The 57,671-nt window shown below is 64.2% G+C and carries 49 protein-coding genes and 2 pseudogenes (1 of these 51 running past the window's edge); 23 read left to right on the forward strand and 28 right to left on the reverse strand.

Annotation, left to right across the window (positions count from 1 at the left end; all coding sequences use genetic code 11):
* The 6 genes and pseudogenes from NCR93_RS22555 to glgX all read right to left on the reverse strand — a co-directional run.
* Positions 1-250, reverse strand: a pseudogene (locus tag NCR93_RS22555) (hypothetical protein); the annotation flags it as partial.
* A gap of 21 nt (positions 251-271) precedes the next feature.
* Positions 272-499: pseudogene (locus tag NCR93_RS32050) on the reverse strand (DUF2950 family protein); the annotation flags it as partial.
* Positions 500-587: 88 nt separating this feature from the next.
* Positions 588-1,259, reverse strand: coding sequence for a VIT1/CCC1 transporter family protein (locus tag NCR93_RS22560; protein ID WP_175981181.1), 672 nt, complete (start codon positions 1,257-1,259; stop codon positions 588-590).
* Between the two features lie 10 nt (positions 1,260-1,269).
* Positions 1,270-2,265 (reverse strand): 2-hydroxyacid dehydrogenase, encoded by a 996-nt coding sequence (locus NCR93_RS22565; RefSeq protein WP_008348512.1) that lies wholly within the window; start codon positions 2,263-2,265, stop codon positions 1,270-1,272.
* A 42-nt stretch (positions 2,266-2,307) separates the two neighbouring features.
* Entirely contained in the window at positions 2,308-3,897 is a 1,590-nt protein-coding gene (locus NCR93_RS22570) for an aspartate-alanine antiporter-like transporter (RefSeq protein ID WP_175981183.1), read from the reverse strand.
* 89 nt (positions 3,898-3,986) lie between these two features.
* Positions 3,987-6,086 carry a glycogen debranching protein GlgX gene (gene glgX, locus NCR93_RS22575; protein ID WP_175981185.1) on the reverse strand — a complete coding sequence of 700 codons (2,100 nt, stop codon included), beginning with the start codon at positions 6,084-6,086 and terminating at the stop codon, positions 3,987-3,989.
* Positions 6,087-6,282: 196 nt separating this feature from the next.
* Between glgX and NCR93_RS22580 the strand changes: the two genes are divergently transcribed.
* A complete protein-coding gene (locus NCR93_RS22580) occupies positions 6,283-8,019 on the forward strand; it encodes a SulP family inorganic anion transporter (RefSeq protein WP_175981187.1) in 1,737 nt (578 codons plus the stop codon).
* Here the strand turns inward: NCR93_RS22580 and NCR93_RS22585 are convergent.
* The 3 genes from NCR93_RS22585 to NCR93_RS22595 all read right to left on the reverse strand — a co-directional run bounded on the left by NCR93_RS22585 (position 8,001) and on the right by NCR93_RS22595 (position 13,656).
* Positions 8,001-9,677, reverse strand: coding sequence for a fatty acid--CoA ligase (locus tag NCR93_RS22585; RefSeq protein ID WP_175981189.1), 1,677 nt, complete (start codon positions 9,675-9,677; stop codon positions 8,001-8,003). The genes NCR93_RS22580 and NCR93_RS22585 overlap by 19 nt on opposite strands.
* 16 nt (positions 9,678-9,693) lie before the next feature.
* A complete protein-coding gene (locus NCR93_RS22590) occupies positions 9,694-10,818 on the reverse strand; it encodes a porin (RefSeq protein WP_175981191.1) in 1,125 nt (374 codons plus the stop codon).
* A 162-nt stretch (positions 10,819-10,980) separates the two neighbouring features.
* Positions 10,981-13,656, reverse strand: a complete 2,676-nt coding sequence (locus NCR93_RS22595) for a winged helix-turn-helix domain-containing protein (protein WP_175981193.1) — start codon at positions 13,654-13,656, stop codon at positions 10,981-10,983.
* Between the two features lie 137 nt (positions 13,657-13,793).
* Between NCR93_RS22595 and NCR93_RS22600 the strand changes: the two genes are divergently transcribed.
* The 4 genes from NCR93_RS22600 to NCR93_RS22615 are packed head-to-tail and all read left to right on the forward strand — an operon-like array spanning position 13,794 to position 16,972.
* A complete protein-coding gene (locus tag NCR93_RS22600) occupies positions 13,794-14,525 on the forward strand; it encodes a universal stress protein (protein ID WP_175981195.1) in 732 nt (243 codons plus the stop codon).
* A gap of 38 nt (positions 14,526-14,563) precedes the next feature.
* On the forward strand, positions 14,564-15,544 hold the full coding sequence (locus tag NCR93_RS22605; RefSeq protein WP_175981196.1) for a quinone oxidoreductase family protein: 981 nt from the start codon (positions 14,564-14,566) through the stop codon (positions 15,542-15,544).
* A gap of 10 nt (positions 15,545-15,554) precedes the next feature.
* Positions 15,555-16,403 carry a TauD/TfdA dioxygenase family protein gene (locus tag NCR93_RS22610; protein ID WP_008348529.1) on the forward strand — a complete coding sequence of 283 codons (849 nt, stop codon included), beginning with the start codon at positions 15,555-15,557 and terminating at the stop codon, positions 16,401-16,403.
* 11 nt (positions 16,404-16,414) lie between these two features.
* Entirely contained in the window at positions 16,415-16,972 is a 558-nt protein-coding gene (locus tag NCR93_RS22615; RefSeq protein WP_175981198.1) for an RBBP9/YdeN family alpha/beta hydrolase, read from the forward strand.
* Here the strand turns inward: NCR93_RS22615 and NCR93_RS22620 are convergent.
* On the reverse strand, positions 16,969-18,201 hold the full coding sequence (locus NCR93_RS22620) for a Zn-dependent hydrolase (RefSeq protein WP_175981200.1): 1,233 nt from the start codon (positions 18,199-18,201) through the stop codon (positions 16,969-16,971). The two genes, NCR93_RS22615 and NCR93_RS22620, sit on opposite strands and share 4 nt — an antisense overlap.
* Positions 18,202-18,222: 21 nt before the next feature.
* Entirely contained in the window at positions 18,223-19,170 is a 948-nt protein-coding gene (locus NCR93_RS22625) for a GlxA family transcriptional regulator (RefSeq protein WP_008348535.1), read from the reverse strand.
* Positions 19,171-19,288: 118 nt separating this feature from the next.
* Here NCR93_RS22625 and NCR93_RS22630 point away from each other — a divergent pair, with 118 nt between their 5' ends.
* A complete protein-coding gene (locus NCR93_RS22630; protein ID WP_175981202.1) occupies positions 19,289-20,101 on the forward strand; it encodes an SDR family NAD(P)-dependent oxidoreductase in 813 nt (270 codons plus the stop codon).
* Here the strand turns inward: NCR93_RS22630 and NCR93_RS22635 are convergent.
* Together NCR93_RS22635 and garD are read right to left on the reverse strand one after the other, a co-directional pair.
* Complete coding sequence (locus NCR93_RS22635; RefSeq protein WP_175981204.1) at positions 20,087-21,298, reverse strand: MFS transporter; 1,212 nt, start codon at positions 21,296-21,298, stop codon at positions 20,087-20,089. The genes NCR93_RS22630 and NCR93_RS22635 overlap by 15 nt on opposite strands.
* Before the next feature lie 164 nt (positions 21,299-21,462).
* The gene (gene garD / locus NCR93_RS22640) at positions 21,463-23,055 is read right to left on the reverse strand and encodes a galactarate dehydratase (protein ID WP_175981206.1); all 1,593 of its coding nucleotides are present in this window, start codon (positions 23,053-23,055) and stop codon (positions 21,463-21,465) included.
* A gap of 204 nt (positions 23,056-23,259) precedes the next feature.
* Here garD and kdgD point away from each other — a divergent pair, with 204 nt between their 5' ends.
* Positions 23,260-24,177: a 5-dehydro-4-deoxyglucarate dehydratase gene (gene kdgD / locus NCR93_RS22645; RefSeq protein WP_008348545.1), complete on the forward strand. Its 918-nt coding sequence runs from the start codon at positions 23,260-23,262 to the stop codon at positions 24,175-24,177.
* A gap of 119 nt (positions 24,178-24,296) precedes the next feature.
* Entirely contained in the window at positions 24,297-25,649 is a 1,353-nt protein-coding gene (locus NCR93_RS22650; protein WP_175981208.1) for an MFS transporter, read from the forward strand.
* Between the two features lie 60 nt (positions 25,650-25,709).
* Here the strand turns inward: NCR93_RS22650 and NCR93_RS22655 are convergent, their stop codons facing one another.
* The gene (locus tag NCR93_RS22655) at positions 25,710-26,042 is read right to left on the reverse strand and encodes a DUF2322 family protein (RefSeq protein ID WP_008348548.1); all 333 of its coding nucleotides are present in this window, start codon (positions 26,040-26,042) and stop codon (positions 25,710-25,712) included.
* A gap of 82 nt (positions 26,043-26,124) precedes the next feature.
* Positions 26,125-26,571: an SRPBCC family protein gene (locus tag NCR93_RS22660; protein ID WP_008348550.1), complete on the reverse strand. Its 447-nt coding sequence runs from the start codon at positions 26,569-26,571 to the stop codon at positions 26,125-26,127.
* Between the two features lie 164 nt (positions 26,572-26,735).
* On the opposite strand from NCR93_RS22660, the gene NCR93_RS22665 reads away from it, so the two are divergent.
* The 6 genes from NCR93_RS22665 to NCR93_RS22690 all read left to right on the forward strand — a co-directional run bounded on the left by NCR93_RS22665 (position 26,736) and on the right by NCR93_RS22690 (position 32,831).
* Positions 26,736-28,220 carry an MmgE/PrpD family protein gene (locus tag NCR93_RS22665; protein ID WP_175981210.1) on the forward strand — a complete coding sequence of 495 codons (1,485 nt, stop codon included), beginning with the start codon at positions 26,736-26,738 and terminating at the stop codon, positions 28,218-28,220.
* A gap of 214 nt (positions 28,221-28,434) precedes the next feature.
* A complete protein-coding gene (locus NCR93_RS22670; RefSeq protein ID WP_175981212.1) occupies positions 28,435-29,310 on the forward strand; it encodes a glycine betaine ABC transporter substrate-binding protein in 876 nt (291 codons plus the stop codon).
* Positions 29,311-29,464: 154 nt separating this feature from the next.
* A complete protein-coding gene (locus NCR93_RS22675) occupies positions 29,465-30,826 on the forward strand; it encodes an MFS transporter (protein WP_008348555.1) in 1,362 nt (453 codons plus the stop codon).
* A 13-nt stretch (positions 30,827-30,839) separates the two neighbouring features.
* On the forward strand, positions 30,840-31,811 hold the full coding sequence (locus NCR93_RS22680) for a dipeptidase (protein WP_008348557.1): 972 nt from the start codon (positions 30,840-30,842) through the stop codon (positions 31,809-31,811).
* 75 nt (positions 31,812-31,886) lie between these two features.
* Positions 31,887-32,447, forward strand: coding sequence for a PAS and helix-turn-helix domain-containing protein (locus NCR93_RS22685; protein ID WP_008348559.1), 561 nt, complete (start codon positions 31,887-31,889; stop codon positions 32,445-32,447).
* Positions 32,448-32,627: 180 nt separating this feature from the next.
* Positions 32,628-32,831: a hypothetical protein gene (locus NCR93_RS22690; RefSeq protein WP_144403683.1), complete on the forward strand. Its 204-nt coding sequence runs from the start codon at positions 32,628-32,630 to the stop codon at positions 32,829-32,831.
* A 77-nt stretch (positions 32,832-32,908) separates the two neighbouring features.
* On the opposite strand, the gene NCR93_RS22695 is transcribed toward NCR93_RS22690, so the two are convergent.
* From NCR93_RS22695 to NCR93_RS22710, 4 genes are all read right to left on the reverse strand, one after another.
* Entirely contained in the window at positions 32,909-34,888 is a 1,980-nt protein-coding gene (locus NCR93_RS22695; RefSeq protein WP_175981214.1) for a PhoX family protein, read from the reverse strand.
* An 88-nt stretch (positions 34,889-34,976) separates the two neighbouring features.
* On the reverse strand, positions 34,977-35,594 hold the full coding sequence (locus NCR93_RS22700; protein ID WP_175981215.1) for a hypothetical protein: 618 nt from the start codon (positions 35,592-35,594) through the stop codon (positions 34,977-34,979).
* The gene (locus tag NCR93_RS22705; RefSeq protein ID WP_175981218.1) at positions 35,522-35,863 is read right to left on the reverse strand and encodes a double zinc ribbon domain-containing protein; all 342 of its coding nucleotides are present in this window, start codon (positions 35,861-35,863) and stop codon (positions 35,522-35,524) included. The genes NCR93_RS22700 and NCR93_RS22705 overlap by 73 nt, the downstream gene beginning before the upstream one ends.
* A gap of 27 nt (positions 35,864-35,890) precedes the next feature.
* Positions 35,891-37,954, reverse strand: coding sequence for a heavy metal translocating P-type ATPase (locus NCR93_RS22710; protein WP_175981220.1), 2,064 nt, complete (start codon positions 37,952-37,954; stop codon positions 35,891-35,893).
* A 202-nt stretch (positions 37,955-38,156) separates the two neighbouring features.
* Between NCR93_RS22710 and cadR the strand changes: the two genes are divergently transcribed.
* Positions 38,157-38,588, forward strand: coding sequence for a Cd(II)/Pb(II)-responsive transcriptional regulator (gene cadR, locus NCR93_RS22715; protein WP_008348568.1), 432 nt, complete (start codon positions 38,157-38,159; stop codon positions 38,586-38,588).
* Positions 38,589-38,608: 20 nt separating this feature from the next.
* On the opposite strand, the gene NCR93_RS22720 is transcribed toward cadR, so the two are convergent.
* Genes NCR93_RS22720 through NCR93_RS22730 form a run of 3 tightly spaced genes read right to left on the reverse strand, consistent with a single transcriptional unit; the run spans position 38,609 to position 42,539 of the window.
* Complete coding sequence (locus NCR93_RS22720; RefSeq protein WP_034472629.1) at positions 38,609-39,637, reverse strand: alpha/beta fold hydrolase; 1,029 nt, start codon at positions 39,635-39,637, stop codon at positions 38,609-38,611.
* Between the two features lie 39 nt (positions 39,638-39,676).
* Positions 39,677-41,182, reverse strand: a complete 1,506-nt coding sequence (locus tag NCR93_RS22725) for a M81 family metallopeptidase (protein ID WP_175981222.1) — start codon at positions 41,180-41,182, stop codon at positions 39,677-39,679.
* A gap of 31 nt (positions 41,183-41,213) precedes the next feature.
* Complete coding sequence (locus tag NCR93_RS22730; RefSeq protein ID WP_175981224.1) at positions 41,214-42,539, reverse strand: MFS transporter; 1,326 nt, start codon at positions 42,537-42,539, stop codon at positions 41,214-41,216.
* A gap of 135 nt (positions 42,540-42,674) precedes the next feature.
* Between NCR93_RS22730 and NCR93_RS22735 the strand changes: the two genes are divergently transcribed.
* A complete protein-coding gene (locus tag NCR93_RS22735) occupies positions 42,675-43,634 on the forward strand; it encodes a LysR family transcriptional regulator (RefSeq protein WP_175981225.1) in 960 nt (319 codons plus the stop codon).
* 49 nt (positions 43,635-43,683) lie between these two features.
* Positions 43,684-43,941 carry a hypothetical protein gene (locus tag NCR93_RS22740; protein WP_033536295.1) on the forward strand — a complete coding sequence of 86 codons (258 nt, stop codon included), beginning with the start codon at positions 43,684-43,686 and terminating at the stop codon, positions 43,939-43,941.
* 5 nt (positions 43,942-43,946) lie between these two features.
* On the opposite strand, the gene NCR93_RS22745 is transcribed toward NCR93_RS22740, so the two are convergent.
* The 5 genes from NCR93_RS22745 to NCR93_RS22765 form a co-directional block, all read right to left on the reverse strand.
* On the reverse strand, positions 43,947-44,570 hold the full coding sequence (locus tag NCR93_RS22745; protein WP_239294858.1) for a YajG family lipoprotein: 624 nt from the start codon (positions 44,568-44,570) through the stop codon (positions 43,947-43,949).
* Between the two features lie 152 nt (positions 44,571-44,722).
* Positions 44,723-47,002, reverse strand: a complete 2,280-nt coding sequence (locus NCR93_RS22750) for a putative bifunctional diguanylate cyclase/phosphodiesterase (RefSeq protein WP_175981229.1) — start codon at positions 47,000-47,002, stop codon at positions 44,723-44,725.
* A gap of 76 nt (positions 47,003-47,078) precedes the next feature.
* The gene (locus NCR93_RS22755; protein WP_208456994.1) at positions 47,079-49,199 is read right to left on the reverse strand and encodes an ATP-binding protein; all 2,121 of its coding nucleotides are present in this window, start codon (positions 49,197-49,199) and stop codon (positions 47,079-47,081) included.
* A 97-nt stretch (positions 49,200-49,296) separates the two neighbouring features.
* Positions 49,297-49,935, reverse strand: a complete 639-nt coding sequence (locus NCR93_RS22760) for a Vgb family protein (RefSeq protein ID WP_008348584.1) — start codon at positions 49,933-49,935, stop codon at positions 49,297-49,299.
* A 36-nt stretch (positions 49,936-49,971) separates the two neighbouring features.
* Entirely contained in the window at positions 49,972-51,192 is a 1,221-nt protein-coding gene (locus tag NCR93_RS22765) for a helix-turn-helix domain-containing protein (protein WP_175981232.1), read from the reverse strand.
* Positions 51,193-51,282: 90 nt separating this feature from the next.
* On the opposite strand from NCR93_RS22765, the gene NCR93_RS22770 reads away from it, so the two are divergent.
* Positions 51,283-51,594, forward strand: a complete 312-nt coding sequence (locus tag NCR93_RS22770) for a hypothetical protein (RefSeq protein WP_175981234.1) — start codon at positions 51,283-51,285, stop codon at positions 51,592-51,594.
* Here NCR93_RS22770 and NCR93_RS22775 read toward each other — a convergent pair.
* Complete coding sequence (locus tag NCR93_RS22775; protein ID WP_175981236.1) at positions 51,536-52,534, reverse strand: FUSC family protein; 999 nt, start codon at positions 52,532-52,534, stop codon at positions 51,536-51,538. The two genes, NCR93_RS22770 and NCR93_RS22775, sit on opposite strands and share 59 nt — an antisense overlap.
* 287 nt (positions 52,535-52,821) lie before the next feature.
* On the opposite strand from NCR93_RS22775, the gene NCR93_RS22780 reads away from it, so the two are divergent.
* From NCR93_RS22780 to NCR93_RS22800, 5 genes are all read left to right on the forward strand, one after another.
* Positions 52,822-54,378, forward strand: coding sequence for a methyl-accepting chemotaxis protein (locus tag NCR93_RS22780; RefSeq protein ID WP_175981238.1), 1,557 nt, complete (start codon positions 52,822-52,824; stop codon positions 54,376-54,378).
* Positions 54,379-54,610: 232 nt separating this feature from the next.
* On the forward strand, positions 54,611-55,906 hold the full coding sequence (locus NCR93_RS22785) for an MFS transporter (protein ID WP_175981239.1): 1,296 nt from the start codon (positions 54,611-54,613) through the stop codon (positions 55,904-55,906).
* A 455-nt stretch (positions 55,907-56,361) separates the two neighbouring features.
* On the forward strand, positions 56,362-57,168 hold the full coding sequence (locus NCR93_RS22790; protein WP_175981241.1) for a hypothetical protein: 807 nt from the start codon (positions 56,362-56,364) through the stop codon (positions 57,166-57,168).
* Positions 57,153-57,533, forward strand: coding sequence for a DUF7079 family protein (locus tag NCR93_RS22795; RefSeq protein WP_175981243.1), 381 nt, complete (start codon positions 57,153-57,155; stop codon positions 57,531-57,533). Before NCR93_RS22790 ends, NCR93_RS22795 begins: the two co-directional genes overlap by 16 nt.
* A gap of 3 nt (positions 57,534-57,536) precedes the next feature.
* Positions 57,537-57,671, forward strand: the 5' portion of a protein-coding gene (locus tag NCR93_RS22800) for a PAAR domain-containing protein (protein ID WP_175981245.1). Its footprint extends 435 nt past the window's final position; only the first 135 of its 570 coding nucleotides appear in the window; the start codon lies at positions 57,537-57,539; the stop codon falls past the right edge of the window.

Genomic DNA, 57,671 nt, shown 5'->3' on the forward strand with positions numbered 1-57,671 from the left:
CCGCGCCGCCGACGCGCTCGCCGCCGCCCACAGCCGGTCCGCCTTGCGGTGGCGGCGCCGCCGATGCCGTCGCCGGGTCGATGCCCGTGTTGCTCTTCGCCCAGCTGTAGCACGCGCCGTCGTCGCTTTGCTGCTTCTGCGCGCTCTGTCCCTTGGCCGGATAAGCGATCGGCTTGCTCTGCGCAATGGCGTCGAGCGCCATCACGGCGATCACGATGGCGCAGCCGGCACGCAATCTCGTTGCATTCATGGCGACTCCTTGCCTGATTTCCAGAGTTGGCGATTCAAGATTCTTTTGATACACGACGCCGTCGTTATTGACAATGAAAGTCATCGCGCCGCTTGCGCCGGATTGCACGCGATAGTCTGCAATACAGACCACTCCGGATTCAGGAAGCGAACGCGTGAAGAACCTCTGACCAGAACAGCAAATTTGTATTCTCGTGTTGCCGTTTGTAGCTTGATGCGCGCCGGACGCAGCGCCGCGAAAAACATGCATATTCGAAGATATGCGAACGTCCTGGCGAATTCAAGAATCGCCGCATAGGTGTTTGTTCGCTGATTTGTCGAACGACTCGGGCTTTTAATTACCCGCCTAAAGCGATGATCGCCATCGTCAGAAGCACGCCGAGCGCCATCATCGCGAGACCGGCTTTCCAGCCGCGCCAACCCGCATAACCGCCCAGCGCGAAGCCGCAGCAAAACAGCATCGCGAGCGTGAGCACGCGCGATATGAAGAGCGCGGTCGGAACGTGCTTGACGAGAACAAAAGGCGCGGCGACCGGAAAGGTCGACAGTACGATGATGATGAAGATGCCCAGCGCCGCGAGAAAATCGTCGCGCACGAAGCGCGCGCGTTCCGGCAGGCTGTCGCTCGCGGCGATGCGCTTGCGGATGGATTCGAGATCGTCGTCGGAGATGAACGGATCGAGCGTCGCGGATACTCTCTCGCGCAACATGCGCACGCCCGCCGCCGCGTCGCGCTCGCGCTGGATCGCAAGCGCGAGCGCGTGCCTGCGCGCGCGGTCCGCGATCGTGCGAACGAGATACATGACGGCATCGGCGAGACCCCACGCGAGATTGCAGCCGAGCGCCGTGTAGAGCATCTTGTGTCCCGCCGCCTCGCCGCCCGTCGCCGCCGATACCGTGCCGACAAACGTCAGCGCCATGAAGAGGCCGAAGCACAACTCCGACACGCGATCGACGGTGTCGAGCACCGGCGCTCGCGTGCGTTTGCCCGGCGAAGTCTCGTCGTGCATGAGCGCGCGGCTATCCGACCTTCACCTCGTTTTCCAGGGGTTGATTGTTCTCGAAAGCCGTGATGCTCTGCAGCGTGGTTTCGCAGATCGTCGTCAACGCTTCGCGCGTCAGATAAGCCTGATGCCCCGTCACGATCACATTCGGAAACGACACGAGCCGCTGGAAAACGTCGTCGGTGATGATTTCGCTCGAGAGATCGCGGAAGAAGAGATCGGCTTCCTGTTCGTAGACGTCGATTGCGAGGCCGCCCAGTTGTCCCGTCTTCAGCGCTTCGATCACCGCTTCGGTGTCGATCAGTCCGCCGCGGCTCGTATTGACGAGCAACGCGCCGTGCTTCGAACGCTTGAGCGATTCCGCGTTGATGATGTGATGCGTCTCTGGCGTCAGCGGGCAAAAGAGCGCGACGATGTCCGCCTTCTCGCCGATCTCGCCGGACGTCGCGTAACGCAACCCGAGCGCCTCGAACTGTTTCGACGGATACGGATCGTAGCCGATCACGTTGCAGCCGAAGCCCTGCATGATCTTCGCGAACACGCAGCCGATCTTGCCCGTTCCCACGACCGCGACGGTTTTGCCGTACAGATCGAAACCGATGAGGCCGTCGAGCGAGAAGTTCGAATCGCGCGTGCGGTTGTATGCGCGATGCACTTTGCGATTGATCGCGAGCAAGAGCGCGACCGCGTGCTCCGCGACCGAGTTCGGCGAATAGTTGACGACGCGAACCACCTTGATGCCGAGCTTCGCGGCGGCCGCGAGATCGACGTTGTTGAAGCCGGTGCAGCGCAGCGCCACGAGACGCGTGCCGCCTTTGTGCAGCGCTTCGAGCACTTCGGCATTCGCCGTATCGTTGACGAAGATGCAGACCGCGCCGTAGCCCGCCGCGAGCTCGACGGTGTCCATGTCGAGCGACATGTCGTGGTACCGGAGCTTGTGGTTTTCCTTCTTGTTCGCCTGGTCGATGTACTGACGCTCGTAAGGGGTCGAACTATAGATCGCCACTTCCATGATGCACTCCTTGAAAATTGTATTGACGGGCCGGTCAAGAGCCTAACCCGCGGCCAGCGATATGGCGATCTGCACGAATAACACCTTGACGATGGTCATCGACGGAAAAATCATCGCGTACATGATGTCCGGCTGATCCGTCGGCGCGACGCGGTTCGCGAACGCGAGGATCGCCGGATTGCCGGTCGCGCCGCAGATCACGCCGATCGACGTGTCGAACGGCAGCCTGAAAATCCACAGGCAGCATATCGCCGTGACCGCCACGAGCACGAATACCGTGATGATGCTGAAGACCAGCAGAATCGGCCCGGCGGTGCCAACGGTGTCGACGAACTTCGGCCCGCACGAAATGCCCACTTGCGCGAGAAAAATCGTGAGGCCGAGATTGCGCAAGACGAGATTCGCGGACAGCGGCATCACCCAGACGAACGGCCCGTTGCGGCGCGCCTTGCCGAGACACAGCGCGACCAGGAGCAGCGCGGCGAGACCCAGACTGAACGCGCCGAGGCCGGGAATCGGCAGCGGAATCGCGCCGGCCAGCAAGCCCAGCGCCGCGCCGATGCCGAGGCAGATGAAGCTCAGGTCCGCCGTGCCCTTGATCGAATCGCCGAAGAACGTCCGCATGGTCGCCTGATGCGCGCGATTGACGAGCAGCCCGACGCGATCGCCCGCTTCGAGGATGAGATCGGGCGTCGAGAGCATGTCCGCGTCGCCGCGCCGCACGTGCGCAATGGCGCAGTTCACGCCATCGGGAAAGCGGATGTCGCCGAGCGCCATGCCGACGACCGCCGGATTCGACGCGAACACGCGCATGTAGTCGAGGTCCTCGCGATGGCTCGTCATGCGGCCCGGCTGCATTTCGCCGCAGAGCGCGGCGGCTTCTTCGAGCAGACGGCGATCGGTGCTCGTGGCGAGCAGCACGTCGTCGGCGCGCAGCGTGAGGTCGGCGGCGGGCAACTGATTGTGATGCGCGCGCCGCACCGCCGCGATCGCCACGCCCGAGGGCAGCCGGCTCGACAGCTCCGACAACCTGAGGCCGATGAGGCCCGCGTTTCGCAGCGCGATTTCGGCCGTTTCGAGTATCTTCGCGGGCGGCTTCTGAATCTTTACCTTCAGCGCAACGTTGAGCAAATAGATGAGCAGGATCGGTCCGGCGACGCCGAACGGATAGGAAATGCTGTACGCGACGGCCGCATCGTTGCTTTTCATCGATGCGATCGCGACCTGCAGGCTCGCCGTGCTGGTTCCGCTGCCGGCGAACATGCCGAGCGCATCGGCGAGCTTGATGCCGAAGTGGATGAAGCCGCACGCCACGAGGCCCGCGACGATCACGCCGACGCACGCGGCGATGTTCGCCTTCATGCCCTCGCGGCTCGTCAGTCCGCGAAAGAACTGCGCGCCGTACTGAATGCCGATGCCGTATAGGAACAGCAGCAGCCCCAGCGTGCCGAGCAACGGCGGCGGTGCGGACTTCGGCGCGAACGCGCCGATTGCGAGCCCGACGAACAGCACCGCGCCGGAGCCGAGGGCCACGCCTTTGATGTTGATTTCACCGATCAGATAGCCCAGCGCGATCGTCAGAAAAAGCGCGAACAACGACTGATTCTCGAGGAAGGTTCTGACTGCATCCATGCCGCCTCCTGTGGGTGGACAAAGCAACTCGGCAGTACACGAACATTAAAGGCGCTTTGCGTCGCACAGTCCAGCACCGCCGTGCGCATTCAACGGGACTGAAGCACGACGACGCTGCGCGCCTCGACGCGGCACGCACCGCGCGCGACGAGCGCCGTTTCGACATTCGGAACAATGTCGTTCGGCGATTCGGCAGATGTATCGACGACGCGCAGCCAGCTCGAATTGTCCACCGCCGGCAGCGCGGCCTCGCGCGCATCGTCGTTCATGTTGAGGACGATGTGCAGCATCGGCTCGCCCGGCGCGCGGCCCGCGAGCGTGAACGCCACGAAGCGCGCGCCGGGGTCGTGCCACGCGGGCGCATCGAGACGTTCGCCGTGCCATGCGACATCGGGATGCGTTTGTCCGTTCGCCGGACGTCCCGTCAGAAAGCGTCGGCGGCGCAGGCTCGCGTGACGCTTGCGCAGCGCGATCATCTCGCGCGTGAAACGCAACATGTCGCGCGCGTCGTCGGAAAGTTGCCAGTCCATCCACGAAAGCGCGTTGTCCTGACAGAACGCGTTGTTGTTGCCGCGCTGGCTGCGCAGGAGCTCGTCGCCGGCGAGAAGCATCGGCACACCTTGGCTCAGCAGCAGGATCGCGATGAAGTTGCGCGCCTGCCGAAGCCGCAGTTGGATGATCGCGGGATCGTCCGTCTCGCCTTCCGCGCCGCAATTCCACGACAGATTGTCGTTGCTGCCGTCGCGATTGTCCTCGCCGTTCGCCTCGTTGTGCTTCGCGTCGTAGCTGACGAGATCGGCGAGCGTAAAGCCGTCATGGCACGTCACGAAGTTGATGCTGTTCGCGGGCAGCCGGCCATCGTCCTCGTAGAGGTCCGCGCTGCCCGCGATGCGCGTGCACACTTCGCCGACGACGCCCGGCTCGCCGCGCACGAAGCGCCGGATCGCGTCGCGATAACGCCCGTTCCACTCGGACCAGTCCATGCCGGGGAACGTGCCGACGTGATAAAGGCCGCCCGCATCCCAGGCTTCGGCGATCAACGGCACGCGCGCGAGGATCGGCGATGCTTCCATCGCCCAGGGTAACGGCGGCGTGCGCAGCAATTCGCCGTGCTCGCCGCGAGCAAAGACGCTCGCGAGATCGAAGCGAAAGCCGTCGACGCCGAGTTCGCGCACCCAGTATTCGAGGCAACGCATGATGAACGCCGACACCAGCGGATGATTGCAATTGACCGTATTGCCGCAGCCCGTGTAATCGAGGTATCGCCGCGAATCGTTCGGGTCGGACTGATAGAAGGCGTCGTTGGCGAAGACCTTGAAGTGGATCAGCGGGCCGTTGTTGCCCGCCTCCGACGTGTGATTGAACACGACATCGAGCAGCACGCGAATGTCCGCCGCGTGCAATGCGTCGACGAGTTCGCGGAATTCCTGCGGCGCCCGCGCGGGCTCGACGCAATAGCGCGGATGCGGGCTATAGAAGCCATATGTGCTGTAGCCCCAATAGTTGCGAAGTCCGCGCTCGGCGGCGAAGGCGGGAAGGTCCTGTTCGTCGAAGGCCATCACGGGAAGCAGTTCGACATGCGTGACGCCGAGCGCCTTCAGATAGGGAATCTTTTCGATGAGACCTGCGAACGTGCCCGGATGACGCACGCCGCTCGACGCATGCCGCGTGAAGCCGCCGACATGTAGTTCGTAGATGATCGCGTCGTCGAGCGTGCGGATGTCCACGTCGTCGACGGGCCGATTCAACGGCTCCGTCACGATGCCTCTGAGCGACGCGTGTTCGGCGGCGTGCACAGCGGCGGCCTGCGCGCGATCGTAGAAGCGGTCGCTCACGCCGCGCGCTTGCGGATCGAGCAGTTCCTTCCGGCTCGCGGCTTCGTCGCTCATCTGGGGCACGTCGAGCGGGCCGTATGCGCGCCACGTATAGCAGCAACGCAGCGGCAGATCTTCGACGAACACATGCCAGAAGAAATACGTGCGGTTCGTTTCGCTCGTGAGCGCGATGACCTGAAACGGTTCGACGCTCTCTTCCGATGCGTACAGCAATAGTTCGACGCGCGTCGCGCGCCGGCAGAACGCGCAGAAGTTGACGCCGCCCGGCATGACCGTCGCGCCGAGCGGGAAGCGCGAGCCGGTCCGCGTGCGATAGCCCGCGTGATCGTGCGCGACTGCAGGAACATCGCTCATGGTCGTCTCCCGCTTCGCTTCGTCACACTGAGCAAGGATATGTGAGGCGTCGCGGATTACAAGTGGACGGCTCGGGCGCGCGTCGCATCGGCGGGTGTTAAGCGTTTCAATATTTCTGTCGGATCGTTTCATCCGCTTGACCCCATTCGGATTCCGGCTACAACGGAATCAGTGCACACGTTGCGTGGAAGCGGTCATGCCATCCGAACAAACGTTACAAGAAGGCTCGAGCGGCGGCGGCGTGCAAGGCTGGTCGCGTCATGTGCCGTTGATCGCGTTGCTGCGCGACTATCGCGTGGGGTGGCTGAAGAACGACATCATCGCCGGACTCGTGCTGACGACGATGCTCGTGCCCGTCGGCGTCGCATATGCGCAGGCGTCGGGCGTGCCGGGCGTGTGCGGCCTCTATGCGACGATCGTCCCGCTACTCGCCTACGCGATCTTCGGCCCGAGCCGCATTCTCGTGCTCGGCCCCGATTCCGCGCTCGCCGCGCCCGTGCTCGCGGTCGTCGTGCTGAGCGCATCCAGCGATCCGTCGCGCGCGATCGCCGTCGCGGGCATGATGGCGATCGTCTCCGGTATGGTGTGCGTCGTTTTCGGCTTGCTCAAGCTCGGCTTCGTCACCGAGTTGCTCTCGAAGCCGATTCGCTACGGCTATATGAACGGCATCGCGCTGACCGTGCTGATCAGCCAGTTGCCGAAGCTCTTTGCGATATCCATCGAAGATCACGGGCCGTTGCGCGATCTCGCGACTCTCGCCAAAGGCATCGCCGCCGGCCAGTCGAACTGGTACAGCTTCGCCGTCGGCGCGGCGAGCCTCGCGCTCATTCTCCTGCTCAAGCGCTTCGACAAGGTGCCGGGCATTCTCATCGCCGTCGTGCTCGCGACGCTATGCGTGAGCGTGTTCCATCTCGACCAGCGCGGCGTGAAAGTGCTCGGGACCATCCCGCAAGGACTGCCCGCGTTCTCGCTGCCGTGGCTGAGCGATGCCGATTTCGTGCGCATCGTGCTCGGCGGCTGCGCGGTCGCGCTCATCGCTTTCGCCGATACCAGCGTGCTGTCGCGTACCTTCGCGGCGCGCGCCAATACGCGCGTCGATCCGAATCAGGAGATGATCGCGCTCGGCGTCGCCAATCTCGCGACCGGTCTGTTTCAGGGCTTCCCGGTCAGCAGCAGTTCGTCGCGCACGCCTGTCGCGGAAGCGGCGGGCGCGCGCACGCAGGTGACGGGCATCGCCGGCGCGGTGGCGGTGGCGGCCGTGCTGCTCGCCGGGCCGAATCTGCTGCGTCATCTGCCGAGCAGCGCGCTCGCGGCCGTCGTGATTGCCGCGGCCATCGGACTATTCGAGTTCAGGGATCTGAAGCGCATCTATCGCATTCAGCAATGGGAGTTCTGGCTGTCGATCTGCTGCTTCGCCGGCGTGGCGGTGTTCGGTGCGATTCCCGGCATCTGCATCGCCGTGGTGATCGCGGTCATCGAATTTCTATGGGATGGATGGCGGCCGCATTACGCCGTGCTCGGGCGCGTGGAAGGACTGCGCGGTTATCACGACACGATGCGATACCCGCAAGCGGAACAGGTTCCGGGCCTGCTGCTGTTCCGCTGGGACGCGCCGCTTTTCTTCGCGAACGCCGAGCTGTTCCAGCAGCGCGTGCTCGAAGCGGTGAAGCAGGCGCCGACGCAAGTCAAACGCGTCGTCGTGACGGCCGAGCCGGTCACGAGCGTCGATGTCACGTCCGCCGACATGCTGCGCGAACTGCATCGCGCGTTGCAGGAACGCGGCATCGCGCTGCATTTCGCCGAGATGAAAGACCCGGTTCGCGACAAGCTCAGGCGCTTCGAACTGACGCCGATCTTTCCCGATGCGTGCTTTCATCCGACGATAGGCAGCGCCGTCGACGCCTGGCTCGCCTGTCAGACGCCCGCCGCCTGAATGTCGGCGAAGCGCGCCCGGAGCGTCTTCTTGTCGATCTTGCCGACGCTCGTCTTGCTGATCGCGTCGATGAAGCGCACGTCGCGCGGCACCGCATAGCGCGAGATGCGTCCGGTTTCGGCGATGCCGCGCAGATATCGCGTGATCATTTCCTCCGTGATCGGCGCCGCGCAATCCGGCTTCTGCACGACGAGCGCGAGCGGGCGTTCGCCCCACTTCGCATCGGGCACGCCGATCACCGCGACCTCGGCCACGCCCGGCAACTGCGAGATCAGGCTTTCGACTTCGAGCGACGACACCCATTCCCCGCCCGACTTGATGACGTCCTTCGCGCGATCGGTGATGCGCAGATAGCCGTCGGCATCGACGTTGCCGATGTCCTGCGTATGCAGCGCGCCGCCTTCCCACAACGTCGCGGATGCCTCGCGATTCTTCAGATAGCCTTGCGTGAGCCACGGCGCGCGCGCGACGATCTCGCCGCACGTGCGGCCATCGCGCGGCGCTTCGCGCAGTTCGTCGTCGACGATGCGCAAGTCGACGAGCGGAATCGCGCGGCCCGTCGTGCAACGCAGGCGCACTTGCTCGTCGGCGTCGAGCGTGTCCGCGTGCGGGGGCAATTGCGCGAGACTCAGCAGCGGACCGCTCTCCGACATGCCGTATCCCGAGAACACGTCGATGCCGCGTCCGAGCGCCGCGCGCGCGAGTCCTTCGGTCAGCGCGCCGCCGCCGATCACGACCTTCCATCGGCGCAAATCGACGGCTTCGGCATCCGGGCATGTCAGAAGCATATGCAGGATCGTGCCGACGCAATGCGAGAACGTCACGCCTTCTTCCTCGATCAGACGCATGATGTTCTGCGGCACATAGCGGCCGGGGTACACCTGTTTCACGCCGAGCATCGTCGCGATGTAGGGCATGCCCCACGCGTGCACATGGAACATCGGCGTGAGCGGCATGTAGACATCGCCGCGATGAAAGCGCTGGCCGCTCGCCGGGCTCGCGAGCGCGGCCATTCCGGCAATCGTATGCAGCACGAGCTGGCGATGCGAAAAGTACACGCCCTTGGGCTTGCCGGTCGTGCCGGTCGTGTAGAACGTCGTGGCGCGCGTGTTCTCGTCGAAATCGGGAAACTCGCGCACGGGATCGGCGGCGGCGAGCATCGCTTCGTATTCACGCGCGAACCCGATGCCGTGCTCCGGAACCGCGACGCCTTGCTCATCGATCCAGATGAAAGTACGCACGGTTTCGAGGCGCGTTCTGATCGCGTCGATCACCGGCAGGAAATCGGTATGCACGATCAGCATGTCCGCGCCCGCATGATTGAGCGTGTACAGAATCTCGTCCTGCGAAAGCCGCACGTTCACCGATTGCAGGACCGCGCCCATCATCGGCACGGCGAAATAGCATTCGAGATAGCGATGGCTGTCCCAGTCCATCATCGCGACGGTGCTGCCATGCTTCGCGCCGAGCGCGTCGAGGGCATTCGCGAGGCGCGCGACGCGCTCCGTCATCGTGCGATACGACTGCCGCACCGCGCAGCGATAGACGATCTCCTGATCCGGCGAATTCGCGAGCGGCGTGTGCAGCAACTGCTTGATGAGCAACGGGTACGAATACGCGTCGGGCGCGGCGTGCGGGTCGAAATACGTGTCTTGCATCCTTGTCTCCAAATATTCAGAAGTTGTGGCGCAGGCCGAGCATGGCCGCGGTCGTCGACTTGCCCGGCGCGGTCGGCTGGCCGTAGGCGATCATCTGGTTCATCGTGCCGTTGTTGTCGACGTGGCCGACTTCGGCATACGCGAGCGTGCGCTTCGACAGGTTGTATTCCGCGCCGATCGCGAATTCCAGCGAGTGATTCGACGACTGGTTCTTGTCCTTGATGTAGTAGACGCCGGTCGTCACGTTGAGATTGGGCGCGAAGCGATAGCCAAGACCGCCCGAGTACATGTCGAAGTTCGCGCGATCCGAATCGGCGGGGTTCTTGCCGTTCGCGTAGGACATCGAGATCGAGAAGCCGTGCGTCGTGTACAGGCCGCCGAAATACATCATGCGATTGTTGTTGAGTCCGGTGGGCACGGAGCCGGGCGCGGGATTCGCGTCGTGGCCGTTGTAGTAGACAGCCGTCAGCGTCAAGCCGAAGTTCGAGTACTTCAGCACCGCCGATTCGCGCGTGCCGCCCTGAAACTGTCCCGCCACGCCGCCGGGCGCATATTCGAGCGATGCCGACAAACCCGCATACGTCGGCGACTGATACACGAGCGCGTTGCTGTCGTAGAGCGCGCCGATCGAGCCGTTGGTGCTCGTGCCGGGCCATCCGGCCGCCGTGTTCATGCCGAGCCATGCGGTCAGCACGCTGCCGAAATACTGCGCGCGGCGCACGTCGGTGTCGTACATCGCCCAGATCATCGGCACGATCTGGCGGCCCGCGTTGAAGGTGCCGAACGGGCCGGACACGCCGATCGTCGCGTATTGATTGAACATCGCGGTGGCGCCGGGCGTATCGGAGAGGCCGGTCTTGCCGGTGCCCGAATCGAACGAGCCTTGCAGCTTCACGTTGATGAAGTAGCCGCCGCCGAGATCTTCGCTGGCCTTCAGGCCCCAGACGCTCGAATAGATGCCGCCGTCCTTGAAGCGATACACCTTCCCCGTGTCCCGCGCGTTGCGCGCGAAGCTCGCCGCCGACGTGCTCTGATACATGAGGCCGGCGTCGAGCACGCCATAGAGCGTCACGGTGGATTGCGCATGCGCGCCGCCGGCGGCCAGCACGAGCCCTGCGGCAGTGGCGAATCTGAGCTTCATCGAGTCTCCTGATCTTGTTCTGGATGCGCCGCGCACCGATAGGGTCGCGGCGTCAGGAGGCAAGAATACGCATCGGCCAAGTGCCGAACCCCTCTCACGGAGAGAGGGGTAGGGATTGCGAGAGAGGCGGGAAAACCCTGCTGAAAACGCTTGAAAAAGGCGCTATTGCACGCCTTCGAGCAGGCCGAGCGCGATGGCGCGGCGCACCGCGTGCTTGCGCGAACTGGCGTCGAGCTTGCCGAAGAGATTCTTCAGATGCCACTTGACGGTGCCCTCGCCGACCGCCGCCGCGAGCGCGATTTCCTTGTTGCTCAAGGTGCGCGCGAGCAGTTCGAGAATCTCGCGCTCCTTCGGCGTGAGGATCACGCTCGGCAACGCGCGCGGCCCGCCTTCGCCCGAACGCGGCGGCACGCGCACGACATGCGGCGGCACGACCGGCCGCTCGCCGGCATCCACGCCGCCCGCTTCGCTCACGCGCCGCGCCCAGTCGGCGAGACCGGGATGCGCGTCGATCAACACGCGCCCGAGGTGATACGTGCGCGCGAGGTTCAGCGCTTCGAGAAACGGCGCGTGGCCGTCGCCCGTCGCGCGTTCCTGGGCGAACGCGCGCAACGCCATCAGCTCGATGCGCTCGCGTCCGCGCTTCATCGTCGCGGCGATCTGTTCCGCGCGCGCGAGCGGTTCGACCGCAGCCGGCCAGTCCTGACGCGCGAGCGCCGCGCCGCCGTGCGCCATCGTCTGCAGCATCTGCACGGAGCGGCTCCAGATCGGCCCGCGCGTGGCGATGTGTTCATCGACGATCGCGTCGATACGCTCGACGAGCGCATCGCAGGTCTGCGCGCGATAGCGTCCCGCATGCGCGCTCACCTGCTCCGCGAGGCTCGTCACGCAAAGACGCGGCAGATTGCGCGCGACGCCCATCGCGTAAAGCATTTCGAGCAGATCGAGCGCGCGATGCTCGTCGCCGCGCAACGCCGCGATGCGCGCCGCCGTGCGATACGCGAGCACGACGGTCTCCGGCAACGCCGCGCGTTCGAGCACGTCGAGACGGTTGGCGAGCAGCGCGGCGGCCTCGTCGATGCGATCGTCCTCATACGCGATCGACGCGCACGTCGCCGCGAACATGCACGTCAGCGGATGACGCCGCCCGAGGTCTTCTTCGGCGCTCGCGAGCGCGGGCAGCAGGACGCTTTCGGCGAGCTTCACCTGTCCTTCCTGAAGCCACGTCAGGCCGACCATGTGATCGCCCCAGCGCACGACATAGCCGAGCCCCTTGCCGATCTGCGCGCGCGTCACCGCCTGTTGCAGACGCCGCGCCTGCGCCGGCTCGCCGAGCAGCATCGCGCGGGCGGCGAGGCGGTTCGCATGCGACTGCGCGAGCCACGAGTCCTTGGGCGGCGGCGTCTGCGCCCACGGCTCGAAAAGCGTCAGGAAGCGGTCGGGATCGTCGGCGTACCACGCGGCCGCGCTCAGGATCAACGCGCATTCGTAACGCAAGGCGTCGTCCGCACCCGGCGATGCAAGCACGCGCTCGACCTGACGCTGCGCCTCGTGATGACGTTCGCCCAGCGCGAGCGCCCACGCGACCGCCAGACACAGGCGCGGACGCTTTTCCAGTTCCGCTTCCGGCAGACGTTCCAGCCACTCGAGCACGGTGCCGAGCTGGCCTTGCTTCACGGCGTCGTGCAGCGACTGCTCCGCGAGTTCGTACGCATGTTCGCGCTCGCCCGCCGCGTGCGCGTGGCGCGCCGCCTGTTCGAGCATGCCGCGCGCGCCGAGCCAGCGCGCCGCGCGCCGATGCAGCTCCGCGCGCGCATCCTCCGCGAGCGCGGCGAAGCGCGTCTGCAGCACGTCGCGCACGAGCGGATGCAGGCGGCACCAGTCGCTCTCCTCCGCCGTCACGAAGACGGGCGTATCGCGCGTGAGACGTGCGAGGCGTTGCGGCGCGTCGGCGTCGCCGGTCAGGGCTTCGCACAAGTCGGGATGCAGCACGTCCACGACGCTGATGTCGACGAGCAGGCGTTCATCGGCGGATGACAGCTCGCTCAACAGCGCCGCGACGAGCGGTTCGCGCAAGCCGCGCGGGCCCGCCGCGAGATTGTCGAGCGCCGTGCGCGGGTCCTGCGCGCGCGCCATCGCGGTGAGCGCGAGTTGCAGGCCGAGCGGCCAGCCGCCGGTGATTTCGAAGAGGCGCGCGGCGGCATCGGCGTCGACGCGCGCGCCGAAACGCTGCGTGACGAGCGCGATGGTTTCATCGACGCGAAAACGCAGCGCGTCCGGCGCGACGAGTTCGGCCTGTCCGTAGGCGAGCAGTTCCGCCGCGGGCTTGTCGAGCCCCTGCCGGCCCGCCGCGACGATGCGCAGATTCTGCGGCGCGTTGTGCATCACGTAATCGAGCAGTTGCGCGCCGGGTTCCGGCAGACGATCGGCTTCGTCGACGATCAGCACGACATCGAGCGATAGCTGCGCAAGCTCCGCCAGCCACGCGGTGGCGAGATCGAACGCGCCGGCGGGCACGCCCGGATTTTCCGCGATGAGACGCCCGAACGAGGGCCGCGCGCAGCATGTCCGGATCGCGTGGACGAGCGCGCGCAGGAAGCGCTCCGCGTCGTCGCGATCGTCGGCGAGCAGCCACGCGACCGCCGCGCCGTGCGCCAGAAACTCGCGCCGCCATTGCGCGAGCAGCGACGTCTTGCCGTAACCCGCGCCGGCCTGCACGAGCACGATCTGGCTGCGTGCGGTGTCGGCGTTCAAACGGGCGCGCGCGAGCAGCCCGGACGGCGCGCGCGGCGCCATCGTCTTCAGCACGAGCTCGGTGGATGGGGAGTCGGTGGGCATCGGTAATTTTTTGTCTTCCATCTAGGATGGTTCGGATCGCGCGCGTGCGTCAAGCCCCTCCCGCCGCGAGAGGGGCGCTCGCCCGCCGCCCGCACTACGATTCGATCAACCGTGCAATTGAAAACCGAAGGATCACCATGTACCGACATCTGCTCGTGCCCGTCGAGCGCAACGACGCCAGCGTCGAGGCGACTGGCCATGCGGCCGAGCTCGCGCGCTCGCTCGGCGCACGCATCACGTTCGTCAGCCTGCATGCGGGCGCGAGCGACGATGCGGCGCAGCATCGCCGGATCGCGGCCGCCCTCGCCCGCGCCGAAGCCGCCGCTCGCGCGCACGGCGTGCCGGCGACGGTGCTAGGCGTGCAGGGCATCGATTCGGCGGCGGCGAACGATTACGACCTCGTGTGCATCGCGCAAGGCAGCGCGGTGCCGCCCTTGCCGGGCGTGGCCGTGCTGATCGCGCCGAGCGACGCGCGCCCGATGGTCACGAAGGCGGCGGGCGCGCTGCTCGCCGTGCATCGGATGCGCTCGGACGCTTACGACGATGCGCTGCGCACTTCGCGACCCGATGCGCGGACGATCGAGCGTCTTCGCGAAACACATCACGAAGAAACCGCGCTGACCACGGCATTGCGCGAGCGCACATCGACGCTTGATGCTGAACTCGACGAACTCGCGCGCCTCGCCGAACGCGAAGCGGCGCTGCTCGCGCGCGTCGCGACATCGATCGCGAATGGCGAGGTCATCGACGACACATTGCTTGCGAGCGCGCGCTTCGCGTGCGAACGCATGGGACGCATCGAAGGCGTCGTGCTGCCGGCCGCGCGCCGCTATCTGCGCGACGCCGACTGGAACGCGCTCGCGCGCTGAACGCCATACAGGAAACAGAGACTCAAGGAGACGAAACAATGGCACATGCAATCCGCTTTCACGAAACCGGCGGTCCGGAAGTGTTGCGCTGGGAAGAAGTCGCCGTGGGCGAACCCGGCCCGTTGGAGGTCCGTCTGCGTCACGAGGCCGTCGGGCTCAATTTCGCGGACACGTATTTCCGCTCTGGCCTCTATCCGGTGCCGCTGCCTTCGGGCATGGGCGTCGAAGCGGCGGGCGTCGTCGAGAAGGTCGGCGCGAACGTCACGCATCTGAAGGAAGGCGATCGCGTGACCTACACTGGTTTCATCAACACGCTCGGCGCGTACAGCACGGAGCGCATCATTTCCGCCGCGCCGCTCGTCAAGCTGCCCGATGCGATCGACTGCACGCGCGCCGCCGCCATGACGATGCGCGGCCTCACCGCCGCCTATCTGATGACGCGCATCCGCCGCTTCGAGCGTGGCGACACGCTGCTTTTGCACGCGGCGGCGGGCGGCGTCGGGCTGATCGTGTCGCAATGGGCGAAGCTGCTCGGCGTGACGGTGATCGGCACGGTATCGAGCGAAGAGAAAGCGCGCGTGGCGCGCGAGCATGGCGTGGCGCACACGATCGACTACAGCCGCGAGGACGTGGCCGCGCGCGTGCGCGAACTGACCGATGGCAAGGGCGTGAACGCGGTATTCGACAGCGTCGGCAAGACCACTTTCAACGCATCGCTCGATTCGCTCGCGCGCCGCGGTCTGATGGTGTGCGTCGGCACGGCATCGGGTCCGATTCCGCCGTTCGATCCGCAATTGCTCGCGATGAAAGGCTCGCTCTATCTGACGCGCCCGGCGCTCGCGGATTACATCGCCGATCCGGCCGAGAAGAATGCGCTCGCCGCCGAACTCTTCGATCACGTCGCGAGCGGGCGCATTCGCATCGAGATCAACCAGCGCTATGCACTGCGCGACGCGGCGGACGCTCATCGCGATCTCGAAGCGCGCAAGACCACGGGTTCGTCCGTGTTCGTCGTCTGAGGAGACATTCATGCGTATCGAACAACTTACTTGCGCGATCGGCGCGGAACTCACCGACGTCAATCTCGCCGACGCCATTCACGACGACGCCCTCTTCGCCGAAATCCGCGCCGCGTTGCTCGCGCATCGCGTGCTTTTTCTGCGCGATCAGGAAATCACGCGCGCGGAGCACGTCGCGTTCGCGCGGCGCTTCGGCGAACTGGAGGATCATCCGGTCGCGGGAAGCGATCCGGACCATCCGGGGCTCGTGCGCATCTACAAGTCGCCCGATCAGCCGAACGACCGCTACGAAAACGCGTGGCACACGGACGCGACCTGGCGCGTCGCGCCGCCCTTCGGCTGCGTGCTGCGCTGCGTGGAAACGCCGCCCGTCGGCGGCGACACGATGTGGGCGAACATGGTGCTCGCGTATGAGAAGCTGCCCGCGCACGTCAAGGAACAGATCGCGGATTTGCGCGCGCGGCACAGCATCGAGGCGAGTTTCGGTGCGGCGATGCCTATCGAGAAACGCCTCGCGCTGAAGGCGCAGTTTCCCGATGCCGAGCATCCCGTCGTGCGCACGCATCCGGAAACGGGGGAGAAGGTGCTGTTCGTCAACGCCTTCGCGACGCACTTCACCAACTATCACACGCCGGAGCGCGTGCGCTTCGGGCAGGACGCGAATCCCGGCGCGGGGCAGTTGCTCGCGTATCTGCTGAGCCAGGCGTATATCCCGGAATATCAGGTGCGCTGGCGCTGGAAGAAGAACAGCATCGCCATCTGGGACAACCGCAGCACGCAGCATTACGCGGTGATGGACTATCCGCCGTGTCATCGCAAGATGGAGCGCGCGGGGATCATCGGCGACGTGCCCTTCTGATGGATCGACGCATGAACGCACCGACGATACTCATGGTCCCCGGCCTGCGCGATCACGTCGAGGACCACTGGCAGACGCATTACGCCAACGCGCATGACAACGTGCGTACCGTGCCGCCGCTGCAACGCGACAAGCTCGATCGGAGCGCGCGGGTCGCCGCGCTCGACGCGGCGCTCGCGCAGATCGACGGACCGGTCGTGCTCGTCGCGCACAGCGCCGGCGTGATGATTTCCGTGCACTGGGCGCAGCGGCATCGTCGCGAGATTCAGGGCGCGCTCTTCGTCACGCCGCCCGATTTCGATTCGCCGCTGCCGGAAGGCTATCCGTCAGTCGATGAACTCGAGCTGCACGGATGGCTGCCCACGCCGCGCGAACGCCTGCCGTTTCCGTGCGTCGTCGCGGCGAGCCATGACGATCCGCTCGCGCGCTTCGAACGCGTCGCCGGCATGGCGCACGACTGGGGCGCGCGGCTCGCCGATCTCGGCCGAGTCGGGCACATGAATCCGGCGTCGGGATTCGGCCTCTGGCGCGACGCCGGGCGATACATCGCGGAGATCACCGAGCGTTAAGCCGACAAGCTCGCGAGGATATTCGCCGCTGCCCGCGCCGCCACTTCGCAGCCGAGCACGATGTGCGACTCCGCCGTGTCCTCGATGAAATCGTGACTCACTCCGCCGATGCTCGGCACGAACAGCATGCACGCCGGCACATGATGCGCGATCACCTGCGCATCGTGCGACGCGCCGCTCGGCATGCGTTCCCACTGACCCGGCGCGAGCGCTTCGGCGGCCTCCGCGATATGCGCCTGCAAGGCGGCGTCCATCACGACGGGCGCTTCGGGCGGCTCGCTGTCCGTCATCGCGACACCGATTTTCCCTTCGGCATTGAAGTCGCGGATCAGCGCGGCGAGCGCGGCTTCCATCGCGCGCAAACGCTCCGCGCTGGCGTCGCGGAATTGCAGATACATGTCCGCCGCGCCCGGCACCACGCTGAACGAACCCGGATCGAGCTCGATGCGCCCGACGGTCCAGACGGTATCGGCATCGGCGATTGCGCGAAACGCTTCGTCCATGCGCGCGATGAACGCAACGAGCGCCGCGCCCGCATCGCGCCGGATCGACATCGGCGTCGTGCCCGCGTGATTGCGCTGCCCGGTGAAGCGCAGCTTCAGCTCGCGTATGCCGACGATCGTCGTCACCACGCCGATCGACTTGCCGTGCGCCTCCAGCCGTCCGCCCTGCTCGATGTGCGGTTCCAGATACGCCTTGTGCCGCGCCCTGTCGATACGCACGCGCGCCGCGCCGATGAGTCCCGCTTGCGCGAGCGCATCGCCGAGCAGGACGCCCTCGCGATTGCGCGCGTGGCGCAGGGCTTCATCGACGGCTTCGCCGACGAAACTGCGGCTGCCGAGAAAGCCCGAGAACGTGCCTTCCTCGTCGATCCACGATGCGACGTCCACCGCGAAATGACGCGTCGTTTCGCATTCGGCGAGCGCCCGCGCGATTTCGAGGCCGTAAATGACGCCGAGCGCGCCGTCGAGCCAGCCGCCGGTCGGTTGCGTGTCGGTGTGCGAGCCGATCAAAAGCGCCGGGCCCGCGTTGCGCGAGCGGCCGAACACGGTGCCGACGCCGTCGATCGTCGCGGCGAGTCCCGCTTCGTTCATGCGGCCCGCGAGCCAGCGGCGCGCGTCCATATCGACCGATGACAGCGAGAGGCGCACGACGCCCGGACCGGTCGCGCCGAACGTGCGCAGATGACGGAGGTCGTCGAGCAGGCGGGCGGGATTGATCTTCAGCACTGTTTGTCCTTGATGTAATCGTTACGTTTGAGTGCGCGCCTCGCGCCGCACTTCCTGCGGCGGCACGCCGAAGCCGCGCATGAATGCTTCGCGCATGTGACGGCGGTCCCTGAAGCCCGTTTCCTGCGCGATCGTTTCGAGCGAATGCCGGCTTTTCTCGATCATCAGACGCGCCGCTTCGAGCCGCAATCCTTCGATGGCTTTCGCCGGCGACTGCCCCGTCTCCAGCGTGAAGACGCGGCTGAACTGACGCGGGCTCAGATGCGCCTCGCCCGCGAGCTCCTGGACCGTCAGCGGCCGGTTCAGATTCTTGCGCGCATAGTTCAGCGCGTTCTGGATGCGATCGGACTTCGGCGCGAGATCGAGCATTTCCGAATGCTGCGACTGCCCGCCCGCGCGACGCTGATGCATGACGAGCTTGTGCGCGACCGAACGGGCGATATCGGCGCCGAGATCCTTCTCGACCATCGCGAGCGCGAGATCGAGCCCCGCGGTCATGCCCGCCGACGTCCAGACCGGGCCATCGACAATGAAGATGCGGTCTTCTTCCACTTGCACATCGGGATAAAGCCGCTGCATGTCGCGCGCGTAGGCCCAATGCGTGGTCGCGCGGCGATTCGCGAGCAGGCCCGCTCCGGCCAGCACGAATGCGCCCGTGCAGATGCCCGCGATACGCCGCGTGCGCTTCGCCGCGCGGCGCAGGAACGCGAACACGTCGGCGGGCGGCGCGATCGTGAGCGGCGTGGTGACGCCGACGGCGATCCAGGTGTCCATCTGCGTGCGCGCGGTGATCGCTCGCGTGTCGATCTTCATGCCGAGCGACGAGCGCACTTCGCCGCCCGCCGTCGAATAATTTTCGATGCCGTAGAACGCCTCGCCGGATACGTCGTTCGCCATTTCGAAAACCGTCTGCGAGGCGAGCGCCATGATCTGGAAGCCGTCGCTCAATAAATAGCCGATGCGGTGCATGTCGTTTTCCTGCCGCGCGATGTCACGAATCACTACCCTATACGTCATTTGCGTCACGGTCAAATCCGGCCAGAATTCACTCACGCAATCAACCACTTGTTTTCTGACGGAGTGAAACATGACGCAGACACACCTCGGCACCGCGCTCGTCACGGGCGCGTCTTCCGGAATCGGCGCGGTCTATGCGGAGCGCCTCGCGCGGCGCGGCTACGACCTCATTCTCGTCGCGCGCAATCGCGACAAGCTCGCGGCGCTCGCCGAACGCATCACGAACGAGACGCGCCGCAGCGTCGAGATTCTCGATGCCGATCTGAACGACCGCAGCGCGCTCGCCACTGTCGAAGCGAAGCTGAAGAATGACGCGAGCATCACGCTGCTCGTGAACAACGCGGGCATCGGCACGCATACGCCTTTGCTCGACAGCGACGTCGACGCGATGACGCGCATGATCGATCTCAACGTGACCGCGCTCACGCGCCTCGCTTACGCGGCGGTGCCCGGCTTCGTCGCGCGAGGCCGTGGCGCGATCATCAACATTGCGTCGATCGTCAGCATTGCGCCGGAGATCCTCAACGGCGTGTATGGCGGCACCAAGGCGTTCGTGCTCGCGTTCAGCCAGTCGCTGCATCGCGAACTGGCGGGCAAGGGCGTGCGCGTGCAGGCCGTGCTGCCCGGCGCGACGGCCACCGACTTTTGGGAAACGGGCGGCCTGCCGATCGAGAATCTCGACAACGCGATCGTGATGTCGGCGGGCGATATGGTCGATGCGGCGCTCGTCGGCTTCGATCGCGATGAGCTCGTGACGATTCCGTCGCTGCACGACGGCGCGAAGTGGGATGCGTACGAAGCGGCGCGGCAGGCGATGGCGCCGGAGTTGTCGGCGAACAAGCCGGCTGCACGGTATGTATCGGGCGCTTCAAGCCTTTCGTGACGCGGAATCCGCTCGCCGTGGCGCGAAGCACATGACGAGCGGTATCAGCGCGAGCGCGGCGCCGGTGTAGAAGGTCGCCGGCGCGCCATGGCGATCCCAGATCCATCCGGCGATCGCGCTCGCCAGCACCATGCAGACGCCGCTCGCGAGATTGAACACGCCGAATGCGGTGCCGCGCAGGGAAGGCGGCGCGGATTCGGCGACCATCGCCGCGAGAATGCCTTGCGTGAAGCCCATGTGCAGTCCCCACAAGGCGACGCCCGCGAACAGCGTGAGCATCGACGATCCCGCGCCGAGCAGCACATCGGCCGCGATCAGCAGCGCCAGGCCGCAGGCGAGCAACGCGCGCCGGTCCCATCGATCGGAGAGCACGCCCGCCGGATACGCGCTCGCCGAATACGCGAGGCTCATCACGACCATCACGGCGGGAATCCACGCGATATCGAGTCCTGTCTGCTGCGCGCGCAGTACCAAGAACGCCTCGCTGAAGCGCGCGAGCGTGAAGGTCGCGCCGATCGCGACGACATACCAGTAGCGCCCCGAAAACTCGCGCATCGACCGCCAGTGCAGCGGCGAGCGGAAGCTCTCGCCTCGTGCGGACGCGCTTTCCGGCTCACGCACGCCGAACAGAATGATGATGACGGCGATGAACGCCGGCACCGTCGCGAACCAGAGCACCGTGCGGATGTGATCGGAGAACGCGAGCATCAGCACGATGGCGAGCAACGGCCCGGCGAACGCGCCGATCGTGTCCATCGACTGCCGCAGGCCGAAAGCGGCGCCACGGATTTCCGGCGGCGCGACATCCGCGACCAGCGCATCGCGCGGCGCGCCGCGAATGCCCTTGCCGAAGCGATCGACGAGACGCGCGGCCACGACCAGCGCGGGCGTTTCGGCGAGAGGGAACAGCGGCTTCGTCAATGCCGCGAGGCCGTAGCCGAAGAGCAGCAGGCCCTTGCGGCGTCCGAGCCAGTCGCTCAGCGCGCCCGAAAAGACTTTCACGATCATCGCGGTTGCTTCGGCTGCGCCTTCCAGCGCGCCGAGTGCGGTGACGCTCATGCCCATGGTCGTCACGAGGTAGATCGGTAGAAGCGCATGCACCAGCTCGGAGGACAGGTCCATGAACAGGCTGACGAGGCCGAGCGCCCAGACGGTGCGGGGGATCGGCGGGCGCGGTGTGGCGAAAGGAGATGGCATGGGCTCGATTCGTGTCATCGATTCGATGTCATCGTGCCAAAGAATGGCCCAGCGTGGCGGTCCGATCGCGCATTCCGCTCGCTCATCCGCCTCACACCGCGCCCGCAAAAAAAATCGCCCCGCTCAAAGCGGGGCGATTTCGTTTCCGGCGAGCGCGCATCGAATCACGTCACCGGCGCCGGATTGAACAACACAAGCGCGTTGTGCAGCTTCAACGCCTCGGCCTTCGTCTGCTTCTTCCCGCTCGCGACATCGAGCATCAGCCGGAACAGTTCCCAGCCCACATCGGCGATGGTCGCCTCGCCCGTCGCGATGGTTCCCGCGTTCACGTCCATCAGATCGTGCCAGCGGCGCGCGAGATCGGAGCGCGTCGCGACCTTCAGCACCGGCACTTCGGCGAGGCTGTACGGCGTGCCGCGCCCCGTCGTGAAGACATGAAGGTTGATGCCCGCCGCGAGCTGCAGCGTGCCGCAGATGAAATCGCTCGCAGGCGTCGCCGCGTAAATCAGCCCCTTCTGCTTCACCTTCTCGCCCGGCGACAGCACGCCCGAAATCGTCGATGACCCCGACTTGACGATGGAACCCATCGCCTTCTCGACGATGTTCGACAGCCCGCCCTTCTTGTTGCCCGGCGTCGTGTTCGCGCTGCGGTCCGCGCCGCCGCGCTTCAGATAATCGTCGTACCACTGCATCTCGCGGATGATCGCCTGCGCCACCTCACGGTTCGCCGCGCGCGCCGTCAGTTGCGCGACGCCGTCACGCACTTCCGTGACCTCCGAGAACATGACGGTCGCGCCCGCGCGCACCAGCAGATCGGTCGCGAAACCGACCGCCGGATTCGCCGTCAGCCCGGAAAACGCATCGCTGCCGCCGCACTGCACGCCGACGACGAGATCCGCCGCCGAACACGTCTCGCGACGGCGATTGTTGAGGCGCTTCAGATGCGTCTCGGCCATCCGCATGATCGACTCGATCATCGAGCCGAAGCCGACGTGCGCCTCGTCCTGCAACACGACCGTGCCGCCGTTGTCGTCGTGCGTGTTGTCGCCGATATCGGCCACGTCTTCCGTTTCCGCCGATGCCGCCGCGATCGGAATCGTGCCCGGCGGCATCAGGCGTTCCGGCTGGAGCTTCTCGCAGCCGAGCGACACCATCATCACTTCGCCGCCGAAGTTCGGATTCAGCGCGATGTTGCGCACCGTGCGGATCGGCACCATCGCGTCGGGCGCGTCGATGGCCACGCCGCAGCCGTATGTGTGACCGAGGCTCACGACGTCATCGACATTCAGATACCGCGGCAGCAGTTCCGCCTTGATGCGCGTCACCGCGTGCTGCACGACGTCCGCGACGCATTGCACCGTCGTCGTGATCGCGAGGATGTTGCGCGTGCCGACCGAGCCGTCGGCGTTCCGATAACCCTCGAACGTGAAGCCTTCCAGCGGCGATTCGTCCGGCGCCTTGATCGTCGCAATCGGCAGGTCGTGCAGCTCGGGCGGCGTCGGCATGCGCGTGACGTGCTCGTTGATCCAGCTTCCCTTCGGGAGCGCTTTCGTCGCATAGCCGATCACGACGTTGTAGCGGATGACCGCATCGCCTTCCGCGAGATCCTTCAGCGCGACCTTGTGGCCCTGCGGCACGCGTTCGCGCAGCACGAGGCCATCGGCGAACGTGGCGCCTTCGCCGAGACCGCCGTCGTTCACCACGATCGCGACGTTGTCGTCCGGGTGGACGCGAATATAGAGAGGGGACTGATTCATTCTGACGAATCCTTGAGCAAACATACCGCGCGGCTGCGGCTTGAGTTATGTCATCCTACAACATAGACAGTCACAATTGGTTAGTATTTACCCGTATCCATTGATTTTGCACGCGTAAATAGATTGTCTGACGTCAGTCTATGTTGTACGATGACTTACGAGATCGGCAATCGGCCGGTCGCCGAACATCGAGACTTCATCACCATGACGACACCGCAAGAACTGAAGCAAATCGTTTCCGAAGGCCTGCTCTCCTTCCCCGTGACGGATTTCGACCAACAAGGCAACTTCCGCGCGAACACGTACGCGGAGCGCCTCGAATGGCTGGCTCCTTACGGTGCTTCAGCGCTGTTCGTCGCGGGCGGCACGGGCGAGTTCTTCTCGCTGACGCAACCCGAATATTCGCAGATCGTGAAGACGGCCACCGAAGTGTGCCGCGGCAAGGTGCCGATCCTCGCCGGCGCGGGCGGCCCGACGCGCACGGCCATCGCCTTTGCGCAGGAAGCGGAGAAGCAAGGCGCGCAAGGCGTTCTGCTGATGCCGCACTATCTGACCGAAGCGTCGCAGGAAGGCATCCGCGCGCACGCCGAGGAAGTCTGCCGCGCCGTGCCGAACATGGGCGTCATCATTTACAACCGCGCGAATTCGAAGCTCAACGCCGACATGCTGGAGCAACTCGCGGATAGCTGCCCGAACCTGATCGGCTTCAAGGACGGCGTCGGCGAAATCGAGAACATGGTGACGATCCGCCGTCGCCTCGGCGACCGCTTCTCGTACTTGGGCGGCCTGCCGACGGCCGAAGTCTACGCAGCCGCGTACAAGGCGCTCGGCGTGCCGGTGTACTCGTCGGCGGTGTTCAACTTCATCCCGAAGACCGCGATGGAGTTCTATCGCGCAATCGCCGCCGACGACCACGCGACCACGGGCCGCCTGATCGACGAATTCTTCCTGCCGTACCTGAAGATCCGCAATCGCCGTGCGGGCTATGCGGTGTCGATCGTCAAGGCGGGCGCGAAACTCGTCGGCCACGATGCGGGCCCGGTGCGCGCGCCGCTGACCGATCTGACCGAAGACGAGCTCGAGCAACTCGACGTGCTCATCAAGAAGCTCGGCGCGCAGTAAAGGCACAGGCAGGAGACGGGCGAAGCGAGGACGCACGACGCCGTGTGACGCTTCGCCGATGAGGGCCGCGCGAGCGGCCCTCCGTGCATCTCGCACGTACGGAAAGAAAGGGGAAGTCCATGTCGATGAGCCGCACCGCGAATCCCGCGGACGTCATGAAGCGCACCAAGGTGCGCTATCTCATTCTGTTGCTGATCTTCGTGATCACGACGTTCAACTATGCGGACCGCGCGACCTTGTCGGTGACGGGCTCCGCGATGCGCGCCGAATTCGGTTTCGACGCGATCCGCATGGGCTACATCTTCTCGGCCTTCAGCTGGGCGTATGTGCTCTCGCAAGTGCCCGCGGGCTGGCTGCTGGATCGCTTCGGCGCGCGGCGCGTGTATGCGGCGAGCATTTTCCTGTGGTCGCTGTTCACGTTGCTGCAAAGTTCGATAGGCCTGCTCGGCAGCGCGGCGACCGCCGTGACCGCCCTCTTCGTGCTGCGCTTCGCGATGGGCGCGGCGGAAGCGCCCGCGTTTCCGGCCAATGCGAAGGTCGTCGCGAGCTGGTTCCCGACGAAAGAACGCGGCACGGCATCGGCGATCTTCAACTCGGCGCAGTACTTCGCGGCCGTCGTTTTTACGCCGTTGATGGCGTGGCTCACGCATGCTTTCGGCTGGCATCACGTCTATATCGTGATGGGCGTTGCGGGTCTCGCGCTCGCGCTGACGTGGCTCGCCGTGATGAAGAATCCGGCGGATCATCCGCGCGTGAACCGGCAGGAGCTGGAGTACATCGAGGAAGGCGGCGGTCTCGTGCGCGGTCATCAGCGCGCGGGCGGCGTGGCGCGTGGCACGTCCCACAGCGTGGGCTGGCCCGTCGTCAAGCAGTTGCTGACCAACCGGATGCTGCTCGGCGTGTATCTCGCGCAGTACTGCATCAACGTGTTGACGTACTTCTTCCTGACGTGGTTCCCGATCTATCTCGTGCAGGCGCGTCACATGACGATTCTGCAAGCAGGCTTCGTCGCGTCACTGCCGGCGATCTGCGGCTTCACGGGCGGCGTGCTGGGTGGCGTGATCTCCGATGGCCTCATCCGTCGCGGCAAGTCGCTCACTTTGGCGCGCAAGGTGCCGATCGTCGGCGGCATGCTGCTGTCGTCGTGCATCATCGGCTGCAATTACGTCGACACGGACTGGATCGTCGTCGCGCTGATGTCGCTGGCGTTCTTCGGCAAGGGCATCGGTGCTTTGGGATGGGCCGTGGTCGCGGATACGTCGCCGAAGGAAGCCATCGGGCTTTCGGGATCGATCTTCAACATGTTCGGCAATGTCGCGGGCATCGTGACGCCGATCGTCATCGGCTATCTCGTCGCGCAGTCGGGCTCGTTCAATGGCGCGCTGGCGTTCGTCGGGATCAATGCGCTGATCACGGTGTTCAGCTATCTCGTGATCGTGAAGGACATCAAGCGGGTGGAGTTGAGGGTCTGATCCGCTGCAAGCGATGAATCGGAAAAGCCCGTTCTGCTCATGGCAGAACGGGCTTTTGCTTTACTGCGCCCGAACCACGTCGACCCGCAACGCCTCGCCGCCATCGACGATCGCAATCAGCCGATCCACATTCGGATGCGCGCCCGGGCGATTGCGCGCATCGGCCGTATGTTCGGCGAACACGGCGAGACCATGCTCGGCGGCTTGCGCGTCCAGCGCGCCGAACGCCTGCTTCAGATAGTGATAGACCGCGAGCGAGCCCTGCTTGCCCGGCTTGTTCTCGATGCTCGCGACCACGTCACCTTTGCCATCGACCAGATCGATGCGCTCGATGCCGTCGATGGCGGGCAATTGGGCGAGGTTATCCTTGAATACGTTGCTCGGCTGGATCACGAAAAGCACTCCACGTTTTGAGTTGATGTTGCGGGGCGCCGTATCTTATCCGATCAACGAAAGGGCTCGATCGCGCGCATCGTCACTCGGGGATCACAGGCTCGACGAGCCGCGCGAGTTGCTCCAGCGACTCTTGCCAGCCGAGATAGCACATCTCCACCGGAATGACTTCGGGCACGCCCTCCTGAACGATGCTCAACTCGGTCCCGCACACGACCTGCTTCAACGAAACGGTGACCTGCATTTCGCCGGGCAGGTTCGGATCGTCGAAGCGGTCCGTGTAGCGAATCTTCTCGAACGGCACCAGCTCGACGTACTCGCCACCGAACGAGTGACTATTGCCCGTGCCGAAATTGCGGAACGACATCTTGTGCGTGCCGCCCTGGCGCGCATCCATGTGATGGACCTGACATGTGAAGCCGTAAGGCGGAAGCCACTTCGCGATCGCATCGGGTTCGAGGAACGCGCGATAAAGACGCTCGGGCGTCGTACGCAAGACACGGTGAAGGCGGATGGTTCCGGTGGCCATGGTGTGCTCTCCTTTCGCGGAAAAATTGGACACATCTCTACGACGATGCATCGAAGCGTGAATCGACATGCAAGGGAATCGGGAAAACCCTTGGTTCGCCTCGTTGCCGCGGAATGATACTTGCGCGCGGGTTCCCACTTGTGCCATTTCAAGGAAACGACTCCATGCCCAACATCGATCGCCGTAGCTTTCTCATGACCAGCGCAGCAGGCGCTTTCGCATCGGCGGCAGGCACGACAGCGTTCGCGCAGACAAGCAACGCCGCATCTGCATCCGCTTTCGCATCGGCCAGTGGGGCGAATGGGAAGCCGCCGCGCGTCACGCGCATTCTTGCGGACTTCATCGTAAGAACGGGCTATGGCGATCTGCCCGCGCCGGTGCGCAAGGAAGGCGTCAGGACGTTGATGAACTGGGTCGGCGTCGCGGTCGGCGGATCGCACGACGAGACCGTGAATCGCGCAGTCGCCGCGCTCACGCCGTTCTCCGGTCCGCCGCAAGCGAACCTGCTCGGCCGGACCGAGCGCTTCGACATCATGAACGCGGCGTTCATCAACGGCGTGAGCAGTCATATCTTCGACTACGACGACACGCATCTGAAGACGATCATTCACCCGGCGGGACCGGTCGTGTCGGCGATATTGGCGTACTCGCAATATCGCGCCGTCACGGGCAAGGACTTTCTGAACGCGCTCGTGCTGGGCGTCGAAACGGAGTTGCGCATTGGCAATGCGGTGTATCCGAATCATTACGATGTCGGCTGGCACATCACCGGTACGTGCGGCGTGTTCGGCTCGGCGGCGGCGACGGGCAAGCTGATGGGACTGAGCGTCGAGCAGATGGTCTGGGCGCTCGGTCTCGCCGCCTCGCAGCCGGTCGGCTTGCGCGAGTCGTTCGGCTCGATGAACAAGAGCTTCAATCCCGGCCGCGCCGCCGCGAACGGCATCTTCGCGGCACTGCTCGCGGGCCAGAACTACACGAGCTCGGACGGCATGATCGAAGCCAAACGCGGCTGGGCCAACACGATCAGCACGAAGCAGGATTATCGCGAGATCACGGAGGGCCTCGGTTCGCATTGGGAATCGACGTTGAATACGTATAAGCCTTTCGCGTGCGGCATCGTCATTCATCCGTCGATCGATGCAGCGATCCAGTTGCGCAATCAGGAACACTTGAGCGCGGATCGGATCGCGCGCATCGATCTTCGCGTGCATCCACTCGTGCTCGAACTGACGGGCAAGAAGACGCCGCAGATCGGGCTCGAAGGCAAGTTCAGCATCTATCACGCGGTGGCGATCGCGATCATCGACGGCGCGGCGGGCGAGAAACAGTTCAGCGACGCCAAGGTACGCGACCCGAAGACAATCGAGCTGCGCGACAAGGTGAACGCGATCGTCGATCCGTCCATCAAGCCGGAACAGGTCGACATGACGATCACGCTGAAGGATGGCCGCAAGCTGCACAAGTACATCGAACACGCGATCGGCAGCACGCAAGTGCCGATGACCGACAAGCAGCTCGAAACCAAGTTCTCCGATCTGGCGGACGGCATCCTCACGCCGGAGCAAACGCGCGCGCTGATCGATAAATGCTGGCACGTCGAGCAACTGGACAGCGCGAGCGAAATCGCGACTTCGGCGCTGCCGCGATGATCGTTCATGCGAAGAGCGCCAGCTCGATGTATCGACGTTCCATCCGACGATATAAGCAAAGAACATTGACGTCGCGTTAATGCGCCCGAATACTGCGGACTGCGGGGCGTCGCCTGCAGCTGCTTAATCATCCGTCGCAGATGAATGCGTTATAGATCAGGAGAATTGATCGCGTCGCGTCTTCCATAAAACCTGTCGATGCAAGGAAACGTCAATGAAGAATGCCTTGTCCGTGAGCTTCGCCATGAAAGCTGCCGTTGCAGTCTCCACTGTCACGTTCGCGATGTGCGCGAGCGCCGTCGAGCCGATCAAGATCACGCTAGCAAATTGGGCCGATACGCAAGCGGTCGTCTATACCGCGAAGTACGTTCTCGAAACGAAGCTGCAACAACCCGTTACCCTGACCACGGCGGACCTCGGCATTCAGTTTCAGGGCATCGCGCGCGGCGATGTGGACCTGATGCTCGGCGCGTGGCTTCCGGTCACGCACGCGGCCTACTACGCGCGCTTCAAGAACGACATGGAAGATCTCGGCGTCATCTATTCCGGCGCGAAGATCGGCTGGGCGGTGCCGGATTACGTGCCCGAGAGCGAAGTGGCGTCCATCGGCGATCTGAACAAGCCCGAAGTCAAGAGCAAGTTGAACAGCACGATTCAGGGCATCGAACCGGGCGCGGGCGAGATGGTCGCTTCGGAAAAGGCGCTGAAGGAGTACGACCTCGCCGGATATAACCTCATTCGCGCAAGCGAGGCCGGCATGTTGACCGCCGTTGCGCGCGCGTATCAATCGAAGAGCTGGATCGTCGCGACGGTGTGGAGTCCGCACTGGCTCTGGCAGAAGTACAAGATGCGTTATCTGAAAGATCCCAAGGGCGTGCTCGGCGGCGACGAGCAGATTCACGGCTTCTCTTCCAAGCAGTTCGCGACGAAATTTCCGCGCGCGAATGTCTTCATCCGGCACTTCAAGCTGACGCTGGCCGATGTCGAATCGATCGAGCTCGACGGCAACGCATCGAACGACTGGAGCGCGGCGGCGAAGAAGTTCGTCGACAGCCATCCCGAGAAGGTCCAGGCGTGGCTCCAGCAATAGGCGCGAAGCCGCGCCCGGCCTTGCACGCCGGGCGCGGCGGCGGCGTCGGAGCGCCGATTACCTAGGTAATTGGCACGTATGGACCTAAGTAATTTGAGCACTTACGCTCCTTTCAATCCGGATCGAATCCGACACGCGAAAGGGGTGAAGCGCCATGCCACATCAAGCAACTCACGAGGTCGATACCAAAACGCTGAGACGTGTCATCGCGGCGGCGTCGATCGGAAACTTTGTCGAATGGTTTGATTTCGCGGCGTACGGCTTTCTCGCGACCATCCTGACGCGCGAGTTCTTTCCCAGTGGCGATCCCACGGTCGGTCTCCTGAAGACGTTCGCGGTCTTCGCGGTCGCCTTCGCATTCCGTCCGCTCGGCGGCCTCTTCTTCGGCGTGGTCGGCGACCGCATCGGCCGCAAGCGCACGCTCGCTTTCACCATCCTGTTGATGGCCGGCGCCACGACGCTGATCGGGCTGCTGCCGACTTATGCGAGCATCGGCTATTGGGCGCCGCTGCTTCTCACGATCATCCGCTGCGTGCAGGGCTTTTCCGCAGGCGGGGAATACGCGGGCGCGTGCGCCTATGTGATGGAGCACGCGCCGCGCCGACGCCGCGCGTTCTTCGGCAGCTTCGTTCCGGTCTCGACGTTCTCTTCGTTCGCATGCGCGGCCGTTGTCGCCTATGCGCTCGAATCGTCGCTTTCGCCCGCGGCGATGGTCGACTGGGGCTGGCGCGTGCCGTTCCTGATCGCGGCGCCGGTCGGTCTCATCGGCGTGTATCTGCGCGTGAATCTGCACGAGACGCCGGCATTCCAGGCGCTCGAAGGCAAGCATGAAGTCGCGCATGCGCCGCTGATGGAAACCCTGCATTCGCAGTCCGGAAACATTCTGAAGCTCGGCGCATTCGTTTCGGTGACGGCGCTTTCGTTCTACACGTTCACGACGTATTTCGCGACCTACATGCAGGTCGCCGGACATCTGACGCGCGGAACATCGCTTCTCGTGACCGTGCTCGCGCTCTTCTTCGCCGCGGCGCTGTGCCCGCTCGCCGGTCTGTTCTCCGACCTCGTGGGCCGCCGCGCGACGATCGCGACGACGTGCATCTTCATCATCGTCTCGGTCTATCCCGCCTTCGCGCTCGGCGGATCGGGAAATCTGTCGCCTTCGCTGCTCGGCGTGGCGCTGCTCGCGGTGGGCGCGGTGCTTTCGGGCGTGGTCACTGCTCCGCTTCTTTCGGAAGTGTTCGCGACGAAGACGCGATACACCGCATCCGCGATCACATACAACCTCGCGTACACGATCTTCGGCGGCACCGCGCCGCTCGTCGCGACGTGGCTGATCGCGGAAACGGGAACGAATCTGTCGCCGGCGTATTACCTGATCGCCGTATCCATCTTCGCGATGATCGGCGGCCTCTCGCTGCGCGAAACGTCGAAGACCGCGCTCGAAGAAGCAGGTTCGTCGAACAAGAGCGCAAGCAGTGGCCCGGCCGTCGAGCGCGGCATCAAGAGAACCATCTGAACGGATACACGCGATGAATAGCCTTCACGATTCGAGCATCATCATCGACGGACTGAACATCTCGAAGTTCGAGCGCTCCGTATTCGAAGACATGCGAAAGGGCGGCGTCACCGCCGTGAACTGCACCGTGTCGGTGTGGGAAGACTTCCAGAAGACCATCGATAACATCGCGGAAATGAAGCAGCAGATCCGCGAATACAGCGAGATTCTGACACTCGTACGCACGACCGACGACATCCTGCGCGCGAAGAAGGAGAACAAGACCGGCATCATCTTGGGCTTTCAGAACGCGTATGCGTTCGAGGACAACCTCGGCTATATCGAGGTGTTCAAGGAGCTGGGCGTGAATGTGGTCCAGCTTTGCTATAACACGCAGAATCTCGTCGGCACGGGTTCTTATGAACCGGATGGCGGCTTGTCGGGATATGGTCGCGAAGTGATTCAGGAGATGAATCGCGTCGGCATCATGGTCGATCTTTCGCATGTGGGCGCGAAGACTTCTTCCGATGCGATCGCCTGCTCGAAGAAGCCCGTCACCTACTCGCACTGCTGCCCTTATACGTTGAAAGAGCATCCGCGCAACAAGACGGATGAGCAATTGAAGGAGATTGCCGAAGCGAACGGTTTCGTCGGCGTCACCATGTTCATGCCCTTCCTGAGACGAGGCGCCGATGCGACCGTCGACGATTATCTCGAAGCTATCGAATACGTCATCGATCTTATCGGTGAAGACAAGGTCGGTATCGGAACGGACTTCACGCAAGGCTATAGCACCGAGTTCTTCGACTGGATCACGCACGACAAGGGCCGTTATCGCCGTCTGACGAACTTCGGCAAGGTCGTGAATCCGGAAGGCATTCGCACGATCGGCGAGTTTCCGAACATCACCGCCGCGATGCAAAAGGCCGGCTGGAGCGAATCTCGCATCAGGAAAGTGATGGGCGAAAACTGGCTGCGCGTATTCGGTGAAGTCTGGAACGGTTGAAGCGAAAGTCCGTGCGAAAAGTGCCGAACCTCGGTGTTACAGTAACTTTTCGCCAGACGCGACAATCTTCCCGACATGACCGATTCGCCCAAGCTCGACTACGAGGACTTGTTCAGGCATTTGCCCGTGGCCGTCATCGTCGCGAGAGAGCGGATCATGGTCGACTGCAATGCACGCGCGCTGGAACTCTTCAGGGCAAAACGCAGCGATATCATCGAGCAGTCGTTCTCGAAGCTCTATCCCGAGCAGAAGGATTTCACCACCACCGGTCATCGTCTGGCGCCGCTGCTTGCAAAGCATGCCGTATTCAGCGATGACCGCATCATGCGGCGCGTCGACGGAAGCTACTTCTGGGTGACGGTCGGCGGCTTCGGCTATAACCCGAAGCGGCCTTTCGAGCTTGCGGTCTGGACGTTCACGGATCTGTCGCAAGGCACGAAGCAATCAGACAACGCAAGCCTGCTGACCGAGCGCGAGCGCGACGTCGCCGCGCTGCTCGTGCATGGCATGACGAGCAAGGAGATCGGCAAGGAGTTGAACATCAGCCCTCGCACGGTCGACATCCATCGTGCAAGCCTGCTGCGCAAATACGGCGCGCGAGCCACACAAGACCTGATCGCGCGGCTCCTGGCCTGAATCGGCGCGAACTGCCGCAATATTCAGACGAAAGCGCTCGCGTAAAGAAACATTTTCCGATGCCGATAACCTGAAGCAGAAGGAGCCGGACGCCAGATCGTTCGCGCCTTTTCGACATTCATAACGCGTGTTCCGCAGCCATACGGCGCGGGCCGACGACATCCGGAAGAGAAAGAAGAAATGGTCTTCAGCTACAGGGACATGATGGTCACGCCGGCGGCGGTCCGGCACGGCGACGCGTTTGCCGCGACGGCGCGAATCCAGGATTTGAACGGGATGGAGCGTTCGGTGCGCTTGGCCGGCGAGTTTCCGAACGTGGAAGAAGCGATCCGCTATGCGATTGCGGCCGGCTTCGAATATATCGATTACGAGCAAAGCTGCTGAACTCCGCGAGGCGCGCCGCGTCCGCGACGCACCTCGAAGCTACGCATCGAGGGAAGCGTTGCGCTTCCCCTGGCTCGTCAACTCAGCTTGACCGAGGTTGCATCGGCGGTCAGATAGCCCACCGCCGCGCCGTAGCGATCCTTGTAGTTCGCGCGGATCAGCGGATCGAGCGTCGCCTGCACCTTCGAATGCAGCGGCGTTTCCCAGTCGCCCGCATGCTGGAAGTTGCTCATGACGTAGGTCCAGCCGTTGATCTCGTCGACCGCGTGCAGGCCCGTCGATTCAGCGCCCGACGGCGCCGACAGAATGCGCGACAGCGACTTCGTATCGACGTTGTATGTCCACAGGAAGTTGTTGACGTGCCGGCCGCTGTCTTCGCCGATGAACAGCGTGCGCAGCTTCTCGGAGAACTTGAGGTTATCCGGATTCGCGATGCGCTCCGGGTTGCCGATGTTGCCGAGCGCATCGGCGGAAATGTCTTCGCCGACCAGCGCGGCGGGCGCGGCCATGTCGACCGGAACCCATTCGCTGTTGATCGCCGCGCCGGTCAGATCCTTCTGTCCGCCCTTCAGATTGAACGCGTACACCGCGCCGGAGTTGATGGTCTTGTCGACGGCGAATTCGGCCGCGTGCGCGTCGCCCTTGACCATCGACTTGACGATCTGCGACATCGCCGAGTACACGATCTTGTCCTTCGCGTTGACCGTCGTGCCTTCGAGCTTCGTGAAGCACATGCTCGCGCCGCGCAATGCCGCGTAGCGATGCGTCTCCAGAAACGCGGCCGCCTTCTCCATGCCCGGCTTGATGCGAATCCAGTTGAACGCGCCGTTGTAGTTGATGCGCGTATAGCTCGCATCGAGCGTCGCGCCGACGGTCGCATCGCTGACGACATCCATGATGTCGGCGAGCGTCAGCGTGTTGGCGAGGTTCTCGATTTCATCGCTCGTCGCGTGGCCGAGGTTCATCCACGTCAGATTGGCCGAGCCCGCGCCCGCCGATGACGTCATCGCGCATTTCGCGACGTAAAGCGTGCCGGCCGAAAGATCAGCTTCCTTGTCCGCGACGAACATGAAGACGCCGCCGTTGGTCGCGTCGTCGCCCATCATGACGGTGCGCTTGTCGGGCATCACTTGAATCAGCTCGTGCGAGATGCGGCCGAGGCAATAGTGCTTCTTGATCGTGCCGGTGCCGTCCGGGTTGACGGTGACTTCGGGCACATGGCCGTAGTGATACGGACGGGCCTTCGTTTGATCGCCGTAAAGGTTCCGGCTATACGCGAGGAACTGCGCGTCCTTCGAGCCGAGCGCCGCATCCGGCTCGTACTCTTCGCTCGACAAATGCGTGTTCCAAGGCGAGAGGCTCGCGCCGCACGTGATCCACAGACCGTTCGCCTTCGACGTATCGACGTTCGCGTAGCTCACGAGCGTCAGCTTGCCGGTGGCCGGATCCTGATCGAGCGTCAGCACGGCGATCGGCGACGGCAGGCGGCCGTACATGCTCGCGGCGTTCTGGTCGCGCGTCGTGTATTCGAACTGCACGACGGCGAACACGGCGTTGCCCTTCACGCCCTTGACGGTCGTCTTGTCGAGCTTGATGAGCGACGTGCCGTCCGGGCAGTCCGAGAAGAACTGGCGCTCCTTGCCCGCCACCGACTTGTCGATGATCGGCTGATTGTCGATATCGAAATAGCCGCCCGCGACGATGGTGCCGCCGGCCGTGTTCGGCACGACATCGCCCGTCACGAAGAACGGCTGATACGCGAGCTTGTACGCGCGATTGCTGCCGTCGCTGAAGTTCACGGTCATGGTCGAGCCGACGGTGGTCTTCGCCATCGCCGCGGGATCGGCGAGCGTCGGCGCGGCCATGCTGCTGAACGTCGCCGTGGTGAACGCAGCCGTCGACGCGGGCGCGGACGCGTTCGTCGCCGCGTTGCTGTCGCTGCCGCCGCATGCGGTGGCGAGCAGCGAAGCGGCGGTCGCGCCGCCGAGCGGCAGCATCGGTGCGCCGGCGAGAATCTTGAGAGCTTTGCGGCGGGAGAGGTCGAGTGGCAGCGCCATGTGTGGTTCGAGTCCTTGATCGTGGGTTTGTACCGGCGATGAATGTCCCTGCTTCGGGCCGTTGCAGCCCGATGTGCCGGTTGACGCGCTACTTTAGGAAAGAAATGTGAAATTTGTTTGACAGGACGCTGTAATCTCTTGATTCCTCGACCGGAACGTAGAAATGTCCGCTGAGGCTTTGCCATCGGGCCGCTGGACCGACGGTTCCGATTCCGGCGGCGGCAATTTCAACGCCAACCAGGGCGCGCATTACGTCGTCGGCAATCGGCTGACGCTCGCCAAACGCACGGGCACCCTCGCCTGCACCAATCTGATGGCCACGTCGCCCGATCGGATCCGACAGCAACGCAAGCGTCACGAAGGACACCGTCTTCGCGGGCGGACAGGTCATGGGCGGCGGCATGAACGTCATGTCGCGACTGATGGGCAACAATGCGACGCATCCTCCCATCGCGATCGTGTCCGCCGCGAAGCTGCCCAACACGGGAGACGTCACCGGCGCCGTCGTGCTGGCGTGCAACTGATCGCCGCGCGACCGTTCTGATCGCATCGCGAAGAAAGGCCACTCATCAGTGGCCTTTTTTTTGGCTTCCAGTCTTGCGAAGGCGGCGCGTTCCCCACACGCTCCGACAATCAAACCACGCGCTTCCCGCAACTGACGCAGTACCGCGCGCCCGCCTGGATCGACGTGCCGCACGTCGGGCATCGGCTGGGATCGAGCGGCGTGTCGCACTGCTTGCAGACGGCCGTGTCCGGCGGATTCGACTTGCGGCATTGCGGGCAGATCACATCGGGCGGCAGCGGCGGAATCGAGCCGGGATGACGGCCCCACGATTCATCGCCGTTGTATTCCTGATAGCCGTCCCGATGACGCCGGTCATGCTCTCTCCGATGGCTGCCGTGCCCGCCGTGCCCGCCGTGCCCGCCATGTCCGCCGAAGTGACCGTTCTCGAACAGCTTCCGCAAGAAACTCATGATTTGCTCCTTTTGCTGGTGAGGTGCTCAGTTGAAGCGCTTATGCAGAATGCGCAGCCCGTTGCCGACGACAAGCAGGCTTGCGCCGACATCCGCGAACACGGCCATCCACATCGAACCGAGTCCGGCCACGGCGAGCGCGAGAAACACGCCCTTCACGACGAGCGCGAACGCGATGTTCTGCACGAGAATCGCGTGCGTCGCCGACGAAAGACGGATAAACGCGGCGATCTTGCGCAGGTCGTCGTCCATCAGCGCGACGTCGGCGGTTTCGATGGCCGTATCGGTGCCCATCGCGCCCATCGCGAAACCGATGTCCGCGCGCGCCAGCGCAGGCGCGTCGTTGATGCCGTCGCCGGCCATGCCGACCGCGCCGCCGTCCGCGCCGAGACTTTCGATGGTGCGCAGCTTGTCCTCGGGCAACTGGCCCGCCTCGACGCGATCGATGCCGACCGCGCTCGCGATGGCGCGCGCCGTGTGCGGGTTATCGCCCGAGAGCATCGCCGTCTGCACGCCGAGCGCGTGAAGCCGGGCGATCGCGTCGCGGCTCGATTCCTTCACGGTGTCCGCCACGGCGAAAAGCCCGAGGACGTTGTCCGCATCGGCGAGCATCACGACGGTCCTGCCTTCACGCTCCAGCGCTTCAGCCCGGCGCTTCGCATGGCTCGCGCCGCGTCCGATGTCTTCCATCATTCGCTGATTGCCGAGCCAGTAAGCACGGCCTTCGACGACACCGCGAACGCCGCGCCCCGGCACCGCTTCGAACGCCTCCACCGCGATGCGCGGCACGCCGTCCTGGCTCGCGGCCTGCGCGATCGCGAGCGAAACCGGATGATCGGAACGGCCCGCGAGACTCGCCGCGATCGCGCGCACGCGGCCTTCGTCCATGCTCCGGTCGAGCAGCGCGAAATGCGTCTGCACCGGCTTGCCGTGCGTGATCGTGCCGGTCTTGTCGAACGCGAGCCAGCGCAGGCGCCGTCCGCGTTCGAGAAAGGTTCCGCCCTTCACGAGGATGCCGTGCCGCGCCGCCGCGGCGAGTCCGCTGACGATCGTCACCGGCGTCGAGATGACGAGCGCGCACGGACACGCGATGACGAGCAGCACGAGCGCGCGATAGATCCACGCGTACCACAACTCGTCGAACGCGAGCGGCGGCACGACCGCGACCGCTATCGCCACGAGAAGCACGAGCGGCGTATAGATGCGCGCGAAACGATCGACGAAACGTTGCGTCGGCGCCTTCGCACCTTGCGCGCTTTCGATCGCGCGGATGATGCGCGCAAGCGTCGTGTCCTTCGCCGCCGCCGATACGCGAAACTCGAACGAGCCGGTTTCGTTGACGGTGCCCGCGAACACATCGTCGCCCGGCGACTTTTCGACGGGCAGGCTTTCGCCGGTGATCGGCGCCTGGTTGACGGCGGAGCGCCCGGACGTGACGACGCCATCCAGCGCGATGCGCTCGCCCGGCCGCACGCGCACGACGGCGCCGCGCGTGACGGCGCTCGCTTCCATCGCGCGCCACAGGCCGTCGGCTTGCAGAACGGTCGCCGTGTCGGGCGCGAGCTTCATGAGTCCCGCGATCGCGTTGCGCGCCCTTTGCAGCGACTTCGCCTCGATGAGTTCGGCGATCGTGAAAAGCGCCATGACCATCGCGGCTTCCGGCCACTGTCCGATGACCATCGCGCCGGTCACGGCGATGCTCATCAGCGCGTTGATGTTGAGGTTGCCGTTGCTGATGGCGATGAAGCCCTTGCGATACGTCGAGAAGCCGCACGAAGCGATCGCGGCGAGCGCGAGCGCGACGACGAGCCAGGACGGTCCGCCGAACCCGCTCGCAGCCTCCGACGCCGCCGCCGCAACGCACGCGAAGGCGAGCATCCACAGCGCGCGCTTGCCTGCGGGCGCGTCGTTGCGGGGTTCGGTGCGCGGCGTGAAGCCCAGTGCGCGCAACGCATCGAGAACGGATGCGAGCGCGTTGGCATCGTGTTCGACGGTCAGCACGCGACGCAGCAGATTGAACTCGACCGATCCGACTCCCGGCATGCCCGCGAGCTTCTTGCGGATCAGCGTCTCTTCGGTCGGACAATCCATCTCGTCGATGACGATCTCCGTCCGAACCGAAGCTTTCGTCTTTATTTCGTATTCCTTTAAATCATTTCGGACACGACGATCAGCCGGCTCAGGCCGGGGCTTGCCGATGCTCTCGGGACGTAACATACTGGCTCCTTTTCTTGACTTTTCCCGAATTGAACACCTTGGAGCCACTCCAGGGTCAAGAAAAAAGGATGCCGAAATGAAGATAGGGGAACTGGCGCGCATAGCGAATTGCACGCCCGATACGATCCGCTTCTACGAAAAGGAAGGGCTGATTCCGCCGCCTGCAAGGACGGACGCGAATTACCGGACTTACGACAAGACGCATGTCGAACGCCTGCGCCTTATCCGCAATTGCCGCGAGCTCGACATGACGCACGACGAAGTGCGCGCCCTGCTCTACGCATTGCAGGCGCGCTCGCCGGATTGCCGCGAAATCGATGCGCTCGTCGATGAGCATATCGGCCACGTAAGCGCGCGCATCGACGAATTGATGAGGCTGCGCGACCGGCTCACCGCATTGCGCGAGACATGCCGCGGCGAGCACGCCGTCGATTCGTGCGGGATCGTGCACGAACTGACATCGCAGAAGACGCCGGGACGCAGAACGAAGAAGTCACACGTCGGCTAGCGCTTCGTCCTGCATGCGCGTTACATGCGGCTTGCGTCGATGACCGCATCGGCGAATGCTTTCGGCGCCTCTTGCGGCAGATTGTGGCCGATGCCGCCCGCGACGTTCCGATGCTCATACTTGCCCGTGAACTTCTTGGCATACGCCGACGGATCGGGATGCGGCGCGCCGTTGGCATCGCCTTCCATCGTGATCGTGGGCACGCCGATCGTCGGCGCGCTCGCGAGACGCTGTTCGAGCGCGTCGTATTGCGCTTCGCCCTGCACGAGCCCGAGACGCCATCGATAGTTGTGAATCACCACGGCGACGTGATCGGGGTTATCGAACGATTTCGCGGAACGGTCATACGTCGCGTCGTCGAAGTTCCATTTCGGCGATGCGAGTTGCCAGATCAGCTTGTTGAAAGCGTGACGGTTCGCCTCGTAGCCCGCCTGGCCGCGCTCGGTCGCGAAGTAGAACTGATACCACCATGCGAGCTCGGCTTTCGGCGGCAGCGGCGCGCGATTCGCCTGCTGGCTGCCGATCAGATAGCCGCTCACCGAGACCATCGCCTTCACGCGTTCCGGCCACAGCGCCGCGATGATGTTCGCCGTGCGCGCGCCCCAGTCGAACGCGCCGAGCGTGGCCTGCTGAATCTTGAGCGCATCCATCAACGCGATGATGTCCACCGCGACCACCGCCTGCTGTCCGTTGCGCGGCGTGTCGGCGGAAAGAAAGCGCGTGGAGCCGTACCCGCGCAGATACGGCACGATCACGCGATAACCCTGCGCCGCGAGCATCGGCGTGACTTCCGCGAATGCGTGGATGTCGTAGGGCCAGCCGTGCAGCAGGATCACCACGGGACCGTTCGCCGGACCCGCTTCCGCATAGCCGATGTTGAGCGCGCCCGCGTCGATCTGGCGAATGCCGGCGAAGCCCGCACTCGACGATGCGCGCGGCGCGGTCTGCGCGCGCACGAGGTCGCTGAAACCGAGCTGCATCGCGCCTACACTCGCGACCGCCGTGCCGAGCAAGCGTCGGCGCCGCGCGTTGATCTGATCGTCCGGCATCTTTTGATTCTCCTTGTCCATGTAGTCGATGAAAAACGTTCACGCAGCCGATGCGCGCAGTTCGGCGAGCGTCGGCCCGAGCGGTCGCACACGCATGCGCGAATCGAGATTGCGCCAGGGCAGATCGGCCGGATCGGCGGCCATCGGGCCGGGCGCTTTCGCGACGAGCACGCGCTCGGCGATCGGCTCGAAATCGGCGCGGAAATGCACCGAGCTCTTGTTCACCAGAATCTTCATGCGCTCGGGCTCGATGCCCGCAACGCGAAAGAGATTGCGGTCGAAGACCTGCATCTTGATGCTGCTCACCGCGATACGCACGCCGCCGATACGCAGGCAAGCCGTCGGTCCCAGTTCGCCCGACATGCCATTGAGCATCGGGCCGTCGAAGCGGAAGCGGCCATCCGACAAATACTCGACTTCGAACTCGCCTTCAAGCGGCGCGTCGCCGGGCACGTTCGAGCCGCCGCCCAGCGCTATCCTGATGCGCGCGCCGACGCCCGCGCGATGCGCCGCATGCGCCGCCTTCTCGTCCCAGATAACGCCTACCGCAGCGTCGCGCGCGTCGTGGCGCAGCAGTGCGCGGACCATGCCCATCGTGTTCGAATCGCCGCCGACGCCCGGATTGTCCTGCGTATCCGCGATGATGACGGGCTTGCCCGCATCGCGGCTCGCGTCGATCGCTTCACGCGCGGCTTCATCGGGAGAGAGGAACGGCACGTTCCAGCGCGCTTCTTCGTCCACGACTTGCGTGCATAGCCTGTCGACCGCGAACTCCGCCGCCTCGCCGTCGAGCGCGTAGCCCCAGAACACCGGACCGCATTCGTCGAAATCCGATGCCGGAAAGCCCGGCGCGAACGACAGCGACACGACATCCTTCTCCAATGTCTCGAGCATGGCGTACATGCCGCGCGCCGGTTCGACGAGCGTGCACATGCCGTTCACCGGAATCAGAAACGGGATGCGCCGCATCGCGCGCGCGAACGGCTTCCCGTGTTCGATGCGCTTTGCCAGCAGATGCGCCGCGCGCAAGCCCGTTTCGGCCATATCGACGTGCGGATACGTGCGATACGCGACGAGCGCATCCGCGAGTTCGACCATGCGCGCCGTGACGTTCGCATGCAGGTCGAGCGAAACGACGAGCGGCATCGCATCGCCGACGATGTTGCGCACGCGCGCCAGCAGTTCGCCTTCGCCATCGTCGAGATGTTCGGCGACCATCGCGCCGTGCAGATCGAGATAGATCGCGTCGAAGCCGCCTGCCCGCACGCGATCGACGATCGCGCCCGCGATGCGCTCGTATGCGTCCTGCGTCACATGCGCCGATGCGCTCGCGCCCGCCCAGATCACCGGAATCGGCTCGTGCCCTTGCGCCTCGGCCCATTGAATGAAACCGCCGATCGGCACGTTCACGTCGCGCAGCTTGAGGACATCGTCGCCGTGCGCCATCGGCGGAAAGCCTTCGCCCTGGATGAAGCTCTGGTAGCTCGCCTTCGTCGGCGCGAAGGTGTTCGTTTCGTGCTGGAATCCTGCGATCAGAATCTTCATGACCTTTGTCCTTTCGAGTATCGATTGATGTTCAGGCCGCGCGTGCCGTGGCCGCGGCAGCCGTGCGCCTGTTCGCGAGAATCAGCACGCAGGACAGCGCCGCCATGCACGCCATCACGACGAGGCCGCCGTTCGTGCTGCCGGTCGCGGACTTGACCCAGCCGATCATCGCGGGGCCCCAGAATCCGCCCGACAAGCCGATCGTGTTGATGAGCGCGATGCCGCCCGCCGCCGCCGGGCCGGAAATCGTTTCGGAAGGAATCGCCCAGAACACCGTGTAGGCCATCCACATGCAGGCGGTGGCGAGCGTGAGCAGCGCGAGCGTCGCGACGACGTTGCCGTTCGCATACGGCGTCATCACGAGCAGCGCGGCGGCGGCGAGCGCGGGCAATGCGCTGTGATAGCGGCGCTCGCCGACCTTGTCGGAACGGCGGCCCGCTGCGTACATCGCGACGGCCGCGGCGACGTACGGAATCGCGACGTACCAGCCGAGGCGGATCGTGTCGTGCATGGAGCCGCTGAGACCCTGCTCCTTGATGAGCGTCGGCAGCCAGAAGCTGATCGCGTAGATCGGAAAGATGATGCAGAAGTACGCGATCGCCAGCAGATAGATGCGCGGGTTCTTCGCGATCTCCGCGAACGATTCGATGCGATGCGACGCGCCGCCGTGATGACCGACTTCCGCCTCGACGAGCCGCTGTTCGTCCTGCGTGAGCCAGCGCGCATCGGCAGGACGATTGGCGAGCACGCGCCACACGAGCGCGCCGAGCGCGATGCACGGCAGGCCTTCGACGAGGAACATCCACTGCCAGCCCGCGAGTCCGCCGACGCCGCCGAGCGACGCAATCAGCCACGCCGACAGCGGCCCGCCGACGACACCGCCGAGCGGCCCCGCGACGAACACGAGCGCAATCGCGCGCGCCATGCGCTTAGGGCCGTACCAGTTCGAGAGGTAATAGATCATGCCTGGCGCGAAACCCGCTTCGAAGACGCCGAGCAGGAAGCGCATCGCGTAGAACGCGGGCACGTTGCGCACGAAGAGCATGCACGCCGACGTGATGCCCCACAGCACGAGAATGCGGCTGAACGTGAGACGCGCGCCGATCTTCGGCAACATCAGGTTGCTCGGAATCTCGAACAGCACATAGCCGATGAAGAAAATCCCCGCGCCGACGCCGTACGCTGCATCGGAGAAGCCGAGATCGCTTTGCATCTGAAGTTTCGCGAAGCCCACGTTCACGCGGTCCAGATACGCGAACATGTAGCACGCGATGAGGAGCGGCAGCAGCCGCCAGTTGATTCTGCTGTAGAGCGCCGAAACGGCATCGCCGCTGCGCAGGGTCTGGATCGTCGACATCCGCGTCTCCTTGTCTCGTCTTCCCTTTCTCGGGTAAGGCGATGTTGAGCGCGTGCGACCGTGCGAGCAAGAGCAACAAAGTTCACGTATCGTTGCTCTGCGAGCAACGCATTCCTTCCCATACGGACGACGACCATGCGCGAAATCAATCAGCAACGTCTGCGCTATTTCCACGAAGTGCTCACGCACGGCACGATTCGCGGCGCGGCGGATCATCTGAACACGTCGCCGTCGGTGATCGCGCGGCAGATCAAATTGCTGGAAAACGAACTCGACACGACGCTCTTCGAGCGCGAGCCGCGCGGCGTGCGGCCGACCGAAGCGGCTTTCCATCTGCTCGAATTCTGGCGCGGCTATCGTTCGCAGCAGGAGAAGTTCGAGGATCAGCTGCATGCGCTCAAAGGCCTGCAGCAAGGGCAGATTCGTCTCGCGGTGAGCGAAGGCTATGTCGATACGCTCGTCGACGATGTGCTCGCGCCGTTCTGCGCGCGCTATCCGCGCCTCGAAATCGACGTGCAGATGCTCGCGGTCGACGATCTGCTCGAAGAAGTCGCGCAGAGCCGCGCGCATATCGGGCTCGCGTACAACCCGCCGCCGCACGAGCGCATCGAGATTCGGGCAAGCTCGCCGCAGCCGGTCGTGCTGCTCGCGCGGCGCGATCATCCGCTGGCCGTGCGCGGCGGCGTCGCGCGGATTCGCGATCTGCTCGAGTATCCGCTCGCGCTGATGCCGCCCACGTTCGGCATCGGCCATGTCGTGAAGATGCTCGAAACCACCGACGATCTCGCGATCCGCCCGACGCTCACGACGAACTCGCTCGGCGCGCTGAAGCGCTTCGTGGCCGCGGAAAATTTCATGACGCTGATCGGCGAATTCGCCGCGTATCGCGAGCTCGCGAGCGGCGAGCTGACGACGATACCGGTCGCGCATCCGCTTTTCGAGAGCGCGCAGGCGAAGCTGCTCGTGAAAGCCGGACGTCCGCTCGCGGCCGGGCCGCAGGAACTGCTCGACTGGATTCTGACCCGCATGCCGATGTTCGCGCATGCGGGCGCCGCGCCCGTCAGACGAACGCGCGCTCGGGAACGTCGCAAGTGATCGCGGAACGGGGCTTGCTGCGTCACGGAAACATCTTCAGGAGAATGCGATGAACCGCGAACCGTCAGATCCCGTGCAGCGCGCCGACGAACGCCGCGAGGCGCTCGGCGAGGGCGACGTCAAGGAAAAAAGCGATGGCACGATCGAGCAGCGCGAGCACGGCAATATCGATCCGACGCTCGTTCCGAAGGGCAAGGATCATCCCGAGCAAGGGCCGTACACGCCCGAGCACGATCTGAAGGATCCCGACACCTCGCCGGACGCAAGCGCCGACCATCCGAAAGGCAAGCGCGACTCGGAGGCGTGAAACGCCTATTGCCCGCCGTCGAGCTTCGCCTTCTCCGCCGCGATCTGATCGGCGATCTTCGCGGCGAGCGCATCGAGCGAGGAAATCGACTGAACCTCGTTGATGACGAAGCGCGCCGCGGCGCCGTAGGGCTTCGGCGCGGCCGCCGATTTCTGCCCTTTCAGTTCGCCGCTCGTGTCGATCTGCGCCGGCGCGGCGTCCGGGCTCGCCGCAAGATTGGCGAGCTGCACGGTGACATGCGTGTTGGGCGTCTTGTCGGATGAACCCATCGACGGCAACGCGGAGCCGAATCCGCTCGACAGCGTTTCGTCGAACTCCCCGCTGACGAGCCAGCCCGATGCCGGCGGCGGCGAATCCGCCGTCACATGGCAAGCGGCGAGACCTTTCCCGTTCAGCGCCTTGACGATGCCATCCGCCAGCGCCGATGCGTTCTGATCCACCTTCACCGCATTGCGCGCCGATCGCAATCGCGAGCCGAGCACATGCGACGCGCCGCTTTCACGGCTGACGGCCGTGAAGTCGCGTACCTGTATCAGTTGGCCGGCCGCGGGCGGGCACTGCGGCGCGGACTGGGCGCATGCAAGCGAGCCGATCGCGGCCAGCGCAACGCCCAGGAAAAAGGTCTTCATGGGTGCTCTCCGTCGGAGAACGATCGTCGTCAACCGCCGCAGCAACACGCCCAACGCGAAGATCAGGTGGCTCATTTCGTCCATCCTCCGTTTCCGGCTCGCATCCGCGAATGCCGCGATGATAACGCCGGGCGGCCCGCGCGGGCACGCGTTTAACGCACGGTCGCGGCGTCTTCTGCGTCTGTCCGCATCATCAGGCTCGCGAGCAGGACGGGGCGGCTCAACAGAAAACCCTGCACCTTGTCGCAGCGCACGTCGCGCAGCGTGTCGAGCTGCTCCTGCGTCTCGACGCCTTCCGCGACCACCGTCACGCCGAGCTTGTGCGCGAGATCGATCACGCCTTCGACGACCGTGCGCACCATCGCGTCGGTGGCGATGTTGTCGACGAAGGATTTGTCGAGCTTCAGCACGTCCGGCCGGAAGCGCGCGAGATAGCTGAGACTCGAATAGCCGGTGCCGAAATCGTCGATGGCGATGCGTACGCCCATCGCGCGAACGTTCGACAGCACGACCTGCGCATCATCGACGTTGTCGATCAGCGCGGATTCGGTGATCTCGAGCGTGATGCGGTTCGAATCGATGCCGGCGCGCCTGATCGCGTGCCGCAGAACCGACACGAGGCGCGGATCGCGGAACTGTTTCGGCGACACGTTGAGCGCGACCGAGCAAGCCTGCGGCAGCGCGAGCGCGAGTTGCGACCCGGCCTGCACGGCCTCGCGAATGACCCAGTGCCCCGCCTCGACGATCAGCGCGCTCTCTTCGAGCACCGGCACGAACGCACCCGGACCGAGCAGCCCGAGCTGCGGATGATTCCAGCGCAACAGCGCCTCGACACCGACAAGCGCACCGGAATCGACGCGATATTGCGGCTGATAATGCAGCACGAACTCGTTCTCGCGGATCGCGCCGTGCAGTTGCGCTTCGAGATGCGCGCGCGCGAGATCGTCCTTCTCGCGATCGCCGAACACGCGAAACGTGTTGCGGCCCGCGCGCTTCGCGGCGTACATCGCCATGTCGGCGCTGATGAAAAGCGCTTCGGGCGTGCGTCCGTGTTCGGGATAGAGCGCGACGCCGATCGAGCACGTCATCGTCACGCTCTTGCAGTCGATCTCGATCGGACGATGGCACGCGAGCGAGAGCTTGCGGCACGCGCGCTCGATGCTTTCCTGATCGAAGCTGCCGGGCAGGATCACGGTGAACTCGTCGCCGCCCGGCCGCGCGGCCACGGCGCCATCGGGCAGCGTTTCCGCGATGCGTCGCGCGATGGTGCGCAGCACCGCATCGCCGGCGATATGACCGGCCGTGTCGTTGATCGACTTGAAGCGATCGATGTCGATGAAGAGATACGCGAACGGCGCGAGCGCTTCACAGCGCTTCACGAGCGCGTCCATCATCGCGTTGCGATTGGCGAGTCCGGTGAGGCTGTCGGTGTTCGCGAGCCGATGCAGTTCCTGAAGGCGCTCGCGCTCGTCGGTGGCATCGACGCACACGCTCACGACGCGCGACACCGCGCCGTCCTCGATGACCGGATAAATATCTGCGCGCACCCAGCGCGTGCGATCGTGCGGCAGGCAGAGACGAAAATAGCTCTGCGTGGCCGCGCCCGTGTTCACGGCGGTACGCATTTCGTCGCGCAGCGCGGGCAGGTCTTCGGGATGCACGCTTTGCGACCAGGCGGTCTGATCGGCTTCGAGCGCGGACATCGGCATTTCCCACATGCGTTCGAACGCGGAGCTCACATGCAGAAGCTCGCGGAAATCGCGCGTCGCGGTCCAGAAGACGGCATCGACGTGATCTTCCATGTCCTTTTGCACGCGCGCGTTGCCGCGCAATTCGTCGATGAGATTGCGCTCCGCCGTGATGTCGCGCGACTTGCACAGCACCGCGCTCACCCGTCCGTGCTCGCCGTAGACGGGCGCGAAGGTCGACGTCCACCATTTCAGCGTGCCGTTCATCGTGCGGCAGGCTCCGGAGAACGACGTCGATTCACCCGCTTTCGCGCGTTCGAAGGCACGCCGCGCGTCGGGGCCGTCCCAGAGCGCGAGCCAGTCGACGCCGATGAGATCGTCTGCGTGATCCGCTTCGATGAGCCGCCCGCCGACCTCCGAAATGCACATGATGCGGCCTTCGAGCGACAGCAGCTTGAGACAGTCCTCGGCGATGGCGAGCAGCCCATGCGCGACCTGACGTGCGACGAAGATCTTGCGATTCGCTTCGTGCATGCGATGCACGACGAACGCCGCGCCGAAGACGAGCACGCCGAGCAACACGTTCCACGGCAGCGGCACGAAGAAGGTTCCGCACGCGGCGACGAGCACGCCGAGCGGCGCGAGACCGAGCGCACCGAAACGGCGTGCGCGTTCGATGTAAGGCCGGTTCCTGGCGATGGTCTCGCCGATGGTCCCGAGGAAATCGTTGGCGCCTCTCTGCACCGTTCTGGCCCTGTTCTAGTGATGGGTTTGATCGGTGTTTATCGGCGCGGAGAAGAAAGTCTTGAGAAAGGAACCGCTACGCCGCGGCCTGCAACGCCCCCGCGATTTCCTTCGCCAGCGCCTCCGCGCGATACGGCTTGCCGAGCAAGGTCACGTTCGGCCGCAGCACGCCATCGCGCGAGATGATGTCGCGCGTATAGCCGGAGACGTAGATCACCGGCACGGGCCGCTCCTGCGAAAACGCCCATTCCGCGAGATCGGCGCACTTCACTTTGCCGGGCATCACGACGTCGGTGAGAATCAGGTCGACGTTCACGCCGCTTTCGAGCACGCTCATCGCGGCATCGCCGTTAGCGGCGCGCAGCACCGTGTAATGCATCGCTTCGAGTATCGCGACCGTCGACATCAGCACGGCGGGATCGTCATCGACGACGAGCACCGTCGCGCCGCCCGTGTGCCCCGTCATCGCATCGACGCGCAGTTGCGCGGTTTCATCGTCGAAGCTGCGCGGAAAAAACATCTCGACCGTCGTGCCCACATCGACCGAACTCGACACCGCGATATGCCCGCCCGACTGCTTGACGAAGCCGAACACCATCGAGAGGCCGAGACCCGTGCCGTGCCCTTCCGGCTTCGTCGTGAAGAACGGCTCGAATGCGCGTTCGAGCACGTCGGGCGCCATGCCCGCGCCGGTGTCCGATGCGGACAGCTTCACGTATTCGCCCGGATGCAGATCCTTGCCCTCGCACGCCGCGGCATCTAGCGCTTCGTTCGAGCAGACGAGCGTGAGCTTGCCGTCGCCGCGCATGGCGTCGCGCGCGTTGATCGCGAGATTCAGCAGCGCGTTTTCCAGTTGATTGCGGTCGACGCAGAAGTTCCATGCGTGCTCCGCGAGCAACGTGTTGATGCATACCGACGGTCCCACTGCATGCTGCAAGAGCTCGCGCATCTCTTTGAACAGGCGCTGCGGATTGATCACGACCGGCGACTGCGGTTGCCGCCGCGCGAACGACAGCAATTGCGAAGCGAGCTTCGCGCCGCGCTGCACGGCTTCCATCGCGGCGTGTACGCGCTCGGGCACGCGGCTGTCCGTCGGCGGCAAATACTGCAGCAATTGCAGGTTGCCGCTGATCGCCTGCAGCGTGTTGTTGAAGTCGTGCGCGACGCCGCCCGTCATCGCGCCGAGCGCTTCCATTTTCAGGCTCTGACGCAATTGCGCCTCCACCGCGATGCGCGCGGCCACGGCTTCGGAGATCTTGTCTTCGAGACCGCGCGTCAGTTCCCGCAAGGTCTCTTCGGCGATCCTGCGATCGTGAATGTCGATGATGACGCCGGGAAAGCGCATTGGTGTGCCGGTTTCGTCGTGGTCGCAGCGGCCGGTGGCGAGAATCCAGGTCCATCGCGCATCGCCGGAAAGGATGCGGTATTCGGCGCGAAACGGCTCGCCGTACTGCAGCGTGCGCACGATAAGCCCCCTGACGCGTTCCAGATCCTCGGGATGGATCTTCGCGAACGCCGCCTCGATCGGCATGCCGCGCGCCACTTCGTCGAGCGAAAACGAAAACGTGCGCGCGAAGCGCTCATCGCCTTTCACGCGATTGTCGGGAATGTCCCACACGAACGTGCCGAGCACCGCGCCGGAATTGAGCGCGAGCTGCAAGCGCTCATCGGCTTCGCGAAACGCGCGTTCGGCTTCGGCGCGCGTGCGTTCGAGCAGCACGCGCCCGGTCGTTTCGACGACGATCGCGAGCACGCCGACGGGCACGCCTTCGTTCGACGCGACCGGGCTGTAATGCAGATCGAGCCACACTTGCGCATCGCGACCGTCGCGCGGCAACGTAAAGCTCATGTCGCGATACGAAAGCGATTCTCCGCGCAGTCCCGTATCGAGCACATTGCGATTGAACTCGGCCGCCTCGGGCCACGCCGCTTCGATCGGCATGCCGAGAATGCGCGGATGACGCCCGCCCGAAAAATGCGCGTATGCGTCGTTATAGAGCAGCGTGCCTTCGTCGCCCCATAGCACGGCCATCGGCAACGCGTTGCGCAGCATCATCTGCACGACGGAGCGCAACACTTGCGGCCATGCGTCGATGGGACCGAGCGGCGTCGCGCGCCAGTCGTAGTCGCGAATGGCGCGCGCTGTTTCGCCGACCCAGGAATCGAGCTGACGGTGATCGGAGATATTCGAAGTCAAAACCGGCCTTAACTGTCTGAAGAATCGCGTGGTCGTTCGCGAATTCGACAGCATAAAGGCTATTCGTTTAGACCTGAAGCGCTACCCGCCATGCCTCTTATCCGCGCTTCGGTTTGCGCACCGCGCGCACCTTGCCCGTGCGCCCGCCGCCGCAGAAAAAGCGGTCGCGTCCATCCGATTCGAGTCCCGACACGCCCACGCCTTCGGGCATGTCGAGCCGCTCGATGACTTCGCCCGATTGCGCATCGATGTGCCGCAACTCGCTTTCGTCGCCTTCCCACGTCGCGTGCCACAGTTCGCCGTCGATCCACGTCACGCCCGTCACGAAGCGATTCGACTCGATCGTGCGCAGGATCGCGCCATCGTCCGGATCGATCTGATGAATCTTGCGTTCGTTGTACTGCCCGACCCAGAGCGTGCCCTCGGCCCACGCGAGCCCCGAGTCCGCGCCGCCGCCCGGCGCGGGAATCGTCGACACGACGCGACCGGTTCGCGGATCGATCTTCTGGATGCGGTCCTCGGCGATCTGAAACAGATGCTCGCCGTCGAACGCGGTGCCCGCATGCGCCGCGACTTTGAGCGTTCGCGCCTTCTCGCCGCTTTCGGGATCGAAGGCGTTGAGCGTATCGCCGGCGGCGAACCACACATGCTCGCCGTCATACGTGACGCCATGCACGCCGTCGATATCCGGAAAAGGCCCATATTCGCGGATGATTTCCGCCTTCGCGCGTTTCATCGCCGTCCTCCTGATGATTGATTCGATGGCTTCATGCTAATCACTCGCGAGATCGACGGGGAGTAACAAGGCCGTCGCGAATCCGGGCATCGGCGGCGTGGTCCAGCGGCGCGCACGGCCGCGACCGAATGATTGCACCTTGCCGCTCGCGGCGAGCGCATCGAGCGATCGCTGCACCGTGCGCTGACTCGCGCCAAGCGCAATGGCGAGCGCGGAGCTGGACCACGATTCGCCATCGGCGAGAAACGCGAGCAGCGGCGCATGTTCGTCTTCGACGGGCAACGCGAGCACCGCAACGTCGCGCGCGTGACGCGGCTTCAGCACGAAGCCGCGCGGCGTCGCATCGATGTTCGCGTGTGCGCGCAGCATCGTGCGCAGCCGGCCCATCTCGACGCGCAAGCGCGCGCGATGCGTTTCGTCCGCTTCACGAATGCGAAACGCGCGCAGGATCAGCGCGTCGCGAGGCACATCGCCGGGCCACGCTTGCGCGAGCATGCGCGCGAGCGTGAAGAGCACGGGGCGCGTCGCGAGCGACATCGACGTGCCGTTTTCGCGCACGCAAAGACGGCACGCATCGACGACGAAGGCATTCGATGCGAACAGCGCTTCGACTTCATGGAGCCGGAGCAGCCGCTCTTCGCCCTGCGCGATGAGACGCGCGGCGGGCGCGTTGAGGATGCGCCACGCGCTGTCGACTTCGGCGGCGAGCGCGGGAATCGCAGCCTCACGCGCGGCGAGCGTCGCGCGTTCGAGCGCCGCGCGCGCCGCGTGGGTCTGCAGACGGCGCATCGCGATGCCCGCAGCGATGAGTTCATGCGCGGCCCGCGATGCAGCGGGCAGCGTCGCATGATCCAACTCGACGAGCATGCGTTGCGCATCGTCGATCCGTCCGATGAGAAGCGCGCGCCGCACTTCGAGATAGCGCGCGTGCGCGGCGTTGACGTGATCGCCGTGCGCTTCGAGAATCGCGCGCGCCTGATCGAGCGCCTTCGCGGGCCACGCGAGATCGCGCGATGCGAGCGCGATTTCCGCTTCCGCAACGATGCAGCGCGAACGCGCCAGCGCCTCTTTCGCGCCGAACGCGCGCGCCGCGCTTTTGACGAGCGCGCGCGCCCGAACGAAGTCGCCGAGCTGCGCCATTGCGATGCCGCGCAACGCGAGCGCATTCGCATCCTCGCGCAACGCGATGCGATTCAGCGCGCCGAGCGGATCACCCGCCGCGAGCGCGCGCGCCGCCGCCGTGATCAGCGAATCCATGCGAATCCCGACACACTTGTCACTCCTTTGCCGTGCACGCCCGCGACTAATCTAACACCGTACTCGACGTGCCTTGGCAGGAAGGACATCATGAACATCGAACGAGACAGCAGCCGCTTCGTCGCGATCATCGCGCTCGTCGTCGTGGCGAGCGTGATCGCGATTCATGCGATGCACATGCCGATGTCACCGATGAGCGAGTGGCCGATGCCCGGCGGCTGGATGTCATCGCCCGCCTTCACGCCGATGTGCGGCCGCGCATGGTTGCGCGCGATGGCGGCGTTCATCGGCATGTGGCTCGCGATCGTGAAGGCGACGCTCTTCGTCTTCGATCCGCGGACATTCAACGCGACATGCGACGCGCCAGCACATGCGCGCCCAGCACGCACACGATGCCGATGACTCCGCCCGCGAGCACATGCGTGAGCCGCTCGAACGCATCGGCGGCGGACTGATTCGCCAGCATGATTGCAAGCGCAACGAACATGCAGCGAAAGAAGTATCCGACGATATAGCGCTGAAATGCGACGAGCGTGAGGAACGCGGCGAGCGTCGCGAGCGTGACGGCCATGCCCGAATGCGGCACGACGAAGCGCCCGAGCACGATGCCGATCGGCACGCCCGCGATCACGCCCCACGCGCGGTTCCGCAGCTTCGTGCGCGCCGTATCGACCGAACCGGTGACGATGCTCGCCGCGCCCCAGATCACCCAGTTCGCGTGATCCATGTGCGCGTACACGACCATCATCGCGGCAATGCCGACGCTTGCGAGCATCGCCGCGAGGTCTTCGCCGAAGGGCGCGCGTTCTCCGAAATCATCGAGATTGGACCAGCGTGACGCGGGCTTGCCACGCGAGCGCATATGCGCCGACAACATCGCGGGCACGAGCGCGGCAAGGAGATAAGGCAACCAGGCGGGCGCGGCGTGCAACAACGCATCGACGGTGCGTCCGCCGTGCAGTTCGTTCGCGAGAATGAGCACAGGGATGAAAGTCCAGTTGCCGACCGTGCGAAGTTTCGACCCGCGCGATGCCAGCAGAATCACGCACGCCGCGAGCGTCATGCACGCAACGACGAAGAACGCCGGCACGAGTTCGGCAAGCAGCAGCAGATACGTCCCGGCGATGACCGCGAGTCCGTGCGCGACGACGCCAGGCGGTCTCAACGCGAGCTGGTCTTGCGCGATGGTCGTGGCGATCGCGAGCAGCGACGCCTTCATCCATAGCGCGTTGCCGGTGGCGAGCGCAAGCGCGACGAAAGGCAGCAGCGCGATCGTCGCGTGCGCGAGCGGCCAGAGCTTGATCTCGCTGGCGATACGAAGATGCGGTGCATCGGCGGACATGCGCTGTGGCCTCTTCGTGAGTTCGCATGAAGTTTAGTCGTCGGTCCGGGCCGATGTGAACAATCGCTCGCAATGCGCCGTCGATTCCCGGTTCGCTCCGGCAAAACCCTTAAAACAAGGCTTCTTCGCATGACCGTGCTAAAACATCATTTAAACGTTTTCTAAAGGACTTTGCGCTGCGGTCGTTATACAGATCAGCCGATGCACTCATCGGCGGCGCGGCAGACGAAGCATCGCCGTCACCGCTCGCGCACGCGCCCTTGCGATGCAGCCACCTTGAGAGAGCTATGTTTTCCACAATCAAAGGCCGACTGGCCTTGGCCATGATGCTTCTGAGCGCACTTCTGATCGCGGTCGGCATGGTCGGACTGATCGGCATGACTCAGTCCAACACGGTCACGCACGACCTCTTCACGAATGAAATGCCGAGCGCGGTATCGATCGGCAATGCGGAAATGTTCGTGGCGCGCGAGCGTCTCTCCTTCGATCGGGCGGCGCTGAACGTGGGCACGCCCGCGGCGGAAGAAGCCATCGGACGCGGCGCGTTGATGCGCAAGTCTTCCGACGAAGCCTGGACGAAGTACTCCGGATTGCCGCAGGGCCCGGAAGAGAAAGTGCTCGCCGAGAAGTTCGGCGCGCAGCGTCTCGCAGTGCAGAAGCTGCTCGACGAAGGCTATGCCGATATACGCGCGCAGGATCAGGCGAAGATCGTCGCCGATGCGAACGCGATGCAGGTCTCGTTCAACGAGCTGGCGAAGACGGGCATCTCGCTGCGCAAGCTGCAATTCGATCAGGCGAAAGCCGCCTATGACAACGGCCAGCAAGTCTTCGGCATGTTCCGCATGGCGTCGATCATCGCGATCCTCGTGGGCATCGCCGCTTCGTTCTATTCGTGGGTGTCGCTGCGCCGTCGCATTTCGCGTCCGCTCGATGTGGCGCTTGCGCAGTTCGATGCGATCGCGAGCGGCGATTTGCGCAGCAACGTGAAAGTGACGTCGAACGACGAAATGGGCCAGTTGTTGCGCGGTCTCGCGACGATGCAATCGAGCCTCATCGATACGGTGCGCACTGTGCGCGGCGGCAGTGAGTCGATTGCGTCCGCAACCAAGCAGATCGCGGCGGGCAATGTGGATCTTTCGTCGCGCACCGAAGAACAGGCGTCGGCGCTTCAGGAAACCGCGTCGAGCATGGATCAGCTGACCGGCACGGTCAAGCAGAACGCCGACAACGCGCGCCAGGCGAGCGTGCTTGCTGCGAATGCGTCGGAGATCGCGGGCAAGGGCAGCCATGTCGTGTCGCAGGTCGTGACGACGATGGGCGAGATCAACCATAGCTCGTCGAAGATCGCGGACATCATCACGATCATCGAAGGCATTGCGTTCCAGACGAACATTCTCGCGTTGAACGCAGCCGTCGAAGCGGCGCGCGCCGGTGAAGAAGGCCGCGGCTTCGCGGTCGTCGCTGGGGAAGTGCGCTCGCTCGCACAGCGTTCGTCGGCGGCGGCGAAAGAGATCAAGGAGCTGATCGACAACTCCGTCGAGCGCGTGCAATCGGGCGCCGCGCTCGTCGATGAAGCCGGCCGCACGATGACGGAGATCAGCACGGCGGTGCAGCGTGTGACCGACATCATGGGCGAGATCGCGGCGGCGTCGGAAGAGCAAAGCAGCGGCATCGAGCAAGTGGCGCGCGCCGTCACGCAGATGGATGAAGTGACGCAACAGAACGCGGCGCTCGTCGAGGAAGCGGCGGCGGCTGCGCAATCGCTGGAAGATCAGGCGGGCGCATTGCGCACGGCGGTGGAGACCTTCCGTCTTCACGATGAAGGCATACGCGCGACGGTCTGACGCCGTTTCGCGTCTCGATCATGCACGGCTCGCGATCCTTCGGGACGCGAGCCGTTTGTCTTTTGCCGAGCCATAACCGCCGGTAATCACCTCATGAGGCGAATTCAATAGACGGCTATCGCTGTTTTCGCGAGACTGCGGAGCGTCGGATCGACATGCGGTCCGTCCTCGATAAAAGAGCGCGCGCAACGAATCAGCCAGCGCGCAACAAGCCTCGGAGGAGACATAGAAGATGCTGCATCGACCCAGAGTCACCCGCTCCGTGCTCGCGCTGATGTGCGCGATGTCGTTCATCATGTATCTCGATCGCGTGAACCTGTCCGCTGCGGCGGGCCTCATACGCGACGATCTTCATCTCACCAATACCGACGTCGGCCTCGTGTTCGGCGCGTTCGCCTATACGTATGCGATCTGCCAGGTGATCGGCGGATGGTTCAGCGATCGATTCGGCGCGAAGACGACGCTCGTGCTGTGCGCGTCGATCTGGATCGTCGCGACGATCGCGACGGGTTTCGCGGGCGGCGTCGCGTCGCTGTTCTGCGCGCGCATGTTGCTCGGCGTCGGCGAAGGCGCGGCGCTGCCGGCGCAGGCGCGCGCGCTCGTCAACTGGTATCCGGCGAGCAAGCGCGGCTTCGTGCAGGGGCTCACGCATTCGTTCTCGCGTCTTGGCAACGCGCTTACGCCGCCGTTGATCGCGTTGCTGGTCGCGTTCGCTTCGTGGCGTGCGTCCTTCGTGCTCGTCGGCGCGCTGACGGCCGTGTGGGTGATCGTTTATGCGTGGTACTTCGCGGACAATCCGCGCAAGCATCGGCATATGACGGCGGAGGAAGAAGCGGAGTTGCCGCCGGAGAACAAGGTCGCCGTCGACAAGACGCGCGAACCGACGCCGTGGGGACGCCTGCTCAAGCGCATCTCGCCGACGATGCTCGTCTACTTCTGCTATGGCTGGACCGGCTGGCTCTTCTTCACGTGGCTGCCGACGTTCTTCATGCATGGACGCGGGCTCGATCTGAAGAGTTCGGCGTTGTTTTCGGCGGGCGTGTTCTTGTCGGGCGTCGTCGGGAATACGGCGGGCGGCGTGATCTCCGATCGCATTCTGAAGCGCACGGGCAGCTTGGTTTCGGCGCGGCGCAACATGATCATCGTCGCGTTTCTCGGGGCGCTCGTGTTTCTCGCGCCGGTGATGTTCGTGAAGTCGCTGCCGGTTATGGCTGCTTCGATGAGCCTGTCGTTCTTCTTTCTCGAGATGACGATTGGACCGATCTGGGCCGTGCCGATGGACATCACGCCGAAACATGTCGGGATTGCCAGCGGGCTGGTGAATGCAGGGTCCGCTATCGCGGGGATTTTCTCGCCGATCGTGTTCGGGTTTGTCGTCGATCGGACCGGGAGTTGGACTTTGCCGTTCGCTGGATCGTTGGGGTTGCTCGCGGTTGGCATCGTGATGACGTTTTTTATGCGGCCGGATATTGCGTTGGATAGCGCTGGTGCGGCGGCTTCTGGGAGGGAATTGGGGTTTGCGGAGTAGCGGGTTTGAGGGCGAATCGGTTGACACTTTGATACCGTCGTGCCTGCGATAGAACGACGGTCATTTTTCGTGTGAATTCCCACTGGGCGTCATATCGACCTCAATCAGGAAAGCTTCGCATATTTCGCTAGATTGTCCCTTTGACGTCCCCGGCGCTCGCGACCAATGCAAACGAGGCAGATGGCCTTCGTGAACGAGCATCACGTCGACCGTTCTTTTTCGACGCGCCGGTACTCTACTCCTGCATCACGTCCCCGCCTTTTTCCGCACAGAATTCTGATTTTTGTTTCGTTTCCGTTTCGCGTCCTTCGGGCTCAAGGGTTATCCCTAGTACATCCTGAAATACTTCTTCTTTAAGTTTTCGCCCGTCGAGTTCAAGCCCAAAAGCTTGCCCGTTCGACCTGCGTAGGCGCTAGATCGGGTTACTGCACCGACTCACCAATACATGTTGTCTAATGAGCATTCAAACGCAATCCGCAGAACCACCAATCGCCTTTTCGGGACCCTTTGCAACCCAGAACGAGCATGCGATAGACGCAAGCGAATACTTGAGGAAAGCTGAGGAGGCGTTGGCAAGCACTGCGGCAACCTTCGCAAACGAAGCGATCTCCGACGCTCGCGTTAGGCAACGCTATGCAGCAGGAATCCAGCGGGTCAGTCACATGATTCAACAGGAGGTCGAGGCGGGACGAATGTCGGCAATCGATGGCGCAACCTACTGCAACCGCTTGCGCAATCAGATACTCATTGAGACTCGAAAAGTGTCTTCGACTGTCGGCCGGGCTTACGCAACAAAGATGAAACCGGTCGGCCCGACTCTGCAAGAAACGCTAGACCGATACTCACGGCGGCTCTATCAGAAGTCCTATTTGGCACTCACCGACGTGGAGAAAAGCAATGTTGCGTACTCTGTTATTCAGTCGGCCGGAGGAAACGATGTCCGCGTGACTGCGGCAACCGGGAAGCTGGCACTGGCGGGTCGCGTCGCTATATTGGTTACAGCGACGCTCGCGGTAGTTGCCATAGCATCATCAGAAGACAAGATTACCGAAACATCGAAACAGGGCACCGTCATCATGGGTGGTATGCTCGGGGCCTTTCTCGCCGGACTCGGGACATCCTTCGTCTGTGGCCCGGCCGAACCAATATGTGCTTTGGGTTTCGCGCTTGTCGGCATGGGCGCGGGCACCGCGCTCACCGAGCTGGCTTTCGACGCCTACATTGACGAAATTAGAGAGTTCGAATCATGGGGTCTCCGATAAAAGATGAAGACAGAGAGATTCTTTGGGAATATCTCTCTGAATTCTTCACGTCCTTTCCGGTGGAGCTACTAACAAAGGGGTTGCAGATCGCCGCACGGTATCCGCTTGGCGAGGTTGAAGAACTCTTTTTCGATGAAATTGCGCCAGCGTGCTCGTTCAACCTAACAATAACCACGCCAGCTCTCGAAGAGGGTTTCGATCGCGAATGGATAATTGAGAAGATCAGACAGGGGATGACATACAAAAAAAAGTCTCGCCCTAGCTTAGCAATCCGCAGGCTCTACTATCGTTGCATTGCTGGCGGCGTATGGAAAGAGGTCGAGAGCGCCATTCGGCGCCAGCGGCAAGCAAACGAAGAGAGTTGACCAATGCGAAAAGCAGCAGTTCGGGACGACGACTACACGAGCACGGGCGGGCGCGTTCTAGCAAGAAGTACGGGCACGATCTTCGACAACGGTAAGCGAGTCGCCTTGGATCGCAGCCTGGCAACCTGCGGCAAGTGC

Origin of the sequence: Caballeronia sp. ATUFL_F1_KS39 (assembly GCF_023630985.1) — a bacterium.
Classification (GTDB): domain Bacteria; phylum Pseudomonadota; class Gammaproteobacteria; order Burkholderiales; family Burkholderiaceae; genus Caballeronia; species Caballeronia zhejiangensis.

Excerpts from the sequence above, each read along its gene's own strand:
- NCR93_RS22635 (WP_175981204.1), bottom strand. The coding sequence starts at position 21,298 with ATGCCATCTCCTTTCGCCACACCGCGCCCGCCGATCCCCCGCACCGTC.
- NCR93_RS22565 (WP_008348512.1), bottom strand. The coding sequence starts at position 2,265 with ATGGAAGTGGCGATCTATAGTTCGACCCCTTACGAGCGTCAGTACATC.
- NCR93_RS22735 (WP_175981225.1), top strand. The coding sequence starts at position 42,675 with ATGCGCGAAATCAATCAGCAACGTCTGCGCTATTTCCACGAAGTGCTC.
- NCR93_RS22615 (WP_175981198.1), top strand. The coding sequence starts at position 16,415 with ATGAACGCACCGACGATACTCATGGTCCCCGGCCTGCGCGATCACGTC.
- NCR93_RS22785 (WP_175981239.1), top strand. The coding sequence starts at position 54,611 with ATGCTGCATCGACCCAGAGTCACCCGCTCCGTGCTCGCGCTGATGTGC.
- NCR93_RS22775 (WP_175981236.1), bottom strand. The coding sequence starts at position 52,534 with ATGTCCGCCGATGCACCGCATCTTCGTATCGCCAGCGAGATCAAGCTC.
- NCR93_RS22705 (WP_175981218.1), bottom strand. The coding sequence starts at position 35,863 with ATGAGTTTCTTGCGGAAGCTGTTCGAGAACGGTCACTTCGGCGGACAT.
- NCR93_RS22595 (WP_175981193.1), bottom strand. The coding sequence starts at position 13,656 with ATGCCCACCGACTCCCCATCCACCGAGCTCGTGCTGAAGACGATGGCG.
- NCR93_RS22760 (WP_008348584.1), bottom strand. The coding sequence starts at position 49,935 with ATGAAACGCGCGAAGGCGGAAATCATCCGCGAATATGGGCCTTTTCCG.
- NCR93_RS22610 (WP_008348529.1), top strand. The coding sequence starts at position 15,555 with ATGCGTATCGAACAACTTACTTGCGCGATCGGCGCGGAACTCACCGAC.
- NCR93_RS22695 (WP_175981214.1), bottom strand. The coding sequence starts at position 34,888 with ATGGCGCTGCCACTCGACCTCTCCCGCCGCAAAGCTCTCAAGATTCTC.
- NCR93_RS22670 (WP_175981212.1), top strand. The coding sequence starts at position 28,435 with ATGAAGAATGCCTTGTCCGTGAGCTTCGCCATGAAAGCTGCCGTTGCA.
- NCR93_RS22665 (WP_175981210.1), top strand. The coding sequence starts at position 26,736 with ATGCCCAACATCGATCGCCGTAGCTTTCTCATGACCAGCGCAGCAGGC.
- NCR93_RS22605 (WP_175981196.1), top strand. The coding sequence starts at position 14,564 with ATGGCACATGCAATCCGCTTTCACGAAACCGGCGGTCCGGAAGTGTTG.
- NCR93_RS22570 (WP_175981183.1), bottom strand. The coding sequence starts at position 3,897 with ATGGATGCAGTCAGAACCTTCCTCGAGAATCAGTCGTTGTTCGCGCTT.
- NCR93_RS22580 (WP_175981187.1), top strand. The coding sequence starts at position 6,283 with ATGCCATCCGAACAAACGTTACAAGAAGGCTCGAGCGGCGGCGGCGTG.
- NCR93_RS22780 (WP_175981238.1), top strand. The coding sequence starts at position 52,822 with ATGTTTTCCACAATCAAAGGCCGACTGGCCTTGGCCATGATGCTTCTG.
- NCR93_RS22590 (WP_175981191.1), bottom strand. The coding sequence starts at position 10,818 with ATGAAGCTCAGATTCGCCACTGCCGCAGGGCTCGTGCTGGCCGCCGGC.
- NCR93_RS22770 (WP_175981234.1), top strand. The coding sequence starts at position 51,283 with ATGAACATCGAACGAGACAGCAGCCGCTTCGTCGCGATCATCGCGCTC.
- NCR93_RS22720 (WP_034472629.1), bottom strand. The coding sequence starts at position 39,637 with ATGCCGGACGATCAGATCAACGCGCGGCGCCGACGCTTGCTCGGCACG.
- NCR93_RS22625 (WP_008348535.1), bottom strand. The coding sequence starts at position 19,170 with ATGCACCGCATCGGCTATTTATTGAGCGACGGCTTCCAGATCATGGCG.
- garD (WP_175981206.1), bottom strand. The coding sequence starts at position 23,055 with ATGAATCAGTCCCCTCTCTATATTCGCGTCCACCCGGACGACAACGTC.
- NCR93_RS22690 (WP_144403683.1), top strand. The coding sequence starts at position 32,628 with ATGGTCTTCAGCTACAGGGACATGATGGTCACGCCGGCGGCGGTCCGG.
- NCR93_RS22740 (WP_033536295.1), top strand. The coding sequence starts at position 43,684 with ATGAACCGCGAACCGTCAGATCCCGTGCAGCGCGCCGACGAACGCCGC.
- NCR93_RS22630 (WP_175981202.1), top strand. The coding sequence starts at position 19,289 with ATGACGCAGACACACCTCGGCACCGCGCTCGTCACGGGCGCGTCTTCC.
- NCR93_RS22675 (WP_008348555.1), top strand. The coding sequence starts at position 29,465 with ATGCCACATCAAGCAACTCACGAGGTCGATACCAAAACGCTGAGACGT.
- NCR93_RS22660 (WP_008348550.1), bottom strand. The coding sequence starts at position 26,571 with ATGGCCACCGGAACCATCCGCCTTCACCGTGTCTTGCGTACGACGCCC.
- NCR93_RS22685 (WP_008348559.1), top strand. The coding sequence starts at position 31,887 with ATGACCGATTCGCCCAAGCTCGACTACGAGGACTTGTTCAGGCATTTG.
- kdgD (WP_008348545.1), top strand. The coding sequence starts at position 23,260 with ATGACGACACCGCAAGAACTGAAGCAAATCGTTTCCGAAGGCCTGCTC.
- NCR93_RS22795 (WP_175981243.1), top strand. The coding sequence starts at position 57,153 with ATGGGGTCTCCGATAAAAGATGAAGACAGAGAGATTCTTTGGGAATAT.
- NCR93_RS22650 (WP_175981208.1), top strand. The coding sequence starts at position 24,297 with ATGTCGATGAGCCGCACCGCGAATCCCGCGGACGTCATGAAGCGCACC.
- NCR93_RS22725 (WP_175981222.1), bottom strand. The coding sequence starts at position 41,182 with ATGAAGATTCTGATCGCAGGATTCCAGCACGAAACGAACACCTTCGCG.
- glgX (WP_175981185.1), bottom strand. The coding sequence starts at position 6,086 with ATGAGCGATGTTCCTGCAGTCGCGCACGATCACGCGGGCTATCGCACG.
- NCR93_RS22745 (WP_239294858.1), bottom strand. The coding sequence starts at position 44,570 with ATGAAGACCTTTTTCCTGGGCGTTGCGCTGGCCGCGATCGGCTCGCTT.
- NCR93_RS22680 (WP_008348557.1), top strand. The coding sequence starts at position 30,840 with ATGAATAGCCTTCACGATTCGAGCATCATCATCGACGGACTGAACATC.
- NCR93_RS22560 (WP_175981181.1), bottom strand. The coding sequence starts at position 1,259 with ATGCACGACGAGACTTCGCCGGGCAAACGCACGCGAGCGCCGGTGCTC.
- NCR93_RS22585 (WP_175981189.1), bottom strand. The coding sequence starts at position 9,677 with ATGCAAGACACGTATTTCGACCCGCACGCCGCGCCCGACGCGTATTCG.
- NCR93_RS22710 (WP_175981220.1), bottom strand. The coding sequence starts at position 37,954 with ATGGATTGTCCGACCGAAGAGACGCTGATCCGCAAGAAGCTCGCGGGC.
- NCR93_RS22790 (WP_175981241.1), top strand. The coding sequence starts at position 56,362 with ATGAGCATTCAAACGCAATCCGCAGAACCACCAATCGCCTTTTCGGGA.
- NCR93_RS22700 (WP_175981215.1), bottom strand. The coding sequence starts at position 35,594 with ATGCCCGACGTGCGGCACGTCGATCCAGGCGGGCGCGCGGTACTGCGT.
- NCR93_RS22730 (WP_175981224.1), bottom strand. The coding sequence starts at position 42,539 with ATGTCGACGATCCAGACCCTGCGCAGCGGCGATGCCGTTTCGGCGCTC.
- NCR93_RS22765 (WP_175981232.1), bottom strand. The coding sequence starts at position 51,192 with ATGGATTCGCTGATCACGGCGGCGGCGCGCGCGCTCGCGGCGGGTGAT.
- cadR (WP_008348568.1), top strand. The coding sequence starts at position 38,157 with ATGAAGATAGGGGAACTGGCGCGCATAGCGAATTGCACGCCCGATACG.
- NCR93_RS22600 (WP_175981195.1), top strand. The coding sequence starts at position 13,794 with ATGTACCGACATCTGCTCGTGCCCGTCGAGCGCAACGACGCCAGCGTC.